Raw genomic sequence first — 57,671 nt, forward strand, 5'->3', positions numbered from 1 at the left:
GCTTGTTAAAATAAAAAGTAATGATGCCAAAGAAGCTCAAGTAATGGGAGCGCTGAATGTGGGGAACTGGACATCAATTATCTTAGTTGCAGCAGCTTGTTTTGCACTGTGTACCTGGATGCTACCCGAAACAATGAAAATGGAATTCTTTGGAGAAGGACTTGTAGAGATTTCTTCGATGAGAGTTTTTTATGCAACTTTAGTTGGTTTGATCGTAGGAGCAGTAATTTCATCAGTAACCGAATATTATACAGGATTAGGGAAGTCACCTATCCTTAAAATTGTACAACAATCAAGTACAGGTGCTGGAACCAATATTATTGCTGGTTTAGCAACAGGTATGATTTCTACATTCCCTTCTGTATTATTGTTTGCAGGAGCCATTTGGGCATCTTATGCTTTTGCAGGATTTTATGGAGTTGCATTGGCAGCATCTGCAATGATGGCTACTACAGCAATGCAATTAGCCATTGATGCTTTTGGACCTATCTCAGACAATGCTGGTGGTATTGCAGAAATGAGCGAACAAGAACCTATAGTAAGAGAACGTACAGATATATTAGATTCTGTTGGTAATACAACAGCAGCGACAGGAAAAGGATTTGCAATTGCCTCTGCGGCATTGACATCCTTGGCCTTATTTGCTGCTTATGTTACCTTTACAGGAATTGACGGTATTAATATTTTTAAAGCACCGGTTTTAGCCATGTTATTTGTTGGAGGTATGGTACCTGTAGTATTTTCTGCCTTAGCTATGAATGCAGTAGGAAAAGCAGCTATGGAAATGGTACAGGAAGTCCGTCGCCAATTTAAGGACATCCCCGGAATTATGGAAGGTACAGGAAAACCAGAATATGATAAATGTGTTGCTATTTCTACTAAAGCCTCTCTTAAAGAAATGATGTTACCCGGTTTATTAACCATCGGATTTCCTTTGGTAATAGCTTTTGTTCCATTATTATTTGGAATGAACACCTTAGCAATTGCTGAAATGCTAGGTGGATATATGGCAGGAGTTACCGTAAGTGGTGTATTATGGGCCATCTTCCAAAATAATGCAGGTGGTGCATGGGATAATGCTAAAAAATCGTTTGAAGCTGGTGTTGAGATTAATGGAGAAATGACATATAAAGGTTCTGATGCTCATAAAGCAGCCGTTACCGGAGATACTGTTGGAGATCCATTTAAAGATACATCTGGTCCATCAATGAACATTTTAATTAAATTGACATGTCTTATTGGTCTCGTAATTGCACCTATTTTAGGAGGTCATACTTCAGAAACTGCTGTTGCTGAAGATCAAATTGAAGTACTACAATCTAAGGACAATACTTCTGAAAAGAAAATGGAAGTAACTATGAAAGTGGAAAATGATTTGGCAATAGCTACAGTAACTATAAATACTTCAGAAAACGGAAAAATAAAACGTGAAGTAAGAGAATTACAAGGATCTGAATCAGAAATAAAAGCCGAAATCGCAGCAATAAGAGCTTCTTTAAAGTAAAAACATAAAAATTAATGTCTAAACAACCTCGCTCTTTGGGCGAGGTTGTTTATTTTTATTTAAAATCTATATTTTTTCATGTTCAAGAAAAAAGCTTTACGAATTAATACGTATCTGGGGTATGGCACAAGCACTCTTTTTCGTGCCACCGGAAGAGCTCTTGAAGATGAAAATGTTGATTTTAGTACAAATCAGAGCGTCTTCAAAACATTACGTAATATTTATAGACAATTTGAAAGTGACGAAATCAGAAATATTCCAATAGAAATAAAATTACCCAACGGTAAAATCATAGAAACCCAAACAGATCAAGAAGGATATTATCATCTTGAACTTGACATCGATACTCTTTTTGAACATAAAAACAATAGAGGTTGGATACCCTATACTGCTTCATATAAAAAAGAAAATAAATATAAAACCATAAGTAGTAATAACGAGTTTAAAAGCGAAATGCTTATTCCATCAGATCAGGCTGATTTTGGAATCATAAGTGATATTGATGATACTATTCTACATACAGGAGTGGCATCTTTATTTAAGTGGAGAGTAATCGCCAATACTGTTTTTAAAAATTTTGATAAAAGAACAGCAATAGAAGGTACTGTAAAGTTTTATAAAAAACTACATCTAGGTATAAAAGGATCATCTAATAATCCTTTTTTTTATGTTAGTAATAGCCCTTGGAACTTATACGATTACCTGAGTGCATTTTTTAAGAAAAATCATTTTCCTAAAGGTCCGATTTTACTTAGAGATTTTAGAACTCCTTTTGATAAAACACCAAAACCTAAAATACCTCATAAGCAATCTGAGATTCTAAATCTTTTAAAGATGTATCCACATTTAAACTTTATTCTTATTGGAGACAGTGGAGAAAAAGATGCAGATATCTATACAAAGATCGCAGAAGAGTATCCAAGACGAATTCTTGCTATATATTTAAGAAATGTAAAGCATCGTCGCAAAGAAAAGCGCATCAAAAAAATTATACACGCTTTTAACGTATGTCCTATTTTACTAATTCATACATCAGAAGAAGCAATAGCACATGCTAAAACATCAGGTTTTATTCATTAAATCTTCAAGCCTCTCACCTCAGAAGTTAATGCTACCATAGCTTCCTGTAGTTTCTTAATACTTGCTGTATCAGAATTTGCATCAATGTTAAAACTTAGTTTACTATTAATTTCCCAAAGTTCTGTAATTTGATGGGTTTGAATGGTATAAGGAAGATATTCTGAATTTAAAGAAACCAATGTTATTACAGAGACATCTTCATTTTTTCTAATCTTTTTCACTACCACACTATCCTCTAGAACAACTACACAAATAGTATTATTACTTACCTCAGACAAGTTATTCACGGCTTTTCCTATTACCCACTCTTTAGGCTCAAATAAAGGTAACATACTATCTCCTTCAACCTGAAATCCACGATACGTGGCATTTCTATATTCTGGTAATGGAATATCAAAAGCAGGCAATTGTTGATACCAATCCAAATCCTGAACATTATGAGGATATCCTGCAGCTGCTTTTACATTGACTAAAACTATGTTCTCATTATTCTCAGAATCTATGGTTACCACTTTTGGAGAAACATCCCCAAGATGTAATTGTATCTTTTTTTGGGTACTTTCACCAAATAACCATAACGGATTAATATTAAACTTATCAAGTAATCTGGCCACTACTCTTCCCGAAATTTTAGTCTTCCCTCTTTCTATATCAGCTGTAGAATTTTTAATCTGTAAAACTTTGGCAAAATCAGATTGGGTATAATGGTTCTCTTCGCGAATTTGTTTAAATCGCTTAATGGTTTGGTCAGTTGAATTATCCATGAAATCGAAATTTTAATATTATTATCTTACAAAACAGCACCTGTACTTGGGATAATCATAACAAAGATAATAGATTTTGGAATATTTCCAATTTTAACATAATTTTATTTTAATATTTATGGAATTTTTCCATAAATTTGGAAAAATTACAACTAAATCCATCATTATGTCTTCACAAAGCATCCCGCTGTATCAAAAAGTATCTGAGAAAATTATCCGTCACTCCTTGGATAGCTCAATTACTGCAGTAGATCAACTCCAACAGAAACTTGCCGAAAAAGGATTCCGTTTCCTTCGAAATCAAAATCTTAACAATTACACTTTTGATTTTTATTGTCCTATTTTAAAAATTGCTATAGAAATTGATAGCTATGCGCATGAATTTTCGGATATCCATAATCTTGATGCTCCAAAAAAACTATACATCTCTTCACTAGGCATAACCGTACTTAGGTTCACAGATTATCAGATTTTAACGGATATTGAAGAAATTTCAAGAACTGTAAAAAGTTTAATAAGTACTTCAAACGAACGTATCTATGTCGTTTGAAAGAATACGAGAAAAGCTATCCATTTTGGCAGATGCCGCTAAGTACGATGTATCTTGTGCCAGCAGTGGTGGTAAACGCTCAAACTCCAATAAAGGCTTAGGGAATAATACCGGAATGGGTATTTGTCATAGTTATACAGAGGATGGTCGTTGTGTTTCTTTACTAAAAATTTTACTAACCAATCATTGTATCTACGATTGTGCATATTGTGTTACCAGAAAAAGTAACGATATCCAGCGCGCTGCGTTTAAGATACAAGAAGTAGTGGATTTAACCATTAACTTCTATAGAAGAAATTATATAGAAGGGCTATTTCTGAGCTCCGGAATATTTAAAAATTCTGATTTCACTATGGAACGGTTAATTGCCGTTGCCAAAAAGCTTCGGTTAGAAGAAAATTTTAATGGGTATATTCATCTAAAATCGATTCCTGGAGCAAGTGATGAATTAATGCGTGAAGCGGGGTTATATGCCGATCGATTAAGTGTAAATATTGAAATCCCAACAGTATCTGGATTGAAACTATTAGCTCCAGACAAAAAACATGAAGACTTTATCAAACCCATGCAAAAAGTCAAAAATGAGATCATTCAATATAAATCAGAACGTAAAATTATAAAAAGTACTCCTAGATATGCCCCAGCTGGTCAAAGTACCCAAATGATTATTGGTGCTACCGGAGAAAGTGATCGTGACATCATGTATTCTGCAACCTATTATTACAAGCAATTTAATATGCGTAGAGTGTATTATTCTGGTTATATACCGGTACTACCAGATAATAGACTACCATCTTTGGGAACTGAAGTTCCCATTTTAAGAGAAAATCGCTTATACCAAACCGATTGGCTTTTAAGGTTTTATGGATTTTCTGTCCATGAGATTTTAAATGATTCTCATAAAAACCTGGATTTGGATATTGATCCAAAATTAAGTTGGGCATTACGCAATCTTGATCTATTTCCTATTGACATAAATACAGCTGAAAAACAAATGCTTGCCAGAGTTCCTGGCATCGGAATGCAATCGGTTTCTAAAATACTACAAGCAAGAAAATTTAGAAAACTAGATTGGACTCACCTTAAAGCCATCGGTATTGCATTAAATAGAGCACAATATTTTGTTACTTGTAACTCCAAAGAATTCTATAGAAAAGAGTTTTCTCCTCTCACATTAAAAAATAAAATTCTTAAAACCTCGAAAAGTAAATACAATACTTATTTTAATAATCAACTAAGTCTGTTCTCATAAATCTAGAATCATGAATCCTCAAACCATAATAATATATGATGGAAGTTTTGATGGATTCTTATGTTCTATTTTTATGATCTATGAACAAAAAATATCAGATGCTATTATTAGAAAGGAATCTGATACTAACAATCAATTATTTACCATAACAGAACATGTCATTACCGAAAAGCACAAAGCCAACAGGGTTTGGAAAGGTGTTAAACTAAAAACAACTCGTAAGGAACAAAAAGATTTCTTCAAAGTTTTTCTAAGTGAAATCAAAGGTGTCGAGAATACATTATTAAATTATCTTAGAAATGTTTTTATAAAAAAGAAAGGGGGAAATATCGATTTTAGTAATACTGATATTTTAAAAATGAGCCAGGTCTCCAAAATGGTTGAGCGCGAAAAACATAGAATGGAAGCATTTGTTAGGTTTCAGCTAACTACTGATTCTATTTACACAGCAACCGTTGAACCCGATTTTAATGTGCTGCCTCTTATCATTTTTCATTTTAAAGATCGTTATGCTGATCAAAAATGGCTTATTTATGATCTTAAGCGAAGTTATGGTATTTATTATGATCTAAAAACAGTGCAAATAATAACTATTGATGATTTTTCAAGAAGAAATACAAAAATCTCACCCGAAAAATTAAGTAGTTCTGAACTAGAGTTTCAAATGCTTTGGACCACATATTTTAACCATGTCAATATAAAATCCCGTAAGAACAATAAATTACACAAACAGCATCTACCAAAGCGTTACTGGAAGTATTTAACCGAAAAAAACACAACATTATAATCTGTTAACATATAAATAATGTGATATAATTCTTCAATAGATAAGCTTATTTGAGGCATTTAGCCCCTAGCAGTGTGTATTTTTTACCCATCTTAAATTTCGAATAGACGAAATAAAGTATTATGTTTGGCGTTAAATAACCAAAATTAACTATATCTATTTATTATGAAAAAAATGTTTTTAGGAGCTTTAGCTCTAATGTTCTTAACAGTAATCTCTTGTAAAGAGGCTACAGACAAAGCAAAAGACGCAGCAGATAACGTAGAAGAAGTTGCAGAAGAAGCAACTGAGAAAGTAGAAGAAGCAGCTGAAGAAGTTGCAGAAGCTGTAGAAACCGCTGCTGATGGGGTTCCAAGTTTTAGTGACCCTGCTGTACAAGAGTATGTTAATGCATACGAAGAGTATATGGCTGAGTACAAGAAAATCGCTGAAAGTAAAGATATGACAGCTTTTGCTGGACTTTCTGCTAAAGGACAAGAACTTGCAACAAAAGCTCAGGATATTGCTGGTAAATTATCTGGTGAAGATGCTGAAAAATGGACAGCATATATGACTGCTGCTTCAGAGAAAATGGCAGCTTATGCTAAAGCAATGACTCAGCAGTAGTCAATTTAAGATAATATAACGTCTTTATGATGTTTAAAACCACCTGCATGCAGGTGGTTTTTTTATTCTAGCCATTCTACTTTACTTTCAATCCGATCTCGTTTTGATTCACCTAAGTCTTCTGGATTATAATTTCCCAAGTAGAAAAAACCAAGGCATCGTTCCCCTTCTTCAAAATCAAAAAAACCATCCATATACTGTATTAATTTAGGGGTACTCCAATAACAACCTATCTGATGTGCCGCACAGGTTAGCCACATATTTTGCACTGCCATAGCCGTTGATGCAACCTCTTCCCACTCTGGTATACGTTCTTTTGGATCCCGCTGCATACAAATCGCTAAGATCGCACTGGCCGCATTACAATTATTCATGATTTTCTTGTGTTTAAATGGCGAAAAATCATCGTTAGGAGTGATATCAGTATAGGTATCAGACAAAAACATCCCTAATCGATTCTTGGCATCTCCTTGCAATATTTTAAACCTCCATGGCTGTGTAAGTTTATGTGTTGGTGCCCAATTGGCATTTTCTAATAAGGTTTCTATAAATGCCTTAGAAACGACTTTATCGTTGTATTGAGCTGGAAAAACAGATCGTCTACTTCGAATTATTTCATTTATATCTTCTTTGATCATATAATTTTACTTTTTTTGTAAAGTTATTATTATTCTAAGGACTAAAAATCGAGATCTTATTAATTAATATAATATTGTGAATCCAGAGGTTCGATTACATACGTCAGAACAGCTTGATAACCTGTCTCTGTCGGGAAAAGCGTTAAATACAACTTTACGTAGTCTAGGGATAATCAATAGATTTCTGGGAAATCACCAACAGTTGAATAAAGCCGTAGTACACTACACAAAAACATATCCCAGTACAAAAAAAATACATATTCTTGATTTAGGCTGTGGTGGCGGAGATTGCATTCTAAAGATTTCGAAAAAGCTAAAAAAAATAGGAATAACTGCTTCATTTAAAGGGATTGACGGTAATCCAGAAAGTGTTGCTTACGCATTACAAAATAACCCAGATCCTCTATCTATTGATTATAGTACTGCAGATATCCTAAGCAAAAAGTTTATTATACCAGATTGTGATCTTTTAATCAGTAGTCATTTTATATATCATTTTAAAAATGAAGATCTTATTGATTTTCTAAAAAAAATAAAGTCTAAAAAGGTGAAACATGTTATTTTTAGCGAACTATATCGAAGTAAAGTAGCATACTACATTTTTAAACGTATAAGCAGCATACTTCCTATTTCTGATATGGCAAAAAAAGATGGTTTAATAGCTATTCAAAGAGCTTTCACTGTCAAGGAATTAAAGGAAATCATAGAAAATAGCGGTATAAAAAAATATTCGATTATTAAGAAACCTTTCTTTAGAATGATCGTCAAAATCCATACAAATAATGAAACAAATACTATCTAGACATATAAATACATTAAAAGAATCACCAAAAACACTAATTCTTGTTTATGTCATTACTTATTTTTTATGGGGATTGGGAATGAATCGTTTTGGAGCAGAAATGGAGATTGCACGATTTACATATTGGTGGCAAGTGATTACGTGTTACATTTTATATATGGTTCCCGTTTCTATTCTGCTAAAAAAATATAGCTTCTTTGAGCAATATGCTTATGGACTAGTCGCTATGGGAATATTAGAATTCTTAGGATATTGGTTAAAAACGTCATATGTATATCCAGAGAATATGTTAGACAAACTATTTAATCCTCAAAACTTTAGTCTAGGGATGGCGTTATTTTTTGCTTTGTACTTTCCTGCAGGAAACTGGTTAGTTGATAAAATCCACCGATTAATCTTCACAAAAAAATAAATAATACTATTTTTTAGGAACAAGTATGAATTGTTGTTTCCCTTGTTTTTTCACTCTATATTTATCTTCTATATCATCAGCTCCTTCTAATCCCAGAGAATCTATATAGGATATCCAATCTTGCTTATCCACTATTGCATTATCAAGTACAATATCAGAAAGATTAGCATCTATTAATTTTGCACCCCATAATATCGCTCCAGAAAAATCTGTTCCGGAAAGATCTGCCCCAGAAAGGTTTGCATTTGTTAAATCGGCACCTGCCAATTCTCCATTTCTTAAATTACAGTTCATTAACCGGGCTCTTTTAAGATTTGCTTCAGATAAATTAACCTTACTCATATTTGCATTTCTGAGTTCGCTATTTCCCAAATCAGCAGCAGGCATATTCGAATTTTCCAGATTTGAGAAATTTAGTCTGGCATATTTTAGGAAAACTCCTCTTCCTAATGTTACTTCGTTTAAGTCACTATATTCAAAATCCCCGTCAACAAAGATATCTCCTAAAGATTGATTTCCTATATCACTATTTATTAAACTATATAATAATTGCCCTCGCTCAGAACTTGTTTTTTTATTAGTTAACTTTCCATCTTCAATATATTGATAAGGTTTCATGGCTCTTGACAAACTTACAATTCTTGCTTCTAGAGTTTTACTAATATTATTTTTAGAATTAACACCTTTATATTTTAATTCTTCATTTAGATCTCCTAAAACGTTATCCATAACAAAAACCAAAGAAGATCTTCTATCAGCTTCTACCAAACTATTTTGGTTTTCGATAAATTTATTTTGATTCATCAATAATTTTGTCTGAAAAACAAGAACAGCCGCTGGTATTACAGCAACCATAAATGCAAATAAGCCTATTCTTGTAATACGCCAAATCACACTCGACGACACATCAGATACGGTATCAACAGAAACCGTTTTATATTCCTTATATTCTGTTATAGCACTATTAATGCTTTTTTTCAATCTCCCTCCAAAAATTGGGGTGCTGGATTTTTTTAACAACCACCATCTAAACTTCCTTTTTTTCTGCTTCCCCTTATTAATTTTGTCCAGCTTATCCTGGAGTAATTGGTTTTCTTTCTTTAGCCTTTCAATATAATCTTGCTCGTTCACGGTGCTATGAATTTGGGTATTAAAAACGGTTAAGATATAAAAGTTATTATTACTTAGGAAAAAGAAAGCTCTTTTTAAGTCCTAAAAAATGTCTCATTAGTGCAAAAAAATAATACAAAATACTTTCTATTTTACATATTTTGAGAGATCATCTGCTATATCTTCTACTATCGAAAACTCTTCTTCCTCTCCAATGAGATGAATAGTTTTAATGAGGAGTTGTATATATCCGGCTACATACTCTTTTTTCTTTGCATCACTTACATACTCCTTTCCTTCAATCACAATGAAAGTGATCAGATTGCGTATGATTAATTGTATTTCTCTACTATCTAAATTCTCTTTCATGACATTCATTTTTTAGATTATCTTATAAGGAATATCTAATGAAAGTAGAATTATAACTCTCTAAAAACGAAAAATATACATGCAAAAAAGATCAAACTTCGATTAAAAACATATTTCCTCGATTTGGGAAATAACTCATAAGTTAATATCTCTGCGATCAATTTTATTGTACACAATAAAACAACAAAAATTTTTAAGATGTTACTTGCCTTTATCTTTTGATAAATAATCTATTAATCTTCAAGTACTTTATGAAACAAATCGGCTAATCTAATCTCTATAAATTTAATTATATGCTCTTCAGATTTTTTGTTTTGGTACATTGAAAAAACTTTTGAAGCATTCTGTTTTTTAAATATTTTTATTTCACCTTCTGGGTTTTCAATATCTTCAGGTTTTAAATCCCATCGTAACAACGATTGTAAAAGTTCTTTATGAGATTCATAACGTTTTTCTAATACTTTTTGTCGTTCAAGATCTTCAGGATCTTTCTCTTTGGCACTATTAATTTTTCCGCTTAATACTGTAAACTCATCTCGTATTTGACGATCAATTTCTTTGGCCTCTCTTACTAACTTAAGGTAAGCTTCATATATCTTCTGGTTGTAGAACGCAGCAAAATCCAGATATTCATCTAAAGCCATAAGATATCTCAAAGCTATTTCTTTATAGACTCTTTTATCTTTCTCCTCTGTTTCTTTTAGTTGTTCGCCTAGTTCGCTTAGTTTTCTTTTTTTATCTTTAATAATATGTGCAAAACCTTCTTTTTCTGGCAATGCCAATAGTTCTGGCGTAATTTCTTTTGGTAATCCCTCATATCGATAGCTTCGATATTGAATTTTAATAGAATCATTTTCTTCTTTTGGCTTCCTTGTTCTCTTTTTAAAATTAAGTTTAGGTTTTTTTAAACCAAAAGCGTAATTATATCCAAAAGTAGCAGTAATCTCACTTAGATTATCAGTACTATTACTATTCCTAAACAATTGAATTGCATTGAGACTGAAATTATGTTTATCTTTTAAAACATAACTTATTGTACCTCTAAGATTTGTAATATTTGACTGCGATGCTTTATTCCTAGTGTTATTGTAACTTATAGAAAGCCTTGTGTTTAATGTTTTTTCAAAATATCGTTTCCCTACACTAATAGTCGGTCCCCAAGTTGTTGATTCCTCTCTACCAATAGTATTATAGGTTCCGTTTACCGATGTTGTTATATTAAGATTCCTTTCTGAAAAATCTATAGTATGTCCGATATTCATATTATGAAAAGTAGAAGCATCTCCTAGTCTTACAATACCACCTTGTTCATTAAATACATCATTTAAAGAATAGTTTGTAACCAGGTTTTGCCTTGCTGTTTTTTTGTTTGAAAGTATATAACTAACAGTAAGTGTAGCGGTTTGTGATAATTGTCTGTAATCTAAATCTTCAATTTGTTCATCCAAAAGATCACTATCATTAATCTCATCAAATTGATTTGGTTTAACATTAGTAAAAGTACTAAAGTTTGAATAAGAACCCGTTATATTTAGTCTTTTTGACAAGGCTAAACTTGCATTTAGCGAGCCCACAGTACGATTTGTATTATTTGCCTTAAGCTTATCCAGATCATCTCTCTGATACCCGATATTAATGGCTAAGGCCAATTTATTTTTAAAAAAAGTATTTGCTGCATCTATGGTTATATTTTCAAAATCATTGTTAAAAAAATATGCTCCCAAGGTTTCATAGCCAGGGTCAATACGCTCATACCCTACTCCAAGATTTACCGTTCCTATGGTATACCCTAAGCGGGTACGAACTGCATTATAGTATTCTGTAGAGGCTCGATTATTAAAAAATAACGCTATCGGAGAAAGTTCTGAAGCATCTACTTCTTCTGCCCGTGTATCTTTGGTAATCGCAGTTGTAGCATATTCTGCCTGAGCATTAAAATACTTCCCTAATTTTACTTCTCCTTCAAGACTAAGAACTAGGTTTTCTTGAGGCAATACTCCTTTTGTTTCTGGAATTACATTAAGTGAATTAATATCATCTTTTGCATAAAATCCAATAACCCCCAACGTATACCGCTCTTTTTTATAACTTGTTTTGATCCCATATCCCATACGATTAAAAGCTGGAATAGTCCTGGCATCCTCATCATCCTCTGTAGCTTTGAGTAAGCGACCAGACATAGCACTAATTTTAAAAGCTTCTTTTGGGGTAAGATCTACACCTACTCCTGTAAACTGATGCCCACTAAGGGTATATGGTGAAAATGTCATATTTACATTACCAATATGCCCGGTTATCCATTTATATTTTGGGTGAAGGCTTAATCTATTAAAATTGAAAGGCAATTGATACCCTAAATTTTCTCCCTGGTTAGAAAAACTATACGAAATCGGTACAGAAAAACTATATATACTCACATTAAGCAGTCCTTGCAAAAAATAGGTGTATGGCTCTCTACTATTATTTAAATTAGAATTGTAGTATACACCACTTGCTGCGATCTGCCCACTAACCTTAAAAGGTTTAGCATTAGTAATAGCATCATAGTCCAACGATTGCGTGTAGGCAATAGAAGAGATAAGCATCAGTATGTATACTAGCTTTTTCAAGAGTTGTTTTTTGTTACGTATTTTTCTTTAAAGCGGGGAAAGGTTTACTTTAGAAAACATTGCAATAGACAATTTTATTTAATTTTTTGCTTTACATTATCTTTATTGAATACTATCAAGTTGACCATCTAGAATGCCTATATTAATTCCGTGTTCATCTTCCCAAGGGCAGTGATACTCAAAATTGAAATAATTGGAGTCTAGATAACTCAAATCAAACCATATCATTTCTAGCTTAACATTATTAAATGCATCAATTTGATTAAAAATCTTAAAGTAAGATTGATTTGCTTCTATCTCATTATCAAATCCATCTTTGTTTACCATACTATAACTAGTGTTTGACATGGATACTTCGTAATGTTCCCATATAGCTTTTTTTAGCCAAACTTCATTTTTAGTATCAAAATCCAATAGATTATTGATAGTATTAACTATGCACTCTATTTCTTTCTCTGATTCCATATTGGTAAGATTTAAAGCTAAAATTTTAACTTTTGAATCAAAAAAAGGAACTTTCAGGTTTAACTCAAATGAAGAACATTCTGGAAACTCATTATTATAAATAAACCTCCCTTTTTCTATTATTTCATCTCTATTCATTCTATATCAAATTTTATTTAAAAGCAGGACTATCAAATAGGTCTTGTAATCCACGTTTAATTATTGCTGCTCCACCGGAATGAGCAAAACCATTAAATTCCCCACCAACATTATGAATACTTGAAGGGATCGGAAATATTGATCTTCCATCTTGATGATGATGCCATGTATGAACAACTCCATTTATTCTAATCGTACCATTAGGTAATGGTTCTATATTATTAACATCCCCAACATTATTTCTAATCCACCTATTAGCTGCAGTCATATCAGTCCCATTACCTTTAAGAGTATTAGATCTAAATAAAAAATCTTCTCTCGGAATAAAAGGAGTAAAATCAGGAAAACCATCATTATCATATTTAACAGTAATCGTTTTACCATTTATCGTTTTACTAACAGAGTAATCTATTCTTTTTGTATACCCTTTTGGAGCTTTTAAATATCTATATAAATCCCCAACACTTTTTCTCAATTCGGGATTTAGTCTTGATATTTTATATAGTAAGGTTATATTTAATCGCGAATCATGACCAACATTATATAGTGTTTTCCAGCTATCAATTAACCCAGAATTTGTTTTAAATGCATTTATCGTATTGCTCGAAGCCTTTGCAAAATCATTTGAAAACCTTAAAAGTTCAGTATTATTAAGCTGTCGAGATAAATTATTTTTTAAATTCTCATCTAATCTATCAAACAAACGTAAAACATCAGGATCTAAAAGGTCATCAATTCTACTTGACCCAACAGTTTTATATAGATTTTCAAATTTTGCAAAACCATCTGCATCATTTCTAATGAAATTTTTAAAAGTACTATTACCTGAGGTTTCTAAAATAGCCTCTAATTTTGAAAACCAACAATCTCCGCATGCAAAACCTTGACCTATTCCAAAAAGCAGAAATAGTAAAACGATATACTTCCTAGTTTTTCTCCACATAATTTTCTTTCTTTTAGATTTTATTGTACTTAATGACAAATAACAGCATTGGGATGTCTTTTTCTATATTTTATCCAACCGTTAAAAAAATCCTCGTCCAAATCATCAGCTCTACTTAGGTTTGGAAAATCTGATTTAAAAGCACTCGCTAGTTCATCTGGCACACCTGGAATTCTTGTAGTACTCAAACCACCACCATAAGAACTTTGTAAAAGGTCTCTTGCTCTTGTACTTATCCTTCGATCCATACTCAATGTATTTAATTCATTATCAGTTCTTGCTTTTATTGCTCTTATCGCATCTGTAGGTACCGAGGACAATAAACTAGGTATTGCCGTAGCAAGTGCCGTCATTTGTATTCTAAATCTTAAATCTGGATCTATTGCATCTTCATTTAGCGCTGTAACTAAAGCACTTGCGCTAGAAGCTGTTAAATCACTAACCATGATTGCCTTAGCAAAGTAGTGTCCTCCTAATTTAAAAGTTGCCTTAACCGTACCACCTATGATAGGTATTGCAACTGATAACACATCTGCTGTCAAAAATGCACTATTCCAAATTACAGTTGTTTGATTAGTCTCACTCATAGCATAGGCTTGAATAATTGGAATTAACAATAAATCTCCCTGTTTGTATCGTTGACCTTTGAAATTAAAACTACCACCGACATGAACCATTACAAGTTGATTATAATACATTTCTTTTCCATTTACTGTAATTTTGTTTCCATTAAGGTTTCCTGCCAAATTTTGTCTTTGAAATATGTTTGCTTCTAATTGAAGTAATTCAAACCTGTAGTTGTCATTTTTTGGACTCACTCCATTTATTGATTTCATCGGTTTTAAAGGTATTCCACTTTCAGAGATTAGAATCTGCATACTCAACCACATTACAAATTCATTAAAATGTTTTTCAATTAGTTTACTGTTTATCCTTGTTATACCTATTCTTTCAATTTCATCAAGGATTCCTTCGTCGTTAGGAGAAAAACTACTCAACATTTTCATAAGACTATTGTCCGTATTTTCAATATTGTTTGTTAAGTTATCTTCAAGTATACTTTCATTACAACTGAAATAAGCTTTTAAAAATGACAACCTAGTTTCTCTATTTACGGATCCCAGAGACTGTGAATTTTCGTTAAGGTTTATATGATGAATGGCTTCTTTTATATTATCACAATTTATCGTAATAATTCTACTCCAAAATTCGGAGTTATTTTCTTGTCCAACTCTTAAATAATATTGTAGCTGTGTATAAAATTCATTGAAAAAATCCTGAGGGTTGTTTTTAAGAGTATCAACTGTCATAGCCTTAGTTTTGACATATCTAAACCATGGAAAATTTTCAAGTAAATCTATTTCTTGTATATTATGAAACAATACTCTATCATATTTATTTATATATGATTTAGGAATTGGCAATATCCAGGAAGTGGGTGTCTCATTAGTATCAATAGCAACAATTTCCTTAGCCATCTCAGCGTCATTAGGATCTCTGGTTTTTAGACTTATAACATCAACAAATGTAAAACCTGCAAACTTTTCTTTGTGGGCGTTTCTAAGGGTTGCTATATCGACTAACACTTTATAATTTTCCATTACAGGAATTGCAATAGGACCCTTTAACATATCAAGAAAGAAATTTAATACTGAGGGTATTTGCTGCTCCTCTTCACTTTGTTCCTTTAATGATTTTAATAAAATTTGCAGAGCTAGCACTTGTACCGGGTCATCTAAAGTAGAATATTTCTCCTGTATAATAGAGTTAAACATATACCACTTTTTGTCATCATCATTAAGTAGTTTAGAAACTATACTAGCAATAACATTTAGAGAATAAAGATCAGTTCCGTCCTCTGTAAGTCCTTCAAATGCAGTATTTGTAACTTTTTTTATAAGATCTCTTAGCATTAACCCATTACTACGAAATAGTACGGTATTACAAAAATCTTCGTTCTTATGCTTTGGAATACTATACATAAGCTTTACAAGAGCTCTTTCGAGTTTTGTTTCATTATCAAATTCTGATTGTACTACTAATTGTGTTGCAAGTGTTTTAATAACTTTATAATCCAGTTGCTTTATTCCGCATATATTTAAATCATTTATCTTTTTTATAATATCTTCTGTAGATGTTCTATTGGTTTTTATATTGATCGCATCACTAATTAAAGTAAGATCATCAATTTCTGGTTGTAAATCAGCTATAACCACATTATCACAAGATGAATTCGAAGAACAACCAGATTTACTAAGAAAACTTATATTGTTGGTTCTGTTATCATCAACACCATAAGAATCAGCACCACTATTTAAGTCTAAATTCCTATGATCCTTTATAAAATTCCAATGCGTTTTATAAATTTCATTTTTAGTACAATCTCCTTTGTTCCAATAAAGTTGAATAGGCGAATTAATATCAAAGGAATTTGAAGGATTATCATACCACTGAATTACTCCTGAAAGTTTATTCCCATTATACCTGTAATCCCCTCGATAACCTAAGTTTCCAGAGGAATTACTTTCCCATTTATAAAGCTTTCCATCTTTTAAGATTCCAAAAACAGCTCCATTAGACTCTTGAGGTATTGTATCATTAAAAACAAAAACTCCCTCGCCTGTATATGTAAAAGGTTTCCATCCAGGTGTTAATGCAGAAATTGTTAAAGCAGCATCCCCTTCGTCCTGAAACAAATACAATCTAAACTCTGGATTATGAATTTGTGACCAATCGATATGTGATAATCGTTTACCATTACCATAATCCATCAACCAATCGGTTCCCGAAGTAGTGGTCCCTAATTTTTTAAACGGATGTTGCAACGCAAATGCACCATGACCTAATTCGTGCGCCAACGTACCAGCCAGTGATGATTTACCTTCCTCTTTTTGAGAAAGGTTGCTAGAAAACACAAATCCGAATTGGCGTTTTAGTGGCATAAAGCCCGCCACACTAGGTCGACTAGGTCTAATGCCATCACCAAATACAAATACGTAATAGGATTTACGATTTGTAACACCACTTGATTTAAATTGATTAATGATATCTTTTTGATCACTTGTATAATTAGAAAATGCTCCACTCTCTCCCACACCAATTTGACTCTTTGCTATGCTCATCTCTGGAGCAACAGATACATTAAAAGTAACGGATGCTTGTTTAAATATTTTATTGATTTGTGAACCTAATACATCACTATTTGGTAATGAAGCTCCATTAACCGGTATAATCGTTACGTTGACATCTTTATTAGCTAAATGCCATTGCGAAAACACTCCTGCTACAGTTTGCTTACTGGTTTTATTTTTTTTAGGCTGTATTGTAGCATATATATTTTCATGTTCAAAGGTGTAATACCCTTTTAATTTTAGTGTAATCTCATTTCCTGAGACGTCATAATCCACCTTTTCCCCATGTATTGTTTTTATAACCAAATCATGAACAGAAAGACTATTATCGGTTATTGTGACCTTCGCTCTTATTATATCTTCATCTCCGTTGCCTACCGATTTATTGATTATATTGTAAGGGTTACCTTCAGTATCTTTTATCTGCTTATAATATTTACCTAATTTGGTTTCTTGACCATTAGGAATTCTATCAAAACCATATGTATAATCTGTATATTCTAAAAACTCAACTTTAATCCCTTTTGCAGTAAGTTCTGTAACTTCACCATTACTATTAACTCCCGCAGTATTTTGTGAACGTATTGGACCTCCAGGAGCCATTTGCCCTCCTTCTCTAATATTTCCATCGGCATCAACATGAAATATATCTCTACTACCATCGGGATTAGTATCCATAATAGTAACATCATCTCCTCCCGGTTCTCTTCGTATTGCGCCGCTTATAGGATGAGTGATTTCGATAGTACCATCATCTGCAATACTTATATTATCGATAGTAATGTCGTAATCAAGGTTTATATTCCTTAAATCGTTATCTCCTTCAAATACATCTAGTATTTCATTAACAGAGGCCAGCCCTCCCCAATTTTTATCATAATCGGTCTCTACCATGCCATCAATCAATTGATAGTCTGTATTAATTTTAATATTCTCAAAACTTACTTTAATTTTAGTATCATTCAAATAAGGTACCACGATATATCCCCAACCAGAAAATGTTTTATCTTGAATTCCTGACGGAAGTGCTTCATCTATCGAATCATTATTCTCTTCACTGTCTTCATCGGGTTCTTCTGGAATGGTTGCTGTGTACACATCGTTACCTTGTGTTATTTCTTTGATCGTTACCGGAAAATCCCCTGCAGTAAACGTTTCATTAACAACCAATTGTTGTATAGATTCCTGATTGGTTATTAGAATCTCTGGTGTAATCCCACAATTGTATGTACTGTCATTGTCATCAATCGGTAAGGTGGTTGTAAATTCGTAAATCTGAGAATACGTATAAGGGCCATTCTCAATACATTGGCCTCCTACTCTAAACTCATAAGTAGTACCTGGCTTAAGGTTATAAATTGTTGTATATTCATTCTGGGTCCCTGCATTAAACCACATATTTCCTTCGCTAGAGTTCTTTTTCCCTGAAGCCGAAGATGTTTTTTTCCTGTATTGTATATCATATAATTTATGATCTACTCCTTGCCAATAAATTTTTTCTGTGGTGTTATTCTTTGCTTCTGCCAAAATAGACTCGGGCTCTGCACAACTCCCTGTATATGTAAAGTAGTAAATCTCGCTAAAACCATTATTTTTAAAAACAGAAGTCTCACTAATCCCATCACTAACCAAAGCCCTAACACGCCATCCGTACATTTTATCAGGTAGCAAAGGGGTTTCTGCAGGTCCGTATAATAATGTTGTCGCAAAAGTATTCGTTTGATAAAGCGGTCGTCCTGCTAAAAAAGCAGCCTGTGGATCCATTTGAGTATCCCATAATTCTGTTAACGTAAATTCATAAGAAACATTAGTAGCATTAAGATGACGAGGAGTCCACTGAAAAATGATATTTTGTGGTTCTCTTAGCAATACTTGTTCACCTCGACCAGGTAAATTTAAAAATGGAGGATCATTAAGTACTAAATATACCGGCACGCAACTTTTACGAGAGATTCGCCGATCAGAAAAGACATCATATACTTCAAAACAAAAATTATATAGCCCTTCTGGCAAAGGAGTATTATACTGCTGGGGACTTATACCCAGAAGGTTTTGCAAAGAAAAATAGGCTTGCAAATCAATATTGGTCAAACGTAAAGGTATACCTCCATCCAGGAAAATTGGATTAGCACCTGTTACAAAATCATTGCTTTGGATTGATAATCCTGCATTATTTTCTAAAAAAAACTTTAACCGAACTTGTACATTAGATTCTGTAATATCAGTAAATAATAAATTAAGTATTAATTTCTCTGAATCTGATGTTCCATATTCTGAAAGTTTCAAACTATATGGCGGTAAAACTTGAGGAGTAACTTGTACAGGAAAAACCTGAGCGTTCATCCAAACAGGAATAAAAAATAGTATGATTAGAAATTGCTGTGTGTATAGTTTCATCTGATTTTGCTTATTGTTTCATGAGTTCATAGGCTAAATGGATTCCTTTTGTACTTTTATATCTACAAGGAGATATGAGTTTTGTCCTTCCTGTACAAACTCCTTTATTTTAATTGCACCTTTTTTTCCTTCCTGAGTTTCAAAAAGAATAATTCGAGGTGTCATTGTGCTATCAAAGCTTTGCAATCCTCCCGGAGTCTCTTCAATCATTAAATTTTTCAAAAGGGTATCATCTTGCATCATATCAAACTGTTGTGCACTTAAGGAAGCTGCACAATTACACAATTCTTGTGAATTAATAAATATGGTATGCTTAGGGTTTTGCAGAGATGTAAAAGTAGTTTCAGACAATCCATTTGGACTTACAAACTTATTACGGGTAAAACTTTCATTTAACCCAAAAAATACTAAGTCAACATTTTTTCCAGTTTCGTTATTAATTTCATTACTAGTATATACACTACGATTTGAAATACTATAAAAACTCCCCAATACATTAGAAGTATGCGCTGTATTAATTCCTAGTTTAACATCTTCAAAAACTCTAAGGTTAGTATTTGCAAAGACCTCAATATTCTTTACAACTGTTTTAGTGTCTTTTCCATTAGATGTCTTTAATGTTATTGTTTGTACTCCAGGTTCGGTAAAAACTATTTCAGGGCTTTCAGCTTCAGAAAATATAGAGGAGGCTCCTGTAAAACTCCACTCAAAAGTAGTAGCACTTATCGAATTATTATCAAATTGAACACGAACTGGTATCTGATAATCATCATCTTCAAAAGCAGGTTGATATTCAAAATCTGAAGTTAAAAATGGAGCGACAGTAATTGTTTTTTGAAGATCAAATGTTTCTCTTCCATTATCAATAACCAAAGTAACATTATGATTTCCAGGATCCACAAAAGTTACTTCTCCAGGATCTCTTTCAGAGGAATTTGAGGGAGTTCCTCCTTCAAAAGTCCATAAATACGTGCTTGCACCAGAAGATTGATTATCAAAGGTATAAATTGCCGGAGAAAAATTATCCACCAGGTTATTAAAATCGAAATCAATAAATACTGGATTATCTATTTTAATTTCAACTATTTTACTATCTCTGGAACCATCTTGATTGGTCCCTATAAGTTCAATTTTATAGGTTCCTTTTTCTTCATATCGTATAAGTCCAGGGTTACGATTTATAGATCTTGATGGTGATCCTCCTTCGAATTTCCACTCGTAATCTTCTGCTCCTTCGGTTCTGTTAAAAAAAACAACCTGAACCGGAATTGAAAAATCATTATTAAACACATCAAAATTAAAATCAACAACAACAGGTACTGCTTCTTCTTTGACACAGCCAAAAAAACAGAATATCACGATTATGTTTATTATTTTTTTCATTTTAATTTTATCTAAAACGATAGTATTAACAGCTACTTACTCTACTATTAATTTGCGAGTTTCTGATCCATTTGGTGTTTCTAATAGCATTAAATACACTCCTGAAGATATAGAAAGAGAGTACTCTAGTAAAAGTTCTTGACTATCTTTTTCTTCACGCTTATTTATAGTTGCACCTGATACCAGATCTATGATTTTTAACGTGATATTTGAAGCTTCTTTTAAGCTAATTTTTGTTTTAAAAATTCCTTTGCTAGGGTTTGGGTATAAAATAAATTCTTCAATAAAATTTCTTGGAATATTATCTAATTGAGGGGCTTCGATTGCAGGTTGTACCAAAATAGTTTTCTCAAAACTCTCGTAACAATCTCCTTGATACGACACCAAATTAATATCATAGGTTCCTTCTTTTTCGAACCTTACGATTAACTCTTCATCACTTTTTGAAACTACTTCTACTCCTTCTGGAATATTCCATTCTACTACCTCTCCGATAGGGTTACTCACATTGATAAGAATTACGTCTTCATTAGAATAGGCTTGTGTAGTAATGTAGAAATTAGAGTCTATTGGTCTATCAAAAGATTCTACTATAACTTCGCCGATCCCTACACATCCTTGCCCTGTTGTTATCATAGCCACATATGTACCTGTTTCAGTAAGTGTCACACTAGACTCAGAACTAGCAAAACCATTTGTACTAGTCCAAGAATAGATTGCCTCTGGATCATCAATCGTAATATCAAGCGCTAAAGATTGTTCTCCACATAGAGAGCGTTTTTCTTCAATATTTACTACTATTGGATCGGGATTAATTAGTGTTTCCTCGTAAAAGGCCTTACATCCACTTGCATCTGTTATTTCAACTCTATAAGTTCCTGCCGGTATTCCTCGAATATCGCTCGAAACAGAACCTGTGTTCCATAAATAAGTATACGGAAGTACACCCCCGTTAACACTTATACCGATTTGGCCGTCACTTCCCTCAAAGCATGTAGGAGAAACCACAGATATAGGTTCTATTTCTATATTATTAGATTGTTCAACCACTACATTACCTTCTATCTGACAACCTTTGGCATCGGTAATAAAAACAAGATAAGTCCCTGCAATAAGATCAGATATGGCCATAGTAGTATTACCATTACTCCACTCATAAGTATAAGGTTCAACACCTCCTGTTACAGTTACCGTCAAAGCTCCATCATCTCCATTAGCACAAGTAACATCTGTTTTTGTAAAGTCCAGTGCTAGTACTTCAGGTTGTGGCAAGTATTCTACAACGTCTTCAGCTTGTACCAAACTATAGCTACGAGAACCATCAGCTTCAATTATAGCGATATAACTTCCCAGCACAATACCATTCTTATCGGTCACATTTAAAGAATAATTGGTTGCAGTATCCAAAAAGTCAATGCGATTATTATTTATAGGAATTTCTATCCAACTTCCATCACCTTGTTGTATTTTCCAATCGTAAAAATATGGTACTAGATCACCATTACTGTTTGCAGGAACAGGTACACTATAATCTGGGTTTTCAATATCAAAAGGCACACCACCAGTAACTGTGGCAACCAACACTCCGTCCTGAAATTGATCTGCAACTCCATCAAAATTAGTATCTATATTATCGCTGTAGGTATTTCCTGCATTACAGGAAATAGGGAATACCTCTATACTTATTTCTATGGGCAATGGTTGTATTAGTGTAATTGATTCACTGACCATAGTACACCCTTCTTTATTAGTTGCTCCACTATAATTAGCATCTCTTGCAGTGATTGTATATTGTCCACCTCCAACACTATGTAAAGTAACTAAGTATCCCTGACCAGCATTATAGATAGCAGAAGTAGTATTAATTATATTGTCATTTTCATCTCTCCATTCAAATTCATAAGAATCACCATCAATTAGTGTACCTCCTGTAATCGTCGCCAAAATTCTTCCATCTTCAAAACCATATGCTTGTGGAGGGTTTAAAATTTCTGTTGTTATAAATAAAGGAGCATCTGGTTGAGTAATATTTACTCGTTCTATAATTTCTTCTCCTAATGCTATTTCTCCATCTACCAATGTTTGTTCTTTGGCAACACATTCATTACCATCTCTTATCTTAAGGTAGTAAGTATCAGGAAACAAATCTCGAATCGTATGCGTATTGCCTGAAGAAAAAGGCATCCATTCATTTTCATCCCACGTTTCATTTTCCTTTCTCATTAAATATTCATAATTCCCGTCTCCACCCGCTGCGTTTATCTCAATGGTTCCATCTTGTCCTCCAAAACAATATACATTTACTGCATTATCTCTTGGTTCCTCAACAAATGATACCGGTGCAGGTCTACCAATTGTAAAGACAGCAGAATGATTTGCTTCTCCTGTATAATATGGTTCACCATCATATGTACCAATAGCCTCAATTAAAAAATCGGTATTGCTAGGTGGGAGATTCCTTATCGTTAAGGTATTTCCCACATCCAAAGTCGTGATGTTATTGGCGTTTGCCACAACATCTCCATCAGGATCGGATCTATCAGATATACTAAATCCAAAAAGATCTCCGCCTATAAGTGGCCTATCAAATGTTATTGTTATTTCACCATCTGTTGCATCAAAACAACTTACTGGTGTTGTGGATACATCAATGATTTTGGGAGCAGATTTTCTTATTCTGTAGCTTACTACTTCATACCCTTCTGGACCATCATAATCGCATGCAGCAATTCTAAACAATATATCTCTTCCTATAGCAGATTCATCGAATATATCTTCTAGTCTAATATTCAATAACGGATCAAATGACGCGCCAGGAACTTCCTGCCAAACAAGCGGGGTGCTTCCATTTAAAAAACTATATTGCCAATTGTAGGCATCATTTCTAAAACCTTCATCTCCCTGTACCTGAAAAGCATCTTCATACCCAACAATATCTGAAGGCGATGTTCTTTGCACTCGTGGTAATGGAGTAACTTCGTAATTGAAACGAAGTCGTTGTCGTACTTCGTTACTTCCATTAAAAACATTACTATCACTTTGTCTTTCATCAAATGAACCTTGATTGCATGGATAATTTGGAAGATTTATACGATATGTTCCCCGAGCTCTTCCTCCAAAAGATCCTCCTGCACAGAAATCTCCAAAAATACCACCACTTACCTGATCCTTACCGTAGATATAAACATCTATATGAGTTACATCTCCATTTACAATAAGCTCACGATCAGCACGTGGACCATCCGGTCTATTTCTATATCTAATAAATCGTTCAGAACCTCCTCCTCTAAAGTAAGCCGTCATTCTTATTTCATCATCACATCTACCATCATCAAAATCTGCAGTATAGTTATAGTTGGTAATCTGAATACTGGTTTGCTGTGCAAAGAGTATACATGAGAATAGTAAAAAAAGAAACGTTAATAAATTTTTGCTATTAGTTTTCATAATCTAAAATTCTATTTCTTTGGTTTGTATAACAGAATGACTTCCGCTATCAGTCATTGCTTGTAAATAATACACATAGATCGTATTAGGAGATACAGATCTATCTTCTAATGAATCCATTGATCCTGATATTTGTTTCCATAACACAGGTTTTTCTTCTTTAATAGCTTTATAGATTAAAATTTCGGTTACCTTTGACGGCATTTTTCTCCAATTCAGATCTATTTTCTGATGTTCTCTATCAGCTATTGCTGTGAATCCTTTTACTAAATTTTCATCAGGAGTGGCTTTTTTATACACAATAGTAATAGGTGTTGATGGCTCAGACCTGAGCTTACTATTATCTTCAGCAAAAATTGCATATCTATATTTTGTATTTGATTCGATCGTATTATCAGTAAAAGTTGTTCCTGCCTCAGTTTCAAATAACAAATGCCATCCTTTATCTGGTTCTTGTACATTTTGCCTATATAGCTGATGATATTTGACATCAGTACTGGTACTCATGATCCATTCTAGAAATACGCCTTCGTCGCTTACGTTATAGTTAGAAAATGTTGGAGAAGAAGGTGGCACTACATCTGGTTTCTTCAGTTCTATTTTTTCAGAATACTCAGACATATTAAATCGCTGATCTACTGCTACTATTTGATAAAAAACATTCTTGTTTAACGACTTAATCAGTACTGTATCCCGAAAAACATTCTTGTTTATTGGAGAAATTGTTACTTGTGACACCTCTTCCTTTGCTAAATTCCCTCTAAATACACGGTAACCTAGCATGTCTTTTTCTGTATTTGCATCCCATTTTAGAGTCACGATACCTAATGTATCTATGGTTCCTGTTAAGCCTAAAGGCGCTGCTGGTGGAGTTTCATCAATAGTTTGTACAAAAGCCGATAGTGATTCTTTTTTCTGATTATTTTTTCCTATTGCAGTAATTGTAAAGTAATTTGAAGCCGCAAGTTTCTGATATCTTGTTTTTCGAGAACTAGGTAAAAGACCCTTACTCACAACTGTATAAGGGCCTTTTTTCTGCATTGACCAATTCAATTCAAATCCTAATATTTCATTTTCGGCTTCTTTTAAAAACTCCCATTCTATCAGTACAGCTCCAGAATCCTCTAATGTATATTTTAAAATATGAGGTGTGGCGGTTAGTTTTTTAATACCTTTTGCTGAAACGACTTTTGAAGGCAAACTCTCTTCTCCAAAAGGGGAAATACCTTTCACCCTATAATAATATTCTTTATTGTTTTGGGACAGGGTATCTATATATTGCATCCGTTGCTTAGCCGCATCAGGTTTATCGTTTAAGTTGACTAAAGGGAGGTCTCCCAACCTTTTAAAATCATTACCATTTTCTGATCTTTCTAAATAATAGGTAGTGAAAATCGATTTAAACATTCCATAATCCCAGGTTAGTAGAACTATTTTATCATCAGGTACAGCGATAAGATCAATTGGAGCAGGTAAAGGTTCTGGTTGCTGAGATTTTATGACTATTGACCCTGGAATCACTTTTAGCAATTCTTCGGGAATAGCTGTAGTTATTTTATAAACATATTCTTCTCCAGGAACGATAGTAGTGTCTTCATACCCTAAAGCAGCCATTTTTGCAGCTTCAAAATTCATATCTGCTGCAAAAACCGCAAATGAAAATCGCTGCTCGACTTCTCTTGATTTATTTACAATTTGTGCCAATGCACCTTCTTCTTCCATACCTTCTACTTCAAAACCTTCTCCAAATAAAGCTTGTGCTAATATTGCAGCATAATCATCACCACTGGCTATATACTCCCACCGTTCGAGCCCCATTGGAACTATTGGGGTAGTTGTCAGTACTTTCTTTTCTGGTGGAGAAACTAATTTTCCATCGCGTGATATAGTAAAACGTTGAATTTGGTATCCGTATTTATTTGATTTTAGCCATGATGAAGGTGTAGTAGGCGCCCATCTTAAAAGAATTTTACTTCCTTGAACTCTTGCTATTACCTGTATGCTCGGATCTTCGGTTGTTCTTTGGGAAAAACCCTGAAATGAAACAGCAAAATATACAAGTACCCATAAGCACTTTTGTAATATTGTATGTCGAGTTTTTTCAATTATCATCAAAACAAGATTTTTAAATTGTGTATTTTATCATTTAGATGAAAAAGCATTTTTTGTTACGTATTATTTATTTTCTTAAAGAAAGTGGATTCTTAAACTTATAATTTGCAGAAGATCCTAATATTCCTCCGGGTAAACTATATTGTAGCTTTACACTATACTTACCAAAAAGCATTAGCTTATAATCTTCTCCCATAATACTTAATTCTGGAGCTTCGCTATTAATTACCCCATTGGCATAGTCATTAATTATTCTATCTCTTATACTTTTATAATCATTGTAATAGGCTTGCGGAAGATTATAACGAAATGGGAATCTGGTGGCTCTCCATGTTAAATTCACCTTATTCTCAAGACTAGTTACATAATTCGTCAAAATAGGTAATGCTCTTTTTGGTCTAAATCCCAAAACTGTAGGGTTGCGATCAATAGTATATTTACCTCCTATTGGATATTTTTGATACAGTATAGGATCTATATCTTCTCTGAAATAGGCATCTTTAAGATCTGATTCTATACTAATCAATGCCTTATTTTCTGTATAAGCAGTACCTTTTAACTCTACTAGATCAAATCCTTCATGAGTATTAATTTTGGACGATAAATAAATCACATCAGATGAAATTTTACCCCAATTATCTTCTTTTATATCAATACTTTTAATCTTATCTGCAAAAGTTTTGTAACTACTTGTTTTAAAATTATAAGTAAGTCTTTCTATTTCACCATCTATTGAAGTGTTTTCTGCAGATTTTCTCTCAATTTCAACTATATTATCATCATCATATTCTTGCTTTTCTATTGTAGTTTGGTCTACACCCTTGTCTTTTGAGGATTTAGAAAAACTGGTGATGATCATTTTGTATACCTCATCTCTATTCGTTCCTGGGATATTGTAGTACAATTTATTATCGCCATTGTTATAATTAGGTTGAGTTTTTTTGATATCACCATTCTGACCGATATATTTCACCATACTTTTCCATTGTGTATTTTCAAAAAGATAATCCTGACCTTGCTTAAGTTTTATATATGCTTTATCATATTCGCCACTATAAAAGTGTTCTTGATTCACTACAGGGTATGAATACTGAATATTGTGCAGAGGAATATGATCTGGCGCAGTACCGGTGGTAAAATTTCTTTCTTCTGTTTCTAAAGCTTTTTTACCATCATCCATGATAGTTTTAAAAACTCCTCCTATTTTTTCTTGGAAACTAACCTGTACTTTTGCTTTTAATTTGGTTTTTGGAGGCAAAATATCCTCGGCTATAAATGTGACGCGGTCACTACCAGATCCCCAATCTAATTTACCTTTGATCTCTTCTTGCGCTTCATTGGTAAGTGTAAATTTTTCCAGAATTACTTTATATGTTTTATCTCCATCATCCTCTGGGATTATGATGGGTTGGTTTACTTTTAAAGCAAATGTTGCTTGAGGTGCTGTAAATACATCAACCTCTTGCTCGTCTTTTACAGGAGAAACGTCTGTAATCATTTTAATTCCGCCTAATGGTGACTCATCTTCAAAATCACACTTCTCACCAATAGTTACTTTAAACCTGAAACGCCCACTTACCAATCCTCCTAAGACATCAAAATCTCCAGACATATATCCTCTCATCCAGAAAGGATTAGGTAATTTGGCTTGCATCAAAACTGCAGTACCTCCTTTGAATATCCTAATTTTCTTTTTCTTAAAAAACAGCTTAATTCTAATCCCGAGTTCTCCTTGCAAATATGCATATGCTTGTCCATTCGTGTACCAACCATTGATCCCTACTTTTCTTCCTGTATTTGAGCACCTTGCATCTCCATAATTTTTCATCATTAAATCAAAACCTATACCTGCTCGTAAGCGAGCATAAAACATCAAAAATCGAATATTACCAGTATCAAAATTAAGACCTGCACCAAAGGCAAAACCACGACCTTCACCCAATGCATTTTCATCTCTCATATAGTCTAGAGAATTAGCATCTACTCCCAAAATTTCTGCTACCACAGCTGGTGGTGGTGGACTTCCTGGTATTTTGGATCCCGTCATAAAATATCCATCCAAACCGGCGGATAAAGGACCAATACCCATTTTAATACCCATACGATCTTTGGGTGTACCCAAATACACGTACCAATCATTTTTATCAATATAGATTTCTGCCCATCCCGCTCTTCCTCCTTTTCCTCGTCCACGCAATACTCCCCCTGCTACATCCATATAAATATCTGCAGTTGCATGAAAAGCATTATTCGCAAAATCAAACTCAACGCCCATAAATCCACTTATATTTGCAGTACCTTCTATATTTGATTTATATTCATCTGTGGATCTATCAAAAAATGTTTTTGTTACTTTATGATCTTCTATCTGGTTGATAACCTCATAATCAACAAGATTGGCTAATTTTTGTTGTAGTTCAACCAAGGGGTTAGCAAAATCAAATTTTTTCATAATTTGGGCCTCGCCATAAAAGCCTAATCGATTTACGCCTCCTCTTTTATTAAATTCAATTTCAAAACCTGCACCAAAAGAAACTGCACCTGGAGCTCCCATATATCCAAAAGTCATTGCTTTAACACCTAGGCTTGTATTTTTATTAGGAATATAGGATAATCCAGATGGAGCAAAAACCTTTTTGGTACTAGACTCCCGCGTCATTTTATAAAATGCGCCACCGGCAAATCCAGTCATTGTGAATGCTCCGAAAGGTATAGTATACCCATGCACTGCGCCATCTACATACCAATACCTGAAATCCTTCTTCCCAAAAACAGCTGTAGATTGAATCGGTCCAAAACCAGCAAATTTGGCTTTTACATCTCCAGTAAACCCATTACCATAGATAGAGTCTTTATCTCTAATAGATAAAAATCCTTCGAAAGCTACAGGCCCCATATCTACGTCCAACTCTATTTTTGAATATTTTATACCATCGTATTTCCAATTTTGTTTTCCATCTGATTTCACATTTTTACCAGCAATTCCTAATCGAGTAGTAGAAGAAAAACCTTTATCCGATTCTCCCATTAAATTGATACTTAGATCAAAATCTAACTGAACCTCATCATCATTTGCTCTTAATGCAATATCACCTATCGAAACAGGAAAACCTGCCAATTCTGCGGTGTCTTTGTATCCAAAATATTCAACCGATATCAAAGGGGTTTCAGTTTGTAAAACCAATCCTGAGAATTCAATACCTTTAAATTGAACCACATCATCAGTTCCTTCTATTTCTTTGCCTTCATCAATTAATGATTGTTTCTGACTTGCAGAAATCACCATTCTTCCATTTAAAACTGCTTTTGGCTTAAATTCTCCATCAACTACTGCTAATTCTATCCTCGAATCTTCAAGCAACTGTGCTTTAGCACTAAATACATTAAAATCTATAGTTTTTGCAGTAGCTACAGACATCATAAACTCTTCTTCAGAAATAAGACCTTTATATTTTAACCCAATTTCGGTGTTTTGTGTACTATCTTGTTGCTTTTGAATTGCCTCGGTTTCTTTATCTGAAATTGGAAGTACTAATTGACCTTCGAATCCTGCTCCAACCAATTGATTAGACACTAACTCTATAGTCATTTTATCTACAGAATAAGACCAAGCATTAGACTCTGATGTTATTCCTGAATTAAGAGGGATTAAATTATTAACTGAAAAGAATCCTGAAACTCCATGACTATCTAATATGAGGTGAGCTGCCTCAAAAGACACTCTTTTTTGTCCTTTTTTCTCTCTACTTTTAAATGCTCTTGGAAGACCAATCTCTAGAGATTCTATATACACTCCTCTCCAGGTATCAGGATTAGGCAACAACCATCCTTTATCATGATATATTTGTGGAAAAGTAACATTTTCGGTTCTTAATGTACTAAAATCAAAGACTGCTTTATTAGCAGAAAATGCAAATAATTCTTCCTGGCCTTCTACTACAAAAGGGGTAATACTAATTTCTACCACAAAATCATTCCAATCAGAAGCTACTGCTTTAAATTCTCCTCTGACCCTGTTAGGTATTTGTATAGTTTCTTTAAGTGCTCCTTCATATGGGATAGTTGGTCTTTTGTCTAAATTACCTTCTTTATCCAGTGGTAATACAACTTTTCTAGAAAATTGCACTTCACCTTCAATCTGCATTTCCTTTACCCCATCACAATCAATCGTAACATAGGTTCGGTTTTCAATGTCACTTGTTTCATAATCAAATCCTCCTTTAAGCATCAGTAACCAGTTACCTCCACTAAATGGAATGAACATATCCCCCAGTAGAACCAGATCTCCACCACCTATAATACCTCCTTGATGAGAAAGTTTTACATTATTTGCTCCAAAAAAAAGCTCTACTGGTAATCCATCTTTGTCTGTTTGCGGTAAAATAACCTTAACAAATACCAACAATTCTGTATAATCTTTTGTAAAACCGGCTTTCATAAAACCAATTTGGTATTCTACTTCGTTAATCTTATGTTTTATTCCTACCGGTAAGACTTGAATATCTTCATTTGAAAATGATGAAATCCACTTTCCTGTACTGTCAATTTCTTTAAACCCCTGAGCCGCTTCTGATCTTGCATCATTCACAATCTCTGGCATCATAGGAAATTCTTTGTGTATATTATCAAAGGTAAATTCGGGACCTGCAGCTATCGTATGTATATTTTTTTTTAGAGGGAATTTTTTATCTATCTCAGGAAAATGAAATGACTGAGAAATGGGTTCATTTTTCTTCAACATCCTACCATTACCCGTATTTTTAACAGTTAATGTGTCACCTCCTGATGAATAAATTGCTACCGGTAATAGCACGCATACGAGTTGAAGTAATCTTATTCTTATAAAGATCTTAAGATTTGCATGAATGACAAGCATTTGAAAAAAAGCTAAAACAGATTTGGTTTTTTTTCTGAATAGATGATATAAGCGATCAAAAGACACTAGATTTGGTTTTTAGAGTTTTGAATTGGAAAATTAGGTAAGAATAGCCTGAAAAGAGTTTCAATTTATAATTTGGCACCACTAAATATAAATTGAAGGAGAAGATGAACAGTAGAAATTATAACCTTAACAATTGAAGTTAGGTGATAAGTTATCTAATTTTATAAATTAATCTTGATCTGAAATTATCTTTTCTAAAGTGCATTAAAAATGTAGAGTTCTGTTTATTTGAACTAATGATAGTATTAATAAAAAGTAAACTATGGATCTTGATTCTTACTCGAATTCTTAAAACAAAACCTATACATATTTACATAAAAAAACCCTCAAAATCTTACGATTAAGAGGGTTAAGTACTGAAGGCGGGACTTGAACCCGCACGGCCTTACAGGCCATTGGATTTTAAGTCCAACGTGTCTACCAATTCCACCACTTCAGCATGGTATATATTGTCTCAGAGCGAAAGACGGGATTTGAACCCGCGACCCTCACCTTGGCAAGGTGATGCTCTACCCCTGAGCTACTTTCGCAGTTTTTTAAGAACTTCGCAATCGTTATTGCGGATGCAAATTTAAAACATTTCTAGTAATACCAAAGTCTTTTCGCAAAAAAGAATAAAAAAATTTACACTTGCGATGCTTTCTTCCTGGTTAACATACGTTTAATCTCATTAAGTTTCATTAATGCTTCTACCGGAGTTAACGTATCTATGTCAATATCCAGAATTTCTTCCTTAATTTCTTCTAATAATGGATCGTCAAGATTAAAGAAACTTAATTGTAATTCATCTTCTTCCTGCAATCCTTTAATCTTATCTGTTAATTCTTCACTACTGTGGGATTTCTCAAGCTTTTTAAGCATCTTATTTGCTCTATGCAACACTTGCTGCGGCATTCCTGCCATTTTTGCTACGTGAATCCCAAAACTATGTTCACTCCCCCCAGGAACTAGTTTACGTAAGAAAAGTACATTATCTTTAAGCTCCTTTACGGATACATTATAATTTTTAATACGGTCAAATGTCTCACACATCTCATTCAATTCGTGATAATGTGTAGCAAACAAAGTTTTTGGTCTGGCTGGATATTCATGAAGAAACTCACTAATTGCCCATGCAATAGAAATTCCGTCATAAGTACTGGTCCCTCTACCTATTTCATCTAATAATACTAAACTACGATCTGATATATTATTAAGAATACTTGCAGTTTCATTCATTTCTACCATAAAAGTAGATTCTCCCATAGAGATATTATCACTGGCTCCTACTCTTGTAAATATTTTATCTACTACTCCTATTCTAGCTTCTTCTGCTGGGACAAAACATCCCATCTGTGCTAACAATACAATCAAAGCAGTTTGTCTTAAGATCGCAGACTTACCACTCATATTTGGCCCTGTGATCATGATGATCTGTTGATGATCTCTATCTAGCAATACGTCATTTGCAATATACTGTTCTCCAGGAGGAAGTTGTTTTTCTATAACCGGATGACGCCCATTTTTAATTTCTAAATCATAAGATTCATCCATTAGTGGTCTTACATATTGATTTTCCTGAGCCAATTGAGCAAAAGAGCACAAACAATCCAATTGACCTATCAAAGTTGCATTAAGTTGTACTGGTTTGATATACTCATGCATCCAAACGACCAGTTCACCAAATAGTTGCTGTTCTAACGCTAGAATCTTTTCTTCTGCCCCAAGAATTTTGGCTTCATATTCTTTAAGTTCTTCTGTGATATATCGCTCTGCGTTTACCAATGTTTGTTTACGTATCCAATTCTCGGGTACTTTATCCTTATGCGTATTTCTTACTTCTATATAATACCCAAAGACGTTATTGGATGCGATTTTCAAAGATGTAATCCCTGTGCTTTCTGTTTCGCGCTCCAACATTTTATCCAGATAGTCTTTTCCAGAGTAAGCAATTGACCTCAATTCATCTAGCTCATCCAAATATCCATCAGCAATAGTATTTCCTTTCAACACATTTACAGGAGCTTCTTCATTTAATGTCTCTTTGATCTTATCCCTTAACAATTCGCAATCATTAAGTGTATCTCCTATAATTTTTAGCGCTTCATTTTCACTATGAGACGCCTGAGATTTTATGGGGACAATAGCTTCCAAAGAGTTTTTAAGTTGAATTACCTCTCTCGGATTCACTTTTCCGGTAGCTACTTTAGAAATCAATCGCTCAATATCACCAATCTGCTTAATTTGATGCTGAATTTTTTGATGTAAAGCTGAATTGTCTAGAAAAAATTGAACAACCTCATGACGCTTTTGAATTGCAGTAATTTGACTAAGTGGTAACGCTAACCAACGTTTTAGTGTACGTCCTCCCATTGGCGAAATCGTCTTATCAATAACATCTAGAAGGGTTACTGCATTGATCGCATTTGGATTATACAATTCTAGATTACGAATAGTAAATCGATCCATCCAGATATATTGATCCTCTACAATACGCTGGATTGCCGTTATATGCTGTAATTTATGATGTTGCGTTTCACCTAAATAATGAAGAATTACCCCTGCTGCAATGACACCTTCTTGTAAATGATCTACACCAAAGCCTTTTAGAGTTTTGGTTTCGAAATGGTTATTTAAAGTTTCATCTGCATAGTCTGGTTTGAAAACCCAATCTTCTAAAAAAAACGTATGAAAATCGTTTCCAAAATCCTCTTCAAAATCTTTCTTTTTTGGTTTACTAATCAAAACCTCACTTGGCCTAAAGTTTTGCATTAACTTATCCATATGAGAAGCATCACCCTGCGCCGTTAGAAATTCACCAGTAGAAACATCTAAAAAAGCAACTCCTAATTCTCTTTTACCATAATGTAATGCACATAAAAAATTATTGGTTTTACTTTGTAACACCTCATCATTAAGAGCAACTCCCGGAGTAACTAACTCGGTCACTCCACGCTTAACAATGGTTTTGGTTTGCTTAGGATCTTCTAATTGATCACAAATAGCAACGCGTTCTCCAGCTTTTACCAATTTAGGCAAATAAGTGTTTAAAGAGTGGTGAGGAAATCCAGCTAATGCTGTTTCCTGCTCACTACCATTACCCCTTTTGGTTAAAACAATATTAAGAATCGCTGCTGCTTTGATCGCATCTTTACCAAAAGTTTCATAAAAATCTCCTACTCTAAACAGTAACAATGCATCAGGGTATTTCGCCTTTATTGCATTATATTGCTTCATTAACGGAGTAACTTTTTTATCGTTTTTTGCTGCCAAAAGAATAGTATTTATGAATACCGCTAAAGTAGCTATTCTTCTATTTTTTTTGAAATATCCACATTATGAGTTATTCAATTTTATTCACAATTTTCTAAGCAAATAGTTTTTGTATTTTTTTGAATAAAAAATAAATCCCTACCCTACTTATAATATGGTTTTATTGCTAAATTTCTTACACTTCCTTTGTCTGGTCAAAAAACAAATTACGATCTGATACTCAGAAAAAAATTATTCCTTTTTCTTTGCTTTTGCTTTTTCTTTAAGTTTTCTATGTTTTTTAAGAGCGGAGTTATAGATTATAAACTTTATTTTTTGGATATTTTTTCTGATTTTCAACTTAATATCATCATTTGCAGAAACATATTTTCCTTTATAAATAAAATCTCCATCTTCTTCATCCAAACTTAGTGTGACTTTTTCTCCTATAGCGTTAGCTGTTTCTACCACCATATACATAAATTCGTCCTCTACTCTTAATTCTGTAACTCTTTCATTATAACGATTCACAAAATATATTTCTTTAAATTCTGGACGTGGCTTCCCTTTTTCCTGAGCACTTACTGTTATACTTACTAATGCTAATGCTATGAGTATTAAAAATTTGAATTGTTTCATTTCTACTATTTTTTGACAAATGTAAAGTGAAGGTTAATTTCATTAAAACACCTATCAATATTCGTAGAGTATGGTTTTATATACGTAATGATTTATGGATTTAAACACTACTATTAATTGAAGTTTGCTTTATGAACAAGCTTTTTAATTTTACTTTTTTCTTCTTCTGAAAACGTATTTCCTTGAAGTAAAAACTTTTCCAAATTGGTTAACTTTTCTATAGAATTAGGAAGATGTATTAGTTGGTTATTTTCCAGAAAAAATCTTTTCAAATTAGTTAATCGTCCTATTGTTCCTGGAAGACTTGTTAGTTGATTTCCTCTAAGATTAAGATGTCTCAAAACTGTTAATTCCCCTATTCCTGTAGAAATACTCGTTAATTGGTTTTTGCTGAGATCAAGTGCTTTCAAATTCGTTAATTGCTCTATTTCATAAGGAAAATTAGTCAATTGATTTCCTCTAAGATGAAGACTACTTAAATTCGTTAATTGCCCTACTCCTTCAGGAAGATTTGTTAATTGATTTTCTGTAACAGTAAGAAAACCTAAATTAACCAAATTCACTATTTCTGAAGGAAGGCTTGTTAATTGATTTTCACTAAGGTAAAGTGACTCTAAATGAATTAACTTACCTATCGTCATAGGAAGATTAGTTAATTGATTTTTCCTGAGATTAAAGCTTTTCAAACTAGTTAACTCTCCTATATCTTCGGGGATATTTGTTAATTGATTTCCTTTAAGATAAAGCGTTTCTAAATTGATTAGTTGGCTAATCTCTACCGGAATATTTATCAGTTGATTATCATCAAGATCGAGCACTTCCAAACGAGTTAATTTACATATTGCTATTGGAAAATTTGTTAATCGATTTTCTTTAAGATGAAGGTTTCTCAAATTAACTAACTTCTCTATATTTACAGGAAGGCTTGTTAATTCATTTTCTAAAAGATAAAGCGATTTTAATTGGGTTAATTGCCCTATTTCTTCAGGAAGACTCGTTAATTGATTCCCTCTAATATTAAGAGTTTCTAAATTGATTAATTGTCCTATTTCTAAAGGAAGGCTTGTTAATTGATTATCCTTGAGGCTAAGGGTTTTTAGATTCGTTAATTGCCCTATCGTTACAGGAAGAACCTTAAGGTTTTTACCCGATAAATCTAATCTATACACGTTATTAGGATGTCGCAAAGCCTTTTTTAAAGAGTGAAACATTTTATCCTCTTGTGCTATTGTACCAAGTACAATAAAAAAACTCATTGCTACTATTATTCTCTTCATTAGTTTATTTTATTTAAGTATCCCAAAACAGTACACCAACTCACCCAATATTAAAAAATGATTTTATATTTGATACTAACTATTATAAATAGGGTTCATCTCTAGTTTTTAGATTTTTTGGCAAAAGCATACACCCTATAATTCTTCAACTGTAGATGTTACTAATTCCCACTCATCCTTTGCTATTTTCTTATAGGTTATGGTACTTATTTTACAACAACCAATAGGATGCATTTCGGTAATCGTTTGATTTTCAAAATCAATAGAAGTTGGAAAAAAAGAGAGTTGAAAAGGAAATGAATCCTCTCTTAAGAAAGTACCATTTTCTTGTTGCAAGAAAAAATCATAAATAGATCCTGCACTTCCTCCCACATCATGTAAAACTGCAAAATCTTCTAAACCATCCATATTAAAATCCCAAATAATAAAATATCCATACGCTCCAATCTCTATAGATCTATTATCACTACTGACTTCAAAATAATTTCTAACATCACAAGACACTTCTCCATAAGAATACCAAAGCGAAGGAAAATAATCCAAACGTTGAAAAATACTATTCTCATCCGTAATTCCTTGAATTTCTATTCTTACTTTGGACGGACGATCCTCTTCATTATACACTAACGCTTGCATACTATAGATAAAATTACTAGAAGCATTATCCATAACACATTGCTTATCCAAACTAAACGATTTTTTAGCCTGATCCAAAGAATCATAGAGTATTGAGCTATCTACACTGTAATTAATAAAATAATCATAGATATAGCCTTTAACTTCTTTATTAGTTATTGAAGAAAAGAAAGAAATATAAACCCATTGTCCATGGGCAATACGTCCATTCCCTAAGTTTAGGTTTTCAAAATTATTAGTTCTTCTTAATACTTTTACACTTGCTTCATAGGGAATTGTTCCTATTTTATCACTTTTTAGACTTGGTTCATTTCTAATATTCAATCCATTTTCAGAATTTACATATCCTTCATACAACAATGAAATACCTAAATCTCCTTGATCCTTATATGTTTTGCTTTTAACCAAATCATACTGATCATTAGGAGGGTTTATCATATAAATCTCAGAACCACTAACCTGATAATAACCTGGCTCATATTGGCAGATATAATAGTCAATATCTTCTCCGTCTTCAACAACTTGTAAAACTAGAGTATCATTAGTTTTTTTTATTATTTCGCCAAAGTACTTAACTGGTTTTTCATCATTGACTCGAACCGTTAGACTAGACCTGGTTTCATTGACATCAAAAGTCAAATAAACACTATTAGCTTCCCCCATATGAGGTATATCCTCCAAATCAAGATGATACCTCCCCATCCATGTCTTTTTAGAAGGAATATTTATGTCTTTTTCAGAAGTTTCGAGGTCATTATTTTCTTTGGTATTAGCTTTAGTATCATTTTCTTTACATTGACAAAGCATGATAACTATATTTACAAGAAATAATGCTCTAAAAACCAATCTACAATTAGTCATTCTCGTGATCTTTAAAAATAAAAGTCGTTTTCATTACAAATATCTTATTTGAACACCCTAAAGATAAATAGCAAACTATCAAATAGAGAATCATCAATTTATATTCGATGAAGCTAATTGTATATTTGATCAATTTTTGATGTTACAGTGGCTTAAATTTCTCCCATTGGACACAAAACACTTCTCCTCGTTCTTTTTCTCTTCTGTGAATAAATGATATTTTTGCAGCAATGAAAAATAATAGAAAATTAAAAAATAGCGAACTCGATCGCAAAACAATAGCAGAATTTAAAGCATCTACAAAAACACCATTACTTATTATTTTAGACAATATCAGGAGTTTGAATAATATCGGATCTGTTTTTAGAACTGCAGATGCTTTTTTAATCGAAAAAATATACCTCTGTGGTATTACTGCAACTCCACCTCATAAAGATATTCAAAAAACGGCTCTGGGAGCAACAGAAACAGTGGATTGGGAACACCATGAAGACACATTGAAATTAGTTGAAGATTTAAAATTAGAAAACATAAAAATCCTTTCGATAGAACAAGCAGAAAATGCAATTCTACTAAATGACTTTATCCCACAACCCAATCAAAAATATGCGGTTATCTTTGGAAATGAAGTAAAAGGTGTGCAACAAGATGTGGTTTCAGAAAGCGATGATGTAATTGAAATTCCTCAATATGGAAGCAAACACTCCTTAAATATTTCTGTAAGTGCTGGAGTTGTAATTTGGGATATATTCAATAAAATTTAAATAAAAATCCCTTGCTAAAACTCATGATTTAATCTTTTACATTTACTTTTTAAAGGGTTCAAAAAAAGTCGTCAACCAATCATTTCTTTGAAAAACAAGAATGCTTTATAAAGAAAAATGAATACTCATCCAATCAACAATTTTTAAATTGTCCGAAATCCCTTTTCAGGCAGTTTTAGTTTCAGAAATGATGATCTAAAATTTGTTTCGTATGTTTATAGTTAACTAATTTTCAACGACAATAGCACTCAACATGAGACACATTTCATTATTTATCATTTTTATTTCTCTTTTTGTTTCCTGTAAACAAGAAACTACCATGACAGAAAAACCAACCGAAGATCAACTCATAGCCAAAGCAAAAAAAATTCACAATAATGTCATCACATTAGACACGCATTGCGATATCAATATTAAAAATTTTACAGATTCTATAAACTATACCCAGAACCTTAGTTCTCAAATAACATTACCAAAAATGACAAAAGGAGGACTGGATGTCGCCTGGTTCATTGTGTATACTGGTCAGGATTCTCTTACTACCATTGGTTATGAGAAAGCATATGAGGTTGCAATGTCTAAATTTGAAGCGATACATAAACTAACCAAAGAAATTGCTCCAGACCAAATTGAACTAGCACTTACTTCTGATGATGTACGACGAATTCATAAAGATGGTAAAAAGGTGGCAATGATAGGGGTCGAAAACGGGTATCCTATTGGCACAGACATTAAAAATGTAAAGAAGTTTTATGATCTCGGTGCCAGATATATGTCACTTTCTCATAATGGTCACAGTCAACTTTGTGATTCTAATACTGGTGAAGCAGATGGTATTTGGTTACATAATGGAGTAAGTGAATTAGGTAAAGAAGTAATTGTCGAAATGAATAAAGAAGGAATTATGATCGATGTCTCTCATCCTTCTAAAGAATCTATGCGACAGATCATTGAACTTTCTAAAGCACCGATAATAGCATCGCATTCTTCTGCGAGAGCTTTATGCAATCATAGCAGAAATCTGGATGATGAACAACTGCAATGGTTAAAAGAAAACGGAGGTGTAGTGCAAACTGTAGCTTTTACTTCATATCTAAATACAGAAAAATTTGAAAAAAGAAATAAGATAGAAGTTCAGATCGCTAAGCAAATTGCGGATTCTATGAATGTAAAATGGCTAGAACGAGAAGAAGTCATGGTTTTAACTACAGAAGAGAAAGAAGAATATTATGATTTCTTGGGGAAAATGGCGGCTATACGAAGAGGTAAAATAAAAAATATGAATGACCTCCCTCCTGCTGTAGATGTTGTGGATTTTGTAAATCATATTGATTACATGGTAAACAAAATCGGAATTGATCATGTGGGGATTAGCTCCGACTTTGATGGTGGCGGTGGAATTGAAGGATGGAGTGATGCCTCTGAAACCTTTAATGTAACCCTGGAACTGGTAAAACGAGGATACACTGAAGAGCAAATCGAAAAACTTTGGAGTGGCAACTTACTCCGAGTTCTGGATGAAGTCCAAAAAATTGCCCAGGATTTATAATCGTTACCATAAAATTATTTAGAAATCTCGTCGAGAATGGAAATATAATCAGATCGATTTGCCACAAAATCGCGTTCTGAAACATCCACTACCCTTACATTAAATTCTGGTTGTGATTTTATAAACTGTAAATATCCCTTATTAATCTTATCAAGATATTCTGGAGGGATTTTTTGCTCATAATCTCTACCCCTTTTTTTTATGTTTTCCAAAAGACGTTCGGTATTTTGGTATAAGTACACATACAAACCTGGTTTTGCCAGGTTTCTATACATTAAATCAAACACCTTTTTATATAACTTAAATTCTTCTGACTGTAGCGTCACCTTAGCAAAAATTAAAGATTTAAAAACATCATAATCACTTACTACAAAATCTTTAAATAAATCAAACTGAGCAATATCATCCTGTAAACGTTGGTAACGATCTGCTAGAAAAGACATCTCCAAAGGAAAAGCGTATCGCTCCATATCTTCATAAAACTTTGGTAAAAAAGGATTATCAGCAAAACGTTCCAGAATTAATTTTGCATTAAATTCTCTTGCTATTAATTGTGCCAAACTTGTTTTACCTGCTCCAATATTTCCTTCAATTGTTAGGTATTGAAATCTTGACAAAGCATATCTATCCTTTGGGTTTATTATTTTATCCTGTACTAATGTTACTTGCGAGTCATCAGAAGTTTCTCTCAATAACTGCTCTACTGTTTTCTTCAGAGTTGGATGCATTATATTTCCTGCAATTTCTGCTAATGGCTCTAAAACAAATTTTCGATCTTGCATTGCCGGATGGGGAACTTTTAATGCTGCAGTTGATAGATTTCCTTCGGAAGAAAAAATAATATCCAGATCAATTGTCCTAGCTTCATAACCATTACCTTCCGTCCTATTTCGACCTAAATCATTTTCAATTTCCAAAAGAAAATTTAATACTTTTTCTGATGGAAAAATTGTGTGAATACATATACATGCATTATAGAAGTCATCGCTATTAAACCCCCAGGCTGGTGTTTGATATACACTAGAAGTAGAAGTCACGTCTCCAATGCGTTTATAAATTTCATGTACTGCATTCTGAAGAAAACTTAGACGATTTCCTATATTACTTCCTAACGAAATATGTATTTGATGAGGTGTTTTCAAGGCTGGATATTTATATTCTGGCAAGAACTCCTTATTTTTAAGAGCAAATTAAGCAAAACAAAACCACTTCACCTTATTTTTGCGTGAACTATTATTAACTATTATTTTATTTTGAACGAAACTCTTCTGGATTTAAAAGACAAACGTATAGCTTATCGAATATACCTTATTCTGGGAGCACTTTTTATCTCATCATTGGTAGTCTCTAATCTTATTTTTCAAAAATTCTTTTATTGGGATTTTTTTGGGATGTATACTTTTGAAATTTCTGTGGGTATTCTACCCTATCCTATTACTTTTCTAATTACTGATATCATAAGCGAAATATTTGGTAAAAAAAAGGCAAATCAGATAGTAACAGCAGGAATCTTTGCTTCTTTCTTTTCGCTACTTATTGTATCTGCTTCATCATATGTTCCCGCCACAGCTTGGTCACCAATAAATGATGATATATTTAACCAGGTTTTTGGAGCCACTGTAATTGCTGTATTTGCTTCAATGATGGCTTATCTTTTTGCACAATATATAGACATTCAGGTTTTTCATTTCTGGAAACGCTTAACCAAAGGAAGACATCTTTGGCTTCGAAATAATTTTTCTACTTTTTCTTCACAACTTATAGATACTTTAACTGTGTTACTATTACTATGTTCTTTTGGCATCATAGAATGGGATCGTTTTGGAGTTTTATTACTTAATGGATTCTTATTCAAAGTACTTGTTGCTGCACTAGATACGCCTGTTTTATATCTAGCTGTATATATAATAAGAAGACGATTTAAACTGCAACAAGGAGGCGAATTGGATATGGAAATTTAAAATCTAACAAATAGTTAACTTAAAATACGTAACATAGTATCTTTGTAAATCGTTATTTTATATAAAAGTTATGTCATCACGATATGAGCTGATCTCATTAAAGGGATCATTTTATATCGATTATACATCAGTACAAGTCTGATCTTCGAAAAATAATAAATTTAAACCGATGAAAAAAGCCCTAAAAGTTCTTGGTATCCTTATACTACTTCTCATTATAGTCGTTATTTCTATTCCATTTTTATTTAAAGGAACGATACAGGACAAAGTACGATATCTTGTAAACGAACATGTAAATGCAAAAGTAGATTTTGCTAGTTTAGACCTTAGTCTTATCCGTAGTTTTCCTCAGGCGTCTGTTGTAATTGATGAATTTTCTATTATTAATTACGCTCCTTTTGAAGGAGATACACTTGCATATTCAAAAAGAATTGCTTTGGACATGTCGATAAATGAATTATTTAAAGATGCTTCAGAATCTATTAGTGTACAAAAAATCATTATTGATGAAGCGCTCATTGCCATTAAAACAGATTCTTTAGGGAATTCTAATGTAGATATTACCAAAAAAGATGATACCGTTGAAGAAACACCAATAGAAGAAGAAGGTAATTCTTTTACTTTTGCTTTGGATCATTATGAAATCAATGAAAGCAAAATTTTATTTAAAGATGATGTAAGTAAAACCATTTTAGAAATGACCGGACTTAATCATAGTGGTGATGGCTCTGTATCTGGTTCAACAATAATTCTTGACACCCAAACTTCATCTGAAGCCTCTTTTAGTCTAGATAACTCAAAATATCTAAATAAAAATAAGCTAAAACTTGATGCACAAATAGAGCTGGATCTTAAAAACCAACGCTATTCTTTTAAAGAAAATAAAGCAGAAATTAATCGATTACCTTTAGAATTTGCAGGGTTTGTTCAATTATTTGAAAAATATACCGAAGTGGACCTTAGTTTTAAAACTCCTTCTTCAGATTTTAAGAATTTTCTTGCTGTGATTCCTGAAACTTACGCCAAAAATCTAGATGGTGTACAAACAAGTGGTGATTTCTCAATTAATGGCATAATTAAAGGGAAATCTGATGATACTTATATTCCAAAAATGGATATCAAAATAGCTTCAAATAATGCTTCTTTTAAATATCCCGATTTACCCAAAGGAGTAAAAAACATTAATATAGATACCCAAATTATAAATGAAACTGGCCTGGTTGATGACACTTATATAAAAATTGGCAACCTAACGTTTAAAATAGACCAGGATTCATTTGCAGCCAGAGGAAGTTTACGCAATCTTACCAAAAATATGATTGTTGACATGATGCTAAAGGGTACATTAAATCTTGCTAATATAAATCAGGCATATCCTCTACAATTAGAACAAGAGCTAAATGGGATTGTAAAAGCTGATATCAAAACCAAGTTTGATATGCAATCTTTAGAAAAAGAACAATATCAAAACATAAAAAGCTCAGGAACTGCCAGCATTTCTCAATTTACATATGCTTCGCCTGATGTCCCTAATGAAATAAAAATTGAAAATGCCAACGTAAGTTTTAATCCAGAAACCATTTCACTTGATAAAATGGAAGCGACTACAGGTAGATCAGATCTGGCCGCCACTGGTACGATCAATAATCTTATGGGATTTTTATTTGCAGAACAAGACTTAAAAGGAAACTTTGATGTAAACTCCAAGGTATTCGCTGTAGATGATTTTATGGTCAACGAACAAGAATCAGAAGAAGGAGAAGAAGTAACAAGCACTGAAGGTAATGAGGATGACACTATGAGAATTCCTTCTTTTCTGGATGCTACTTTAAATTTTGATACCCAAACTGTTTTTTATGACAATCTGGAACTTAAAAATACAAAAGGTACAGTAAGAATAAAGGATGAAACTGCATATCTGGACAATATAACTTCTAATATTTTTGATGGAGGTATGGCACTTAATGGTAACGTATCGACCAAATCAAAAATTCCGACTTTTGATATGGCTTTAGATTTAAGCAAGATTGATATTGTACAATCTTTCAACAATTTAGAACTGATAAAAGGGCTGGCTCCGATTGCAAGAGCATTAACCGGTGATCTCACTACAAAAATAAACTTAAATGGTAGCCTTAATGAAAATCTCATTCCGATCTTAACATCATTGAAAGGGAAGGCGCTTGCAGAGATTCTTAATGCACAAGTATCGACCACAAAAACCCCATTCCTTTCTAACCTGGATAATCAGCTTAATTTTTTAGAATTAGACCAATTAAATCTAAAAGATATCAAAACAAAACTAAGTTTTGATGACGGAAAAATTAATGTAAAACCTTTCGAATTTGATGTTGAAGGCATAAAAATTACTGCTGGTGGTGATCATAATTTTGATCAGAATATAAATTATAATATTAAACTTGATGTTCCCGCTAAATATTTAGGTAGTGAAGTAGGAAGTTTGATTTCTCAACTTGATGCAAAAGAAGCAGATGCAATGACTGTTGGACTACCTATAGGCATTTCTGGTAATTTCAAAAATCCAAAAATCAACCTTAATACCGGTGATGCTGTAAAACAACTAACACAACAAATAGTCGATAAACAAAAACAAAAGGTTAAGGGCGAATTAATAGGTAAAGGTCAAGAAGCATTAACCAATTTATTGGGGGGTTCAAAAAAATCAACAGATTCTTCTAAAACAAATGCTAACAATACTAAAGAAACATTAGAAAGCACTGCCAAAAATATTTTAGGAGGTTTTCTTAAAAAGAAAAAGAAGAAAGATTCTACAAAAACAAAGAATTAGAGAATAGAATATTTGATATCTAACTGCAATCCTTAACTCAATATAAATTAGTTAAGGATTGTTAATGATGCATTTACAAGTTCGCAGAACTAAAAAAAATCTAAAATTTACATCAAAAGAATCTGAAAATTATATTGTGATGCAGTAAATTTGAGTATCCACACTTAAAACTATTGCCATAATGAAACTACTTCATACTATTTTCCTCACCTGTTTTATCATAAACCTTAGTTATACTCAAACAAACAAAAATGTTTTTTTTGATCAAAAAGCCATGATAGGTAAATTTCACACTATAGATGAACTAGAAAATTTAAAAAAAGGAGAGCTCATCAAACTATATACAGCCCGTGTTAATGAGATTGTAACGATTTTACCTTTTTTAGCCTTGACCAATGAACCTAATGTTAAACTATCTGATATAGGAATCAAAGAAAATTCTGATCATTTAAAAACACTCAATAAACACCGAGAAAGTACTCTAAAAACTTTTGAAAACACCAAAGTTTTGATTTCTGATTTTATTCCGTATGCCGATACTGAAAAAATTATCTGGACTATACTATATTATGAAGAAGTAATCAAAAAAATTAGGATAGGCGCCAACGGAAATTTTTAACTTTAAAAAGAAAAATGAATAAAAAAAGTCAGCTCGTACCGCTGATTTTTTTTGTTCTAAAACATACGTTTTAGTTTATTTTTCTAAGCTTGAGTTAACACAAAAAAATGTTAATACCTATTTAACCTTGTAATCTTAGCCTTTTAATATCGACAACATAAACAAGTTTACAAACTACGAATTGTAAAATTTGAATTGATGTTTACTAAGAAAAGTCAGTGAAGATTTCTTTTAAAACTATCACCAAAAGATTAAATCATGAAAAAAATATACATAATTACCGGATTATTACTTTTAGCCATTTCCTTCAATGGATTTTCTCAAAATGATATTTTTAGTATGAAATGGTTAAGAGGATGGACTAATTTCGAACCAAATAAAACCGACTATGAAGATTACGATAAAGTATTACCAAATATAATATCCGAAGATACTTTTTTAAGAAGTGATCTGGTATATCTTATGTCGGGTGATATTTATGTAACTAATAATGCCACCCTTACAATACAAGAAGGTACTGTATTAAGAGGTGATGTTGAGAATTCCGCTAATCTGATTGTAACCAGAGGAGCTAAACTTATTGCTAATGGCAGTAAGGCTTATCCTATTGTTTTTACATCTAACAAATCTCCTAATTCAAGAAGTCATGGTGATTGGGGAGGTATTACAATTATAGGTTCAGGAAATGCTTATAGCACAGAAGGAGAAGGAGTAATCAAAGGAAAATTTGATCCCCTTTACACTTCTTATGGAGGAACAAATGAAAATGAAGAAACAACAGTGTTAAGATTTGTAAGAATCGAATACGCAGGCAAATCAACAAACGGACTTTCATTATATGCATTAGGAAAGAAATCTATAATGGAAAATATAATGATTAGCTATTCTGCTGACGATTCTTTTCAATGGACTGGCGGTGAATCTGTTTCTAAAAATCTAATATCCCTTAAATCGAGTGATGACGATTTTGATTTTACTCAAGGCCATACATCAGAATTAATAAACATTCTTGCTATTAGACATCCATACATTACGAGTGATAATGGTTCTTACGCCGTCGAAATTGATGGTTATGACAATAAAGTTGGGTTTAAGAATACAAAAAAGTTAACCACTGTAGATATAACGGGAGCAACTTTAATATCATTGACTGATCAAATGAATTATAGCCATTCTAGAGCTGCTATATCGGTTAACAATCTTGCTGAACTTTATATTAATGATTCGACTATTTCTGGCTTTTCTGATGTAGTTCGATTAGATAAAACTTTTTCTACTCTAAAAATGGTTGACCATGCATTTAAAATGGATAATAGCTTTTTAAATGTTCATAAAGAAGGTGTCTATACTGAAAATAAAATAGCAAACGCTACTTTTTATTTACTTAAGTACAATCGTTTTACTAAGACTTTTCAAAATCCTGAAGAATTGTTTGAAGATCCTTTTGATAAAGGCAATCCAAAATTCACATTAAAGAATTCATTAAATAACTATATGGTCATTCAATAAACGTATATCATTTTTAAAAAATCTAACAACTAGAATAAACAACTTACCTGATTATAATACTACTAACATGAAAAAACTAACTACTATAGTATTACTATTACTAAGTATTACTTCAATAAATGCCCAAACAAAAAATCAAAGATCAGTCTTGTACACTCCTGATAAATTAGTCACAAGGTTTCATACTATTGACGAATTACAAGAACTTAATAAGGGAGCTTTAATTCAGCTGTATTTAGAAAGAACTAAAGAAATATTTATTGCAATACCGTATCTATCCCTTACTAATACCGCAGGAACAACACTAAGTGATCTTGGTATTGAAGAAAGCTCTGAGAATATCAAAGTGGTTGAAAAAAATATTGAGATAGCTCGTAGAGCCTTTGAATACACAGAAAACACAGTCAAAAAACTTGTTCCATATTCGGATACAAGTGATATAATTTGGTCAATTCTATATTTTGAAGAGATGATAAAAAAAATGCGTTTAGGACCAAATGGAAACAACTAAACCGTAAGACATATACAACTTTTATGTACTTATAAAAAAACAGCGCCGATAAGTGCTGTTTTTTTATAAGTACACCTCAAATAAAGAGTCTTAAAAAGTTACATTTTTATCACAAAAAACACCATTTTAAGATAATTTTTGAATAATTAGTGTTAAAAATACTCGTTTTTTTAACGATTAAACACCTTTTTAAAGAAGATAATTGAGCATAAAAAGGTTCAAAATGAGGGGAAAAGACCCCTTTTTTGTCAAAAACCTTTAACATTTACAAATTACTTTCAGCATTTACAACAAAAACACCTAAACAACCTAATTTACTGATATTAAGATCAATAAATATTTATCTAGTAGGAATTTTACTCATAATATTTTACTAATTTAAGTTAAAATAACGACCAACGTACAAAGTTTACGGTAAACACGTAACCAACTTTGATCCAAACTCCCATATCTTAGTATTCCGAAAAATTGAGAGAAAGAAATTTCTTCCAAAAGTTTAACCCCAAAATAACCTATTATGAAAAAAAGATGTTTTCTTTTAACAGCTTTTGTATTACTATTATTTCCTTTTTTAACCACAGCACAAGATTTTAGCGAGAATAACGATGGATGGACTAAAGGCTGGACAAGCTTTGCTCCTAACAAAGTAGACTATCCAGAAGCCGATGAGAAATTACCTAACGTTATTTCTAATCATACTTATTTAACAAATGATAGCGTTTACTTAATGTCTGGAGATGTATATGTTACTCCAGGTGCATCATTAACAATACAAGAAGGAACTATAATCCGTTGTGATTATGAGAATCCTGCAAATCTTATTGTCTCTAAAGGGGCTAAATTAATCGCAATTGGATCAAAAGCGTATCCTATTGTATTTACATCTAGTAAAGCATCTAAATCAAGAAACAGTGGAGATTGGGGTGGTATAACTATTGCTGGATCTGGAAAAGTAAATACTGTTTCTGGAAATGGTATAATCGAGGGGAATTTCAATCCTCAGTATTCTGTATATGGAGGAAATATGCCAGACGAGGAAACTACAATTTTAAGGTATTTAAGAATTGAATTCTCTGGTAATACAGCTAAGAGAAAAAAAGGCACAAGTGGATTATCACTTTATGGTATTGGCACCACATCAATCATAGAAGACATCATGGTTAGCTATTCAGGTCAAGATTCATATAACATTCATGGAGGAAAAAACAGCATAAGAAACCTAATATCTCTTAAAGCCCAAAAGAATGATTATCATATCTCAGAAGGGTTTAAAGGAACATTAAGCAGTATCATCGCAGTACGTCACCCATACATTAATAGCCCTCAAGGATCTTATGCTATAGAAGTAGACGGTTATAATAAAGAACTTGGTTACATAAGACCAAATACTGTAACAGATGTTACTATTAGCAATGCAACGCTGGTAAATCTATCTGACAAAACTAACTATCAACATACAAGCGCAGCTATTTTTGCATCAAACTCTGCTCTAACGTATATTCACAACTCTAAGATATCTGGTTTCTCTGATGTTGTAAAATTTGATAAATCATTTACATCATTAGCGGTAATGCAAAAAGCATTTATGATGGATAATAGCTTTTTTAATATTCATGGCGAAGGCGTAGACTCGAGCAACAAAACAATTAACAACACTTTAGATATTTTAAAATATAATAGGTTTACAAAAAGCTTTGTCGAAGTTGCTAATCTATTTAGTGATCCGAATAATTCAATATCTCCAAAATTTAAACTGAAGCAGTCTTTAAACAATTATATGGTAATGCAATAAAAAATGTGAACTGATTTATATAATAGGGTCAATTCAACACTATAATTTAGTATACACTATGTCAAAAATTTTAACAAGCTTTATTTTATTTATAACAACAAGTATAACTTTTGGGCAACAAGCGAACCCAGCTGTATTTTTTACCCAAAGAGATCAAATCAATAAATTTCATACCATAAGCGATCTTCAATCATTAAAAAAAGGAGAACTAATTAATTTGTATCAAGATCGAGTAAAAGAAATCATGACGATACTACCATTCTTATCACTCACCAATGAAGCCGGTGTTCGATTAGGCGATATTGGTATTAAAGAAGATTCAAGGCACCTTAAAGTTCTAAAAAACACTACAGAATCGATACGTGATAATCTGGAAACAATAGACACAATGGTCGAAGAATTAATTCCATACGCTGATACCGAAAAAATTATATCGACGATTTTATATTATGAAGAAATCATAAAAAAAATAAGAATCGGAGTCGACGGAAATTTTTAAAAATAAATTAGTAATGTATTCAAATTATCATTTTTACTAAGGGTAGATATAGAAGCGACAATTGTCGCTTCTATTTTTTTATAAAACAAAATATGTAAGATTATTATATTTGCAACTACTAATCAACCATGATACTATTATATCTTCTATTTGGAATTCTTATTGCTGTAGTAGGTGCCTTACCTCTTGGGGCAGTTAATTTAGCCGTTATCAATACTTCTATAAAAGAAAGTATCAGAAACGCATCATACATAGCTTTGGCTGCAGGAATTGGTGAAGTAGTACTCGCTCTCTTTGCTTTACACTGTAGTATGGAATTATCAGATTTTTTTCTGGCAAACCAATGGATCCAAATCGTATTTATTTTTCTTTTCTTTAGTATCGGATTATATTTTTTAATTTTCAAAACCAAAACAAACACAAAAAATAATACCAGGAAAATAAAAATATCCAGCTCCAAATTTCTTACCGGATTTTCTCTATCTATATTAAACCCACCTGTAATTATCTATTGGATTTTAGCTATTTCATTAGTAAACAAGTATATTTTTGATCTCACTAGTCAAAACCCTTTAACATCTCTTTTTCTTTTCTTTTTTGGTATATATTTGGGTAAAATAGGAACATTATATTTTTATGGAAGGTGGGGAAATAAAATGGCCCAAAAATCCGAGGATTCTAAAAACAAACTATCCAAAATCATTGGAATAGTATTAGTAACTCTCTCTATTTTTCAAGGCATTAATTTCTTAGTTGGATAAAATCTCTCTTTACTATTAAAATACCATTTTTTTAAAAGATTATACAAGTAAATTCTATTTAAGTATCCTACTTTTGTTATTCTGTACGATAAAAATGGCAACAAGATGATCAAAGATAACCTCAATTCTACACTAAAGCTGTCAAAAGAAGAAATGCAACAATATGGATATAAAATCATAGATCATATTGTAGAACATTTTGAAAATCAGGATTCAAAAAAACCAGTTACGATGGCATCACGAGAGGAGATGGATGCCCTATTGACAGAACAGATTCCTGATCAACCCACACCTGCAAACGAGGTTTTAGATTTTGTAATGGATCAGATTATTCCGCATAGCAATATAGTATCACATCCAAAATCATATTCGTTTGTTCCTGGACCAAGTAATTACATAAGTGCAATGGCTGATACAATTGCTACTGGCTTTAATATATTTTCGGGAGGTTGGGCAGCATCTCCAGCAGCGGCTGAACTAGAAATAATAACGATGAACTGGTTGCTGGATGTTTTTGGTTTTCCTACCAAAAAAGGAGGAGGTATATTCACCAGCGGAGGCTCGATGGCTAATCTTACGGCATTAGCTACCGCAAGAAGAATACGATGCGGAGATGATTTTTCAAAAGCTATAATTTATCTTTCTGATCAAGCCCATTCTTCAAATATAAAGGCAATCAAAGTACTTGGATTCAAAAAAGAACAAATTCGTATCATTCCAACTGATATGGAATTTAAAATATCCATAAACAAATTAAAAAATGCAATTGCCAGAGATCGTTTAGAAAGATTGCAGCCTTTTTGTATTATTGCCTCTGCCGGAACTACAAATACGGGAACAGTAGATCCTTTAAACGATATTGCTACCATATGTGAAAGAGAGCATCTATGGTTACATATTGATGGTGCTTATGGCGGAGCGGCAATTTTAGCCAATACAGGAAAGACTCTTTTAAATGGAATTGAAAGAGCAGATTCTTTAACTGTAGATCCACATAAATGGTTTTATCAACCTTATGAAATAGGGTGTCTATTAGTTAAGGATCATAATTGGTTGAGCAGTACTTTTAGCGAAAAACCAGAATACCTCAGAGACATAGAAGGAAATGAATCTGAAATTAATTTTTATGATCATGGTATTCAATTAACGCGTCGTTTTCGTGCCTTAAAATTTTATATGTCCTTAAAAACATTTGGCTTAAATTCTTTTAGAAAAGCTATTCAATACAACATAGATCTTGCCGAGCAGACAGAGGATATTTTAAGAAGGAGCAGTCACTGGGAAATTACATCCCCCGCTACACTTGCCATAATTAACTTCAGATACAATCCAATAGGTCAACATTTATCAGAAAAAGAGCTAGATCAGATTAATCAGAATATTTCAAATAAAATCGTTACTTCGCGAGAAGCATTATTAGTTACTACCATATTACAAGGTCAAATTGTTCTAAGAATGTGTTTAATAAATCCTAGAACAACTATAGAGGATATAAAAGATACACTAGAAAAATGTGAAATTCACGGAAAAGAGGAGCTGGTAATTATACAGCAATCCTGTTAAGAAATTGTCAAACTCACCACATACCCTTCGTTATTCCTTACGTTAAAGACCGTATTATCTTCAAAAATGAGATACTGGCCTTTAATTCCCTTAAGAATTCCCGAAAATTCTGGTGTTTTCTCAAGATTTAAGCTTTTTAACTTATCCGGATATCGAAGTACAGGAAAATGAAGTTGTGTTTCTTTTCCATTTTCAATAAAATATTCTTTAACCTCATCAGGAACAAAATTTTTGATTTTATTTTTAAATGCAATCAAATCTTCATCGACCACTTCATTCTTAAGCATTGTTCTCCAATTTGTTTTATCGGCTACTTGTTCTTTTAATGCTACTTCTGTAATCCCTGCTAAGTATCTATTTGGCACTTCTACAATCTCTATAGCTTCATGCGCGCCCTGATCTATCCATCTAGTAGGCACTTGAGATTTTCGGGTTACTCCTACTTTGACATTACTAGAATTTGCTAAATACACTATATGAGGTTGAAGTTGAGCCTTTTTTTCAAAATCCAGATCTCTATCTTCTATACCTAAATGTGCAGTACTTAATTCTGGCCTCATAACCCAATCTCCTACCTGAGGCTGATTATAGAAATCATCATAACAATATCCTTGTCTAAATATTTTTTTATTCTCGCCACAAGCAAGACATTTGTAACCCACAAATTCTATTTGTATTTTTTTATTTAATAATTGATTAACTTGTATAAAATCAGACTCAAAAATCAAATAGTATTGAATAGGATCTCCTATTTCTGTCTGCATCTTAGTAAGTGCTCCCTGATATTGCATAAAATTTTGTTATATAACAAGCTTATAAGAAGAATGTAATTATTTTTATTATTTTAGTTGACAACAACCAAAGATAAGGTATACCGAGTACACCTGTTTAAATATACATCAAAAAATGCCAATCCCATTAGTTAATTCTATTGCCAGCTGGTTCTTGAAAAAACGTTTTCATCAAATGGAGCTTTTTCTCAAATACCCTAATGAAGTACAACTAGAGTTATTACATGTACTTTTAGATATGGCAAAAAGTACGGAAATTGGAAAAACTTATGATTTTGCAACAATAAACAATTACGAAATTTTTAAAGAACGTGTTCCAATACGATCTTATGAAGATTATGAAGCTATGATCGAAAGAAGTCGTTTAGGAGAACATAATATTTTTTGGCCCACGCCTATCAAGTGGTTTGCAAAATCCAGTGGTACAACAAGTGCTAAAAGCAAATTTATTCCGGTTAGCGAGGAGTCCTTAGAAGATTGCCACTTTGCGGCGGGTAAAGATCTTTTATGTATGTACCTTAACAATAATGAAGATTCTAAACTGTTTACTGGCAAAAGCTTAAGATTGGGAGGTAGCAAAGAGTTGTATAAAGAAAATGGAACGTCTTTTGGGGATCTTTCTGCCATTATTATCGACAATATGCCATTTTGGGCAGAGTTTAGCTCTACTCCTAGTAATGAGGTTTCTCTAATGAGCGATTGGGAATTTAAAATGCAGGCCATTGTTAATGAAACAATTCAGGAAAATGTAACAAGCCTAGCTGGTGTCCCCTCATGGATGCTGGTTTTACTTAACCAAGTACTAGAAACCACTGGAGAAGAAAGTCTTTTTGAAGTTTGGAATAATTTAGAAGTATATTTTCATGGAGGGGTTAATTTTGCTCCTTATAGAGATCAATATGACAAAATCTTGCCAAAAAGCTCTTTTAAATATTATGAAATATACAATGCTTCTGAAGGCTTTTTTGCAATTCAAGACCATAACGACTCCTCAGAACTATTATTAATGCTGGATTATGGGATATTTTATGAATTTATCCCAATGGATTCTTATGGAACCAATAATGAAAAAGTTATTCCACTAAGTGAAGTAGAAATTGGGAAAAACTATGCAGTAATTATAACTACAAATGCCGGGTTATGGCGTTATAAAATTGGAGATACTGTACGATTTACATCAATCTCACCATATAGGATTAAGGTATCAGGAAGAACCAAACATCATATTAATGTTTTTGGAGAAGAGCTTATCATAGAAAATGCAGAAGAAGCCCTTAGAAAAACAACCAGAAGCACAAATAGTGAAATTGTAGATTATACCGTTGCTCCTATTTTTATGAAAGAAAAAGAGAAAGGTGCACATGAGTGGATTATAGAATTTAAAAAACGACCTAATTGTATTAAAGAATTTACAAATATCCTGGATCAAAATCTACAGCAAGCGAACAGTGATTATGAAGCCAAAAGATATAATAACACCACCCTAAACCTACTTCAAATAAGAGAAGCAAGACAGCATCTATTTTATGACTGGCTTAAAAAGAATAACAAATTGGGAGGACAACACAAAATCCCTAGACTATCGAATAAGAGGACTTACATTGAAGAACTAATTGAACTTAATCAAGTCAGCCCTATTGGCTCAATTATAAAATAACGAAACTCTTCATCAATTTGACTTTTTTTCAAGAAAACACAGACAAAAGAAGATATATTTTTACGGTTTAACCGTAAAAAAATTATGTAAGAATTGTCTTTTTTAACAAAATTATCAGTATTTCATCGTCCAAAAAATGCGTTTTATCTAAAAAATATAAAATCACTTTTTAGCGTCTTATTTTCATATTAAATTTGTTCTCAGATAGTTATAATTTTTCAAGACCCCATAATATGAAAACTACGATATCTTGCATTCTTTTTTTATTCCTAATTGCGGGAGTTACTGCACAAGAAATCAAAACTACAAACAACAATGATAAGGCAAGTGTAAACAATGACATTTCTTCATCTGATAAAGATTCAGAATCTGATGTTAATGTAACACCAGAAGAAGATGTTTGTCATGCAGAATTATCTAAAGTAGCATTTTATGAGGCTTTAATTCGTCAAAATGGATTTGATATCAACCTCAAAAAAAATAATATCATAGCATTAAAAAACACAGAAGATATTATTGCTAATAATAAAGAACGTATATCATACTCTGAATAGAAAATAGTAAACATCACATCAACTAATCAACCAACAAAAACACCGTTATACAATTGTATAACGGTGTTTTTTTATTCTAATTTTTTATATAAAAGCTACTAAACTATATACTAAGAAACTGCTTTAAGCTTCTTAATAGTAGATTTATTTAGTTTCTTTTCTGCATAATCTTTAGTTACTCTAAACTCAGTCTCTTCACTCTCTGGCATCTCATACATAGCATCTGTTAAAATCGCTTCACAAAGTGATCTTAAACCTCTTGCTCCAAGCTTATACTCCATTGCTTTTTCTACAATATATTCTAATGCTCCATCGGTAATCGAAAACGTAATACCATCCATCTCAAACAACTTCTTATATTGCTTTATAATAGCATTCTTAGGAGCAGTAAGAATTGATCTAAGCGTATCTGCATCTAAAGGGTTCATATATGAAAGAACCGGGAGTCGCCCTATAATCTCTGGGATTAATCCAAAATCTTTTAAATCTAACGGAATAATATACTGAAGCAAATTATCTTTTTCGATAGTATCCTCACTTTTTGAAGCACTATACCCTACTGCTTGCATATTTAATCGTTTCTGAATATTCTTTTCGATTCCATCAAATGCTCCTCCTGCAATAAAGAGGATATTTTCTGTATCTACTTCGATAAATTTCTGATCCGGATGCTTTCTTCCTCCTTTTGGCGGAACATTAACAACAGTACCTTCTAAAAGCTTTAAAAGTGCCTGCTGAACTCCTTCACCAGAAACATCCCTGGTTATACTCGGATTATCACTCTTACGTGCTATTTTATCTATTTCATCAATAAAGACAATACCTCTTTGCGCTTTCTCAAGATTATAATCTGCGGCTTGTAATAATCTGGTAAGAATACTTTCTACATCCTCACCTACATAACCTGCCTCGGTAAGCACAGTAGCATCCACAATTGCCAGAGGCACATTAAGCATCTTGGCAATAGTTTTTGCCATTAATGTTTTACCAGTACCTGTTTGACCAACCATGATAATATTGCTCTTCTGAATCTCTATATCATCCTCTGTTTGCGGCTGCAACAGACGCTTATAATGATTATATACTGCAACAGACATTATCTTTTTAGTAAACTCCTGTCCTATTACATACTCATCTAAGAACTTTTTAATTGCCATTGGCTTACGCAACATTAACTCATTGCTAAGTTCTCCTGTTTCTTCATCTTTGGCTTCCTCTACAACAATACCATGCGCCTGTACAATACAACGGTCACATATGTGAGCATCTAACCCAGCGATAAGTAAATTAGTTTCAGGTTTTTTTCTCCCACAAAAAGAGCATTCTAAGTCTTCTTTGGCCATAGTTATTTAGTTTCTATTTCATAACAATTCTTCTATCTTATTATACAACAAGTATAAAGGATAAATTCCCTTTTATAAGACAGAAAAAATCACATCATTCTCTAGTCAAAATTTCATCAATCATTCCGTATTCCAATGCTTTGTCAGCTTTCATCCAATAATCTCTATCACTATCTTGATAAACTTTATCGTAGGTCTGTCCAGAATGTTTGGCTATAATTTTATATAATTCTTCTTTTAATATTAAAATCTCACGTGCCGTAATCTCTATATCACTAGCTTGTCCTTGAGCACCTCCTAATGGTTGGTGAATCATAACACGACTATGCGGCAATCCTGAGCGTTTTCCTTTTTGTCCAGCGCATAATAACACAGCACCCATAGAAGCAGCCATACCTGTACAAATCGTTGCAACGTCTGGCTTTATGAATTGCATTGTATCATAAATACCTAAACCTGCATATACACTCCCGCCTGGAGAATTAATATATATCTGAATATCTTTTGTTGAATCTACACTTTCTAGGAATAATAATTGTGCCTGAATAATATTAGCCACCTGATCATTAATTCCTGTTCCCATAAATATAATACGATCCATCATTAACCGTGAGAAAACATCAAAAATAGCTATATTCATTTGACGCTCCTCAATAATATTGGGAGTCATTCCAGCTGGATACATACTACTTATAATATCACCATAGTAATTACTATTAACCCCATGATGTTTTGTAGCATATTTTTCGAATTCTTTACCGTAATCCATATTTCTTTTTCTGAAAATTTTATTTATAAAAAAGGCGTTAATCTAAAGATAGTTTAACGCCCTAAATATAAGTATAAATTCGTTAGTAAATTACAACATTTACTATTTGTAAACTTCTTTTATGAATTCATCAAA

42 protein-coding genes and 2 tRNA genes (2 of these 44 cut by a window edge) are annotated in these 57,671 nt (G+C 32.7%); 21 read left to right on the forward strand and 23 right to left on the reverse strand.

The window, feature by feature from the left end; translation table 11 throughout:
* Both DK442_RS08890 and DK442_RS08895 read left to right on the forward strand, forming a co-directional pair.
* A protein-coding gene (locus tag DK442_RS08890) for a sodium-translocating pyrophosphatase (RefSeq protein WP_109435517.1) crosses the window boundary here: on the forward strand, positions 1 to 1,504 show its 3' portion. It extends 896 nt beyond the left edge of the window; the window shows 1,504 of its 2,400 coding nt (coding positions 897-2,400); the start codon falls outside the window, past its left edge; the stop codon is at positions 1,502 to 1,504.
* A gap of 78 nt (positions 1,505 to 1,582) precedes the next feature.
* Positions 1,583 to 2,584: an App1 family protein gene (locus tag DK442_RS08895; RefSeq protein ID WP_109435518.1), complete on the forward strand. Its 1,002-nt coding sequence runs from the start codon at positions 1,583 to 1,585 to the stop codon at positions 2,582 to 2,584.
* On the opposite strand, the gene DK442_RS08900 is transcribed toward DK442_RS08895, so the two are convergent.
* A complete protein-coding gene (locus DK442_RS08900) occupies positions 2,581 to 3,348 on the reverse strand; it encodes an XRE family transcriptional regulator (protein ID WP_109435519.1) in 768 nt (255 codons plus the stop codon). The genes DK442_RS08895 and DK442_RS08900 overlap by 4 nt on opposite strands.
* A 166-nt stretch (positions 3,349 to 3,514) precedes the next feature.
* Here DK442_RS08900 and DK442_RS08905 point away from each other — a divergent pair, with 166 nt between their 5' ends.
* The 4 genes from DK442_RS08905 to DK442_RS28445 all read left to right on the forward strand — a co-directional run bounded on the left by DK442_RS08905 (position 3,515) and on the right by DK442_RS28445 (position 6,543).
* Complete coding sequence (locus DK442_RS08905) at positions 3,515 to 3,898, forward strand: endonuclease domain-containing protein (protein ID WP_160114099.1); 384 nt, start codon at positions 3,515 to 3,517, stop codon at positions 3,896 to 3,898.
* Entirely contained in the window at positions 3,888 to 5,150 is a 1,263-nt protein-coding gene (locus DK442_RS08910) for a putative DNA modification/repair radical SAM protein (protein WP_109435521.1), read from the forward strand. The genes DK442_RS08905 and DK442_RS08910 overlap by 11 nt, the downstream gene beginning before the upstream one ends.
* Before the next feature lie 10 nt (positions 5,151 to 5,160).
* Positions 5,161 to 5,937 (forward strand): TIGR03915 family putative DNA repair protein, encoded by a 777-nt coding sequence (locus tag DK442_RS08915; protein ID WP_109435522.1) that lies wholly within the window; start codon positions 5,161 to 5,163, stop codon positions 5,935 to 5,937.
* Positions 5,938 to 6,102: 165 nt separating this feature from the next.
* Positions 6,103 to 6,543 (forward strand): hypothetical protein, encoded by a 441-nt coding sequence (locus DK442_RS28445; protein WP_200825101.1) that lies wholly within the window; start codon positions 6,103 to 6,105, stop codon positions 6,541 to 6,543.
* Between the two features lie 62 nt (positions 6,544 to 6,605).
* On the opposite strand, the gene DK442_RS08925 is transcribed toward DK442_RS28445, so the two are convergent.
* On the reverse strand, positions 6,606 to 7,181 hold the full coding sequence (locus DK442_RS08925; RefSeq protein ID WP_109435523.1) for a nitroreductase: 576 nt from the start codon (positions 7,179 to 7,181) through the stop codon (positions 6,606 to 6,608).
* A 76-nt stretch (positions 7,182 to 7,257) separates the two neighbouring features.
* On the opposite strand from DK442_RS08925, the gene DK442_RS08930 reads away from it, so the two are divergent.
* Complete coding sequence (locus DK442_RS08930; RefSeq protein WP_160114100.1) at positions 7,258 to 7,983, forward strand: methyltransferase domain-containing protein; 726 nt, start codon at positions 7,258 to 7,260, stop codon at positions 7,981 to 7,983.
* Entirely contained in the window at positions 7,964 to 8,395 is a 432-nt protein-coding gene (locus DK442_RS08935; RefSeq protein WP_109435525.1) for a hypothetical protein, read from the forward strand. The genes DK442_RS08930 and DK442_RS08935 overlap by 20 nt, the downstream gene beginning before the upstream one ends.
* A gap of 6 nt (positions 8,396 to 8,401) precedes the next feature.
* Here the strand turns inward: DK442_RS08935 and DK442_RS08940 are convergent, their stop codons facing one another.
* The 16 genes from DK442_RS08940 to DK442_RS09015 form a co-directional block, all read right to left on the reverse strand.
* A complete protein-coding gene (locus DK442_RS08940) occupies positions 8,402 to 9,526 on the reverse strand; it encodes a pentapeptide repeat-containing protein (protein WP_109435526.1) in 1,125 nt (374 codons plus the stop codon).
* A 126-nt stretch (positions 9,527 to 9,652) separates the two neighbouring features.
* Complete coding sequence (locus DK442_RS08945; protein ID WP_109435527.1) at positions 9,653 to 9,874, reverse strand: hypothetical protein; 222 nt, start codon at positions 9,872 to 9,874, stop codon at positions 9,653 to 9,655.
* Positions 9,875 to 10,107: 233 nt separating this feature from the next.
* Entirely contained in the window at positions 10,108 to 12,483 is a 2,376-nt protein-coding gene (locus DK442_RS08950; protein WP_235010928.1) for a hypothetical protein, read from the reverse strand.
* Between the two features lie 102 nt (positions 12,484 to 12,585).
* Entirely contained in the window at positions 12,586 to 13,086 is a 501-nt protein-coding gene (locus DK442_RS08955; RefSeq protein ID WP_109435528.1) for a hypothetical protein, read from the reverse strand.
* 13 nt (positions 13,087 to 13,099) lie between these two features.
* On the reverse strand, positions 13,100 to 14,029 hold the full coding sequence (locus DK442_RS08960; RefSeq protein WP_109435529.1) for an HNH endonuclease: 930 nt from the start codon (positions 14,027 to 14,029) through the stop codon (positions 13,100 to 13,102).
* A 29-nt stretch (positions 14,030 to 14,058) separates the two neighbouring features.
* Complete coding sequence (locus DK442_RS08965; protein WP_160114101.1) at positions 14,059 to 19,557, reverse strand: fibronectin type III domain-containing protein; 5,499 nt, start codon at positions 19,555 to 19,557, stop codon at positions 14,059 to 14,061.
* A 33-nt stretch (positions 19,558 to 19,590) separates the two neighbouring features.
* Positions 19,591 to 20,940: a PKD domain-containing protein gene (locus DK442_RS08970; RefSeq protein WP_109435531.1), complete on the reverse strand. Its 1,350-nt coding sequence runs from the start codon at positions 20,938 to 20,940 to the stop codon at positions 19,591 to 19,593.
* A gap of 36 nt (positions 20,941 to 20,976) precedes the next feature.
* Positions 20,977 to 24,387 (reverse strand): T9SS type A sorting domain-containing protein, encoded by a 3,411-nt coding sequence (locus DK442_RS08975; RefSeq protein ID WP_109435532.1) that lies wholly within the window; start codon positions 24,385 to 24,387, stop codon positions 20,977 to 20,979.
* Positions 24,388 to 24,390: 3 nt separating this feature from the next.
* The gene (locus tag DK442_RS08980; protein WP_109435533.1) at positions 24,391 to 26,499 is read right to left on the reverse strand and encodes a fibronectin type III domain-containing protein; all 2,109 of its coding nucleotides are present in this window, start codon (positions 26,497 to 26,499) and stop codon (positions 24,391 to 24,393) included.
* A gap of 67 nt (positions 26,500 to 26,566) precedes the next feature.
* Complete coding sequence (locus DK442_RS08985; RefSeq protein ID WP_160114102.1) at positions 26,567 to 31,441, reverse strand: hypothetical protein; 4,875 nt, start codon at positions 31,439 to 31,441, stop codon at positions 26,567 to 26,569.
* A 354-nt stretch (positions 31,442 to 31,795) separates the two neighbouring features.
* Positions 31,796 to 31,880: transfer RNA gene (locus DK442_RS08990), tRNA-Leu, on the reverse strand.
* A gap of 19 nt (positions 31,881 to 31,899) precedes the next feature.
* A tRNA-Gly gene (locus DK442_RS08995) sits at positions 31,900 to 31,971 on the reverse strand.
* Positions 31,972 to 32,065: 94 nt separating this feature from the next.
* Positions 32,066 to 34,657, reverse strand: a complete 2,592-nt coding sequence (gene mutS / locus DK442_RS09000; protein WP_109435906.1) for a DNA mismatch repair protein MutS — start codon at positions 34,655 to 34,657, stop codon at positions 32,066 to 32,068.
* Between the two features lie 267 nt (positions 34,658 to 34,924).
* Positions 34,925 to 35,311, reverse strand: coding sequence for a hypothetical protein (locus DK442_RS09005; RefSeq protein WP_109435535.1), 387 nt, complete (start codon positions 35,309 to 35,311; stop codon positions 34,925 to 34,927).
* 113 nt (positions 35,312 to 35,424) lie between these two features.
* Complete coding sequence (locus DK442_RS09010; RefSeq protein ID WP_109435536.1) at positions 35,425 to 36,588, reverse strand: leucine-rich repeat domain-containing protein; 1,164 nt, start codon at positions 36,586 to 36,588, stop codon at positions 35,425 to 35,427.
* Between the two features lie 135 nt (positions 36,589 to 36,723).
* Positions 36,724 to 38,085, reverse strand: a complete 1,362-nt coding sequence (locus tag DK442_RS09015) for an SH3 domain-containing protein (RefSeq protein WP_109435537.1) — start codon at positions 38,083 to 38,085, stop codon at positions 36,724 to 36,726.
* 230 nt (positions 38,086 to 38,315) lie between these two features.
* Here DK442_RS09015 and DK442_RS09020 point away from each other — a divergent pair, with 230 nt between their 5' ends.
* Both DK442_RS09020 and DK442_RS09025 read left to right on the forward strand, forming a co-directional pair.
* A complete protein-coding gene (locus DK442_RS09020; protein ID WP_109435538.1) occupies positions 38,316 to 38,849 on the forward strand; it encodes an RNA methyltransferase in 534 nt (177 codons plus the stop codon).
* Positions 38,850 to 39,102: 253 nt separating this feature from the next.
* Entirely contained in the window at positions 39,103 to 40,398 is a 1,296-nt protein-coding gene (locus DK442_RS09025) for a dipeptidase (protein ID WP_109435539.1), read from the forward strand.
* Between the two features lie 14 nt (positions 40,399 to 40,412).
* On the opposite strand, the gene folK is transcribed toward DK442_RS09025, so the two are convergent.
* Positions 40,413 to 41,564 (reverse strand): 2-amino-4-hydroxy-6-hydroxymethyldihydropteridine diphosphokinase, encoded by a 1,152-nt coding sequence (gene folK, locus DK442_RS09030; protein WP_235010929.1) that lies wholly within the window; start codon positions 41,562 to 41,564, stop codon positions 40,413 to 40,415.
* 87 nt (positions 41,565 to 41,651) lie between these two features.
* On the opposite strand from folK, the gene DK442_RS09035 reads away from it, so the two are divergent.
* From DK442_RS09035 to DK442_RS09075, 9 genes are all read left to right on the forward strand, one after another.
* Positions 41,652 to 42,359, forward strand: coding sequence for a queuosine precursor transporter (locus DK442_RS09035; protein WP_235010930.1), 708 nt, complete (start codon positions 41,652 to 41,654; stop codon positions 42,357 to 42,359).
* Between the two features lie 169 nt (positions 42,360 to 42,528).
* Entirely contained in the window at positions 42,529 to 45,168 is a 2,640-nt protein-coding gene (locus DK442_RS09040; RefSeq protein WP_109435540.1) for an AsmA-like C-terminal region-containing protein, read from the forward strand.
* A 181-nt stretch (positions 45,169 to 45,349) separates the two neighbouring features.
* On the forward strand, positions 45,350 to 45,787 hold the full coding sequence (locus DK442_RS09045) for a hypothetical protein (RefSeq protein WP_109435541.1): 438 nt from the start codon (positions 45,350 to 45,352) through the stop codon (positions 45,785 to 45,787).
* Between the two features lie 258 nt (positions 45,788 to 46,045).
* Positions 46,046 to 47,296 (forward strand): hypothetical protein, encoded by a 1,251-nt coding sequence (locus DK442_RS09050; protein WP_109435542.1) that lies wholly within the window; start codon positions 46,046 to 46,048, stop codon positions 47,294 to 47,296.
* 67 nt (positions 47,297 to 47,363) lie between these two features.
* On the forward strand, positions 47,364 to 47,807 hold the full coding sequence (locus DK442_RS09055; RefSeq protein WP_109435543.1) for a hypothetical protein: 444 nt from the start codon (positions 47,364 to 47,366) through the stop codon (positions 47,805 to 47,807).
* A gap of 517 nt (positions 47,808 to 48,324) precedes the next feature.
* Positions 48,325 to 49,599 (forward strand): hypothetical protein, encoded by a 1,275-nt coding sequence (locus DK442_RS09060; RefSeq protein ID WP_109435544.1) that lies wholly within the window; start codon positions 48,325 to 48,327, stop codon positions 49,597 to 49,599.
* A 58-nt stretch (positions 49,600 to 49,657) separates the two neighbouring features.
* Positions 49,658 to 50,098 carry a hypothetical protein gene (locus DK442_RS09065; protein ID WP_109435545.1) on the forward strand — a complete coding sequence of 147 codons (441 nt, stop codon included), beginning with the start codon at positions 49,658 to 49,660 and terminating at the stop codon, positions 50,096 to 50,098.
* Positions 50,099 to 50,226: 128 nt separating this feature from the next.
* On the forward strand, positions 50,227 to 50,859 hold the full coding sequence (locus DK442_RS09070) for a LysE family transporter (protein WP_109435546.1): 633 nt from the start codon (positions 50,227 to 50,229) through the stop codon (positions 50,857 to 50,859).
* 105 nt (positions 50,860 to 50,964) lie between these two features.
* On the forward strand, positions 50,965 to 52,422 hold the full coding sequence (locus DK442_RS09075) for an aspartate aminotransferase family protein (RefSeq protein ID WP_109435547.1): 1,458 nt from the start codon (positions 50,965 to 50,967) through the stop codon (positions 52,420 to 52,422).
* On the opposite strand, the gene DK442_RS09080 is transcribed toward DK442_RS09075, so the two are convergent.
* Complete coding sequence (locus tag DK442_RS09080; protein WP_109435548.1) at positions 52,419 to 53,213, reverse strand: DUF2797 domain-containing protein; 795 nt, start codon at positions 53,211 to 53,213, stop codon at positions 52,419 to 52,421. The genes DK442_RS09075 and DK442_RS09080 overlap by 4 nt on opposite strands.
* Positions 53,214 to 53,328: 115 nt before the next feature.
* Here DK442_RS09080 and DK442_RS09085 point away from each other — a divergent pair, with 115 nt between their 5' ends.
* Together DK442_RS09085 and DK442_RS09090 are read left to right on the forward strand one after the other, a co-directional pair.
* Positions 53,329 to 54,870 carry a GH3 auxin-responsive promoter family protein gene (locus tag DK442_RS09085; protein WP_109435549.1) on the forward strand — a complete coding sequence of 514 codons (1,542 nt, stop codon included), beginning with the start codon at positions 53,329 to 53,331 and terminating at the stop codon, positions 54,868 to 54,870.
* Between the two features lie 233 nt (positions 54,871 to 55,103).
* Positions 55,104 to 55,424, forward strand: a complete 321-nt coding sequence (locus tag DK442_RS09090; protein WP_109435550.1) for a hypothetical protein — start codon at positions 55,104 to 55,106, stop codon at positions 55,422 to 55,424.
* 110 nt (positions 55,425 to 55,534) lie between these two features.
* Here the strand turns inward: DK442_RS09090 and clpX are convergent, their stop codons facing one another.
* The 3 genes from clpX to tig form a co-directional block, all read right to left on the reverse strand.
* Positions 55,535 to 56,767, reverse strand: coding sequence for an ATP-dependent Clp protease ATP-binding subunit ClpX (gene clpX / locus DK442_RS09095; RefSeq protein ID WP_109435551.1), 1,233 nt, complete (start codon positions 56,765 to 56,767; stop codon positions 55,535 to 55,537).
* A gap of 94 nt (positions 56,768 to 56,861) precedes the next feature.
* Positions 56,862 to 57,536, reverse strand: coding sequence for an ATP-dependent Clp endopeptidase proteolytic subunit ClpP (gene clpP, locus DK442_RS09100; protein ID WP_109435552.1), 675 nt, complete (start codon positions 57,534 to 57,536; stop codon positions 56,862 to 56,864).
* A 102-nt stretch (positions 57,537 to 57,638) separates the two neighbouring features.
* Positions 57,639 to 57,671, reverse strand: partial view of a trigger factor gene (gene tig / locus DK442_RS09105; RefSeq protein ID WP_109435553.1) — the 3' portion only. Its footprint extends 1,290 nt past the window's final position; 33 of the gene's 1,323 nt are visible here — the last part of the coding sequence; its start codon lies off the right edge, out of view; the stop codon is at positions 57,639 to 57,641.

The sequence above is a fragment of the Aquimarina sp. AU119 genome (assembly GCF_900312735.1).
Taxonomy (GTDB): domain Bacteria; phylum Bacteroidota; class Bacteroidia; order Flavobacteriales; family Flavobacteriaceae; genus Aquimarina; species Aquimarina algiphila.

Bases quoted from the DNA above. Each gene is read 5' to 3' on its own strand.
- DK442_RS09090 (WP_109435550.1), top strand. From the start codon at position 55,104: ATGAAAACTACGATATCTTGCATTCTTTTTTTATTCCTAATTGCGGGA.
- DK442_RS09075 (WP_109435547.1), top strand. From the start codon at position 50,965: ATGATCAAAGATAACCTCAATTCTACACTAAAGCTGTCAAAAGAAGAA.
- DK442_RS08935 (WP_109435525.1), top strand. From the start codon at position 7,964: ATGAAACAAATACTATCTAGACATATAAATACATTAAAAGAATCACCA.
- mutS (WP_109435906.1), bottom strand. From the start codon at position 34,657: ATGAAGCAATATAATGCAATAAAGGCGAAATACCCTGATGCATTGTTA.
- DK442_RS08945 (WP_109435527.1), bottom strand. From the start codon at position 9,874: ATGAAAGAGAATTTAGATAGTAGAGAAATACAATTAATCATACGCAAT.
- DK442_RS08910 (WP_109435521.1), top strand. From the start codon at position 3,888: ATGTCGTTTGAAAGAATACGAGAAAAGCTATCCATTTTGGCAGATGCC.
- DK442_RS09080 (WP_109435548.1), bottom strand. From the start codon at position 53,213: ATGCAATATCAGGGAGCACTTACTAAGATGCAGACAGAAATAGGAGAT.
- DK442_RS09010 (WP_109435536.1), bottom strand. From the start codon at position 36,588: ATGAAGAGAATAATAGTAGCAATGAGTTTTTTTATTGTACTTGGTACA.
- DK442_RS09025 (WP_109435539.1), top strand. From the start codon at position 39,103: ATGAGACACATTTCATTATTTATCATTTTTATTTCTCTTTTTGTTTCC.
- DK442_RS09060 (WP_109435544.1), top strand. From the start codon at position 48,325: ATGAAAAAAAGATGTTTTCTTTTAACAGCTTTTGTATTACTATTATTT.
- DK442_RS08955 (WP_109435528.1), bottom strand. From the start codon at position 13,086: ATGAATAGAGATGAAATAATAGAAAAAGGGAGGTTTATTTATAATAAT.
- DK442_RS08900 (WP_109435519.1), bottom strand. From the start codon at position 3,348: ATGGATAATTCAACTGACCAAACCATTAAGCGATTTAAACAAATTCGC.
- DK442_RS08905 (WP_160114099.1), top strand. From the start codon at position 3,515: ATGTCTTCACAAAGCATCCCGCTGTATCAAAAAGTATCTGAGAAAATT.
- clpP (WP_109435552.1), bottom strand. From the start codon at position 57,536: ATGGATTACGGTAAAGAATTCGAAAAATATGCTACAAAACATCATGGG.
- DK442_RS09020 (WP_109435538.1), top strand. From the start codon at position 38,316: ATGAAAAATAATAGAAAATTAAAAAATAGCGAACTCGATCGCAAAACA.
- DK442_RS08895 (WP_109435518.1), top strand. From the start codon at position 1,583: ATGTTCAAGAAAAAAGCTTTACGAATTAATACGTATCTGGGGTATGGC.
- DK442_RS09015 (WP_109435537.1), bottom strand. From the start codon at position 38,085: ATGACTAATTGTAGATTGGTTTTTAGAGCATTATTTCTTGTAAATATA.
- DK442_RS09040 (WP_109435540.1), top strand. From the start codon at position 42,529: ATGAAAAAAGCCCTAAAAGTTCTTGGTATCCTTATACTACTTCTCATT.
- clpX (WP_109435551.1), bottom strand. From the start codon at position 56,767: ATGGCCAAAGAAGACTTAGAATGCTCTTTTTGTGGGAGAAAAAAACCT.
- DK442_RS09065 (WP_109435545.1), top strand. From the start codon at position 49,658: ATGTCAAAAATTTTAACAAGCTTTATTTTATTTATAACAACAAGTATA.
- DK442_RS09055 (WP_109435543.1), top strand. From the start codon at position 47,364: ATGAAAAAACTAACTACTATAGTATTACTATTACTAAGTATTACTTCA.
- DK442_RS08980 (WP_109435533.1), bottom strand. From the start codon at position 26,499: ATGATAATTGAAAAAACTCGACATACAATATTACAAAAGTGCTTATGG.
- DK442_RS09005 (WP_109435535.1), bottom strand. From the start codon at position 35,311: ATGAAACAATTCAAATTTTTAATACTCATAGCATTAGCATTAGTAAGT.
- DK442_RS08925 (WP_109435523.1), bottom strand. From the start codon at position 7,181: ATGATCAAAGAAGATATAAATGAAATAATTCGAAGTAGACGATCTGTT.
- DK442_RS09045 (WP_109435541.1), top strand. From the start codon at position 45,350: ATGAAACTACTTCATACTATTTTCCTCACCTGTTTTATCATAAACCTT.
- DK442_RS09085 (WP_109435549.1), top strand. From the start codon at position 53,329: ATGCCAATCCCATTAGTTAATTCTATTGCCAGCTGGTTCTTGAAAAAA.
- DK442_RS28445 (WP_200825101.1), top strand. From the start codon at position 6,103: ATGAAAAAAATGTTTTTAGGAGCTTTAGCTCTAATGTTCTTAACAGTA.
- DK442_RS09070 (WP_109435546.1), top strand. From the start codon at position 50,227: ATGATACTATTATATCTTCTATTTGGAATTCTTATTGCTGTAGTAGGT.
- DK442_RS08975 (WP_109435532.1), bottom strand. From the start codon at position 24,387: ATGAAAACTAATAGCAAAAATTTATTAACGTTTCTTTTTTTACTATTC.
- DK442_RS08915 (WP_109435522.1), top strand. From the start codon at position 5,161: ATGAATCCTCAAACCATAATAATATATGATGGAAGTTTTGATGGATTC.
- DK442_RS08965 (WP_160114101.1), bottom strand. From the start codon at position 19,557: ATGAAACTATACACACAGCAATTTCTAATCATACTATTTTTTATTCCT.
- DK442_RS09050 (WP_109435542.1), top strand. From the start codon at position 46,046: ATGAAAAAAATATACATAATTACCGGATTATTACTTTTAGCCATTTCC.
- DK442_RS08970 (WP_109435531.1), bottom strand. From the start codon at position 20,940: ATGAAAAAAATAATAAACATAATCGTGATATTCTGTTTTTTTGGCTGT.
- DK442_RS08960 (WP_109435529.1), bottom strand. From the start codon at position 14,029: ATGTGGAGAAAAACTAGGAAGTATATCGTTTTACTATTTCTGCTTTTT.